Source organism: Cytobacillus oceanisediminis (genome assembly GCF_003182355.1).
GTDB classification, from domain to species: Bacteria; Bacillota; Bacilli; order Bacillales; family Cytobacillaceae; genus Cytobacillus; species Cytobacillus oceanisediminis_A.
On record NZ_QGTW01000002.1, the window covers coordinates 419,995 to 477,665 of the forward strand.

Here is a 57,671-nt window from a genome sequence, read left to right on the forward strand (position 1 = left end):
GCGTTGGCTGCAATGATTTGGTCCATCGCTGCTTTTACAGCCACTGGATCGATTGGTTCCTTTGGGTTGTCAATCGTTAGTTTAGACGGCTTTCCCATATCAGATAGGAAAGTCATTTCCAATGTTTTCGCCATGTTTTTCACCTCCTTGTGAGTTTAGTGTTTTAATAGAAGATTAGCCTACGATGTCGAAGCTGTCGTTGCGATTAAGTGCAACTAAAGGATAGTTGGATAACGCTGCGACGGCTTGTCCTACTGCAAAAAGCTGGTCAGCAGTAGCGGATTGCTTCACGCTGCTGTAGGTTTTTGACTTGTGAATCGGTTTGCCTTGCAGGTCCAAACCGGTTTCAAAAACCAGGCGAAGCTTTGTATCGATGATGTTTGCTTGTGCCATGCTGTCTCACCTCCTTTCACCTTTATAATAGAAATGAGGGGCGGAATAAGACATGGCAGGTAAAAATAATTTTTAAATCATTGGAGCGGTTCTTGTTGGAGGACGGATTTCAGTCTGGTTAAAGCGCCTTTTTTCCATGCTTTAACGGCCGAGACTGTGACCTGGTGCTGCTCTGCAATTTCGTTGGTTGATAAATCGTATAGGAAGGTAGAGGTTACCCAAATCGTTTGGTTATTTGTCAGTTCCTCACAATAGGATAGAATCAACTTCTCATCCAGGGGCTGCTTAGTAGTGGGACATTCGATTAGCGTCCAGAACTCTTCATCCGGAACAAGACTTCGGTCTTCCTGAAGCTTGCTTTTTTTTAGCTCGTCCATCATTTTCATTCTTATGTTTGTATAAGCAAAGGTTAGGAAATTTCCCTTTTGGGGATCATATTTCTCCCAAATCTCCCAAAGTCTGATCAAACCCAGCTGAAAAAATTCTTCCTGATTTTTATAGATGTTCAACGTTCTGATAATTTGGTAAACCATTGGTTCATATTGTGCTGCCACTTGCTCAAAGCTCTCCATTAGACTATCCCTTCAGGACAGCGCGCTCTCAATGTATTCCCGGGTAGCTTTAAGATAGCGGGAATACAATTTTTTTGCGAATCGAAAAAAAGTCGAGTTTGGGTGAGTTTACCCCCTTAACTCCCGAGTTTAGGTACCAAACTTCCGGAATTAAGGGGTAAACTCGCTGATTTTCGGGAAAAATTCACTTTTTTTAATTTTTTGCTGTGAAAATGCTATTTGTTGATTTAGCGCTGTGTTGATTGAAGTGGAAGGCGAGATCCTCGAAAATGCATTCGCATTTGGTTCGTGCGGTGTTTCTTCAAGGATGCTCATTCAAAGTCCTGCGGGAAAAGCGCACCCATGGGAGACCCCGCAGCTTTGCTTGAGGAGGCTCCCGGACCGCCCGCGGAAAGCGAGTGCCTGTAGCGGAAATCAACAACCACGTTTAACAGAGCCTATTTTCTATAAAAAAATCCCATATACGATTGCCTGTTATCCGTTGAAAAGCCCATTTCCAATAGATCTTTGAAGTAAAGTTCCTCGAGTTTTTTATTCAGAATCTCGTAGAAATAAGCAATTGGCTTTGACACAAAACTGGATTTCATTTTACGAATCAGCTGCTTAAAAGAATGGATGGCTGTGTCCAGAACCTGGGTCTTATCTTGCTCGCGATTGTTTCGATAAGCAGCTATGGTTGTCATTCTCCAAAACTCCTCAATGCTCTTAGCTTCCGGGAAAAAGTACTTCACAGCATCCACGAATGCATTTGGAACACGATCACTTGTAAAAGTGTGGTCAAGCCCGGTTTCGTTACGTTTATTATTTTTTTGATTTTTATTCGTTTTAGAAAGGTTGATAGCTTTATTAGGGTGGTCCATTTTTTCCTCCTTGGGTGGTTCACTGGAAGGAAAATGATTGAAAACATAAAGATTGCTGGACTGGGAGCCGTTCTTTCTCTCTGTTTCATGTACCGTGAAAATTCCTAATTCTGAAGCCTTCGCGATCATTCTTTTAAAAGTGGAGCGGGATATCCCGTTTCCGTTGTATTCTTCATGAATAGCTTTTAATACTGTACCTATTTTAGCGTTAGATACTCCAGGTACTTTGGCTGCAAAACGGGCAAGCCTTTTTAACCCAACAAGCTCACCCTTCGAGAACTTGTCCTTATTCACCGCAAGCCACATCTCTAAATGAGCATTAAACTCCTGAAGATTCTTAAACTGGGAAAACTGTTCAAACTGGTCAACACTGCCTGATTTTAAATTCATATCATTGCACCGCCCTTTCACCTTTATAAATAGAAATGAAAGGGGGAAAAGGTCAGGGGGGAGTGAGGGGAATTGTGACAGAATGGTGAAATCATTTTTACAAGCTTAAAAGTTTATTTATATTCCTATTAATACAAAGGTAATGGTAAAATAACCCTATTGAATAATAGGCTCATTTTACTAGATTCATACGTTTACTTATGCAAGGAGGAGATGTAAAATGAATTCACTCATTTGCCCGCGCTGCAAAGCTGAGTTAATCGAAGATGCCTGGGAGGATGTAAGGGAGAAGCCTAATGGTGATTTCGTGGTTAATGCGTATCCTGCCTATGTTTGCAGGAATAAATGTGGATATTTGAAAGAGATTGAAAGTGTTCCGGAAGTGATTGGTCAGCAAGGGGATGACAGGCTGCTATTGTTATATCCTAACGAGCAGGGGCGAATATTGGAGATCCGTAATAGAGTGTTGTGGCCGCCCATGCACTATCAATCGATCCTTGGAAGAGGATATTGGGAAGAGTATACAGGCAATCATGTTGTGGAGCAATTACTTGAAACAGCCCGGGACAGCAGGGCAGTTAGCTTGGAATTGCCCAATCTTTTTCAGTATGCCACTAGTGAGCTTTCACAGGATGCTTTTTTGTGCTGGCTGATGGCATGGAGCGAAGAGCCCTATCGTTCGCTGGATCGGCCATTGCATGAAGCAGCCGTTGATTTTATGGGGATGATTTTCAACGCACATAACCTTCCCGTACCTGTGATTGAATCAATCAGCATTCAGCGTCAGTTTAAGGCGCTTGATATTCTGGTGATTGTCAATGATACATATGCCATTTTAATTGAAGATAAAACCTTTACCAAAGACCATTCAAACCAGCTTGCCCGGTATCGGGCCGCTGTGAAAGCAGCCTATCCTGACCTGGTTCAATTGCCCATTTATTATAAAATCGCCGATCAAAGTCACTACCGTTCTCTTGAAAGCCCAGGCTATATTCCGTTCAAGCGGAAGATGATGCTTGAAGTTTTACAGAGAGGAAAACAGAAAGGTGTTCAGAATCCAATCTTCCTTGATTATCTTCATTATTTGGAGAAGATCGAAGAGGGCATCTCTTCTTTTAGAGTCAAGCCTGTAAAAGAGTGGAATCATTATGCTTGGCAAGGCTTTTATCAGGAATTGCAAAAAGAAATAAACGGAAACTGGGGTTATGTTCCGAATCCATCCGGGGGATTCTGGGCTTTTTGGTGGGTATCTGCATCTAATAAAGCCTATTTTCTGCAGCTCCAACAGCAGCGTCTTTGTGTAAAAATAAGCCCGGAAGAAGGTGAGAACAAGCGGGAAATCCGAATGCAGGGAATGAAAGATATTCTGGCCGAATCTGAAAAACGGAATCTCTTACTGAAAAAACCAGCCAGACTGGGCTCAGGCAGAGTCATGACCATTGCTCAGCGGGATGATTATCTGCAAACAACTTCGGAAGGGCTTATTGATATAAAGCGTACGATCGAAGAATTGAAGAAATATTAAGCTGTAAGACTAGCTTGCTTTTTGCAAAGCTAGTTTTTCTTTTTTACAGGACTATAAATCATATATGGAAAAATTTTTCATTGAAAATAAAGTGTAAATTTACTATATAATGGTTTTATAGGGTTTAAAAGGGAGAGAATACATTGTGACTAATGAAGAGAAAGGTCAATCTACTACGGTCGTTCCTGTTGTCATTTTGATATTTGCCGTTATTTTTTATATGGCGTCAAACAGCATCGAAACTAAACTTGACCGCTATTTTGAAAAAAAGTATGGAATTGAAGTTGTGATGGTTGTGGAAGAAGAATGGAATACAGGCAATATGGGCCATCTTACCCACGAGGTTGCAGTGAAAGGAAATAAACACATTAAGTTTAATGTGTTCGTGTCAGATGGAGAAATAACAGGAGATACTTATCACAGGGGACTGGATGCTTATGAACAGTATAAAAAGCTTGAACCTCTTTTACCGGAAATTGAAGCGCTTGGCTATGGGAAACCGCCATTTGGGAATAAGTTAGAATATATTAGAGAAATTGCGGGGGAGTATAATCTTAAATTTTCCCATAATGGCAAGTTAGATTTCCATACCTTTGAGGAAGAGGGGTTTAGTGATTTCTTTCAGCTGGTTCAGCTTATAGATGAAAGTGGAATCAATGTAAGGAGCCTGTCTGTCTATTATACTGAGCCGTTAAGGGAAGGAGAGATGCCTGGTGACTTGTCCCTTTGGATAGGTGGGTTAAAGAACGCAAAGTCTGAAGAAGAGGTTCTGGAAATGCTGAGAACAGGCAATTGGGACTTGAAAAATGCTTATATTAGTAAAGCTTATAATGGGGCTTTAGAGAAAGCTGAAAATGAACGTTTCCGGTTTGCGGCTGTGTATGAAGATGATTGGCTAATATGTAGGAATATTTATCCTATCACAGGCTATTGTTCACCTTATGAGGCGCATGTCGCCTACCCGCAAAACGAGTTCCAGCCGGATAGTTCGCTTCTTGAAGAGGATTTGGAGCGTGCAAGGGAGGTTCTTACTGAAATCTTGCCGGAAAACTCGAAATTTACAATTGTCCTTGCGGGTGTCGAAGATGTATATCAACCGAAAAAGAATAATAACACCATCGATTTTAAGAGAATCACCATAGAGAGCAACGATTGGAATAAGTATGATTCCATAAAAAGTCTGCTTGAAGCCAAATTTAAGGAACAAGGTGCTTGAGTATGATGTCTTTTCTATTATCGGCTTTTTCTGTCGTTGTGCTTAATTCGATCAGTTTCTTTTGATTATTGGTTTTCTGATCTACTATCGGAAATTTTATATCCTCGGGGGCTTCTTAGTTGGAATCTTGCTGCCGGTAGCTTTGTTTCTCGCTAGTATGACTGAAGGCGCAACCAGCGGGCTGCTTTTAGTCATGATGGTTCCTCCTGAAGTGGTTGTCGGCGTGTCCCTTGGATATGTGATTCAGCGGGCAGTGGATAGAAAACGAGGTACTGTTCAAAGAGGTGCAAAGGCTATAAAGTATGGTCTTATTGCCGTATTTACTTTGATGATTGGCTTTATGGCTATTCTTTTCATTCATAAAATGTATTCAAATCATAAATATGAACAATCCATCGAAGAGAAAAAATATGAACTTCGAAAGCAGTTTGAGGAAGAATTCATGGAAACAGCTTTTGATATGGGAATGAAGAATGATACGTATGTTCTTGGGTTTGAGAGCGGCATTACGATAGCGGGCTATGAAGATCATGATGGGCTGTTCGCTGAAGGTACGCTCTTTTTCAAAACAAGAGGGAACAAAACTCATACGGAAGATGCTTTTCAGTCATTTAAGGATGAAATTATCCAGGAGTTTAATCGTATGAAAGATCGTCAAACATACCAGAATTTAAAGTTGAATGATTGGGCAGAAAACAATATTCGGATTGTGGTTGTTCCGAAGTAAAAGTCCCGAGCCATTGCCTATTGCAATGGCTCTTTTTATGTGTTCGCTAATGAATAAAAAACAAAAACGTAAATCTAAAAACCTATTAAAAACCCATTGTTTTTACTAAAGTGGTAAATTAATGTAATGTTTCCAAGGGTATTTCTTCACAATCTTTCCTTTGATATAATCCAATTGGCAGACAAGGATAAATATAGAAATAAAATCTATCAAATTGCACGAAAATTCCTTGTTTACTGATATAATTAACCATTTTTCATTAGTAAAAAGAGACTAGATACTTGAAAGCTTAGGAGGAAATATTCATTATGGCTTACCAATCCAAAAATTATAACAAGTTTATGGCATCTGCAATGACAGCTGCAATGGTGGCAACTGCAGTTGCTCCATCAGCAGGTTTTGCAGCATCTGATTTTAAAGATGTTTCATCAGACAATTTCTACTATGACTATGTCACTGCACTTGCAGAAGCAAACATCATCGATGGCCGTCCTGATGGAACATTTGATTTAGGCGGGCAAATCAATCGTGCTGAAGCTTCCAAAATGGTTGCAAACATTCTTAAGTTAGACACAGACAGCGCTCCTGCTGCTGATTTTTCAGACGTAGATCAATCTGCATGGTTTGCAGAATACATTAACGCACTATATGCTGAAGACCTGATCAATGGTAAAGGCGCAGGCAAATTTGATCCAAAAGGAACATTGACTCGCGGTGAATTCGCGAAAATGGTTGTTGATGCTTACGGTTTAACATTAAAAGCTGACGGTCCTAAAGCAAACTTCACAGATGTACAAGATAGCAAGTGGTACGCAGATTACATTGAGATTCTTTTCTCTCATGGCCTAATCACTGGTACAACCAGCACAACTTTCTCTCCAGATGCACAAATCAAGCGTGCAGACTTTGCAAAGCTTCTGACTGTAACAGACTGGGAAAAAGGCTCAACGCTTGAGAAGCCTGAAGCAGCTGCAGCTGAAGTGGAAAGTGTTACTGGCGTAAATGCTAAAACAATTGAAGTGAAATTCACAAAAGCAATCGATGCAGATACATTAAAAACAGCTGCTGGCGCTGATGTGATCACTCTAGTAGCAGGCAAAGACGCTGCAAGCGGCGGCACTGTTTCCCAAAAGTTAAGTGCTGACGGAAAAACACTTACTTTTAAAGCTTCTAACATTTTTAAAGGGGACTACACTGTAAAGGTTCCATTTGAAGCGGTTAAGGATGTAGATGGCGGTTTTGTTAAACCTGTTAATGCATCTGTAAACGTTAATGATACAGCTGCTCCACTATTGTCATCTGCCAGTTCAACAATTAAAGATACAAAAGATGGCATTAAGAAAATTACTTTAACATTCAATGAAGAGGTTTCTGCAATTGAAACAGTTAAAATTGGCGGTTCAAACTACACTCCAGTATTAGATGGAAACAAAGCAACTGTAACGGTTGATCTGGATGCAGCTGAATCCCATAACGTAACTGTCGTAAAAGCGAAAGATGCTGCTGGAAACGTGAAGGATGTACAAGCTGCTCCATTAGCTGTTTCCGTTGACAATGTGGCTCCTTCCATCACAAGTGTTAAAGCTGTTGGCGAAAGCCAGGTGAAGGTTACTGTTGATGAAGAGCTTAATGCTGATACTTTAAAGGTTTCTGCTAAAGTCGGCACATATACTGCTGATATCGTAGAAAAAGTGGAAGTAAATGCGGAGAGCAAAAAAGAATATATCGTCACTTTAGATGGCGACTATTTATTCAAAGCAGGCAACTCTGATACAGTTACGTTAACAGTTGCAAAAGGTGATCTGGCTGACGAAATCGGCAACACGAATGCAGCTGACATTACAAAGACGGTTGTTGTCAGCAAGGATGCAGCTGCTCCAGCTCCTGTAAAAGTGGCTACATCTAAAACAGACGGAAAGGTTACCTCTTTCTCTGTTACTTATAATGAAGAAGTGGCTTCTCCTGTTGCAAGCAAAATTTCCGTTGTGAACGCTAAAGGGGAAATCTTCTCTCAAGATAAAGTTGTGAAGAGTGTGTCCGTAGCATCTGATTCAAAAACAGTTGTCTTCACACTTGCTGATGATGTAAAAGCTGATACTTACAGCTTAGAATTGGCAGAAGGCTTTGTAGTTGACAAAGCGCTTGCGCCAAACAAGAGTGCGAAATATTCGTTCTCAGTAGAAGTAACAGAAGATGGCCAGCCAGTTGAAACGACATTTGGAGTGGTTGGAGCAGCTTCTGCTAATAACGTAATCACAGTTGATTTTGGTGCAAAAGTTAAAGCAACTGGTACAGGTTCTGCTTTAAACCCGGCTGCATACAAAGTAAACGGTGTTACACTACCGACTGAAACTAAAATTGGATTTGCAAGCAGCAACGGTGTTCTTGACCAGACTACGGTTGAAATTACTCTTCCTGCTGGCTTTGTAAAAGCTGATGATACAAAGGCAATCTTCACTGTTGATGGTGTACAAACACTTGATAACAAAGACAGCCTTCCATTCACAACAACTCTAGCAATCACTGACAACACAGCTCCAGAAGTGAAATCAGTCGTTGCGACAGGATTGAAGGAAGTAACGGTTACTTATTCAGAAGCTATTAGTGTAGCTGCTTTACAAGATGGAACACCTGCCACAATCTCAGACGAAATTGGACTTCTTGACAGCAAAGGTGCAGCTCTTCAATTCTCTGATTACAAAGTGACTGGAGAAGGTAAGCTAGTCCTTACAGTTGTTGACTCTTCACTTGTTAGCACACTCGTAACAAAGAAAGTTGACGCTTTGGCTGCTGATATCAAGGACGCAGCAGGAAACGCGCAAAAAGCTGGCTTGACTGTGACAAAGTAATAGATTTAAAGATAAGCTCTGCAGAATTCTGCAGGGCTTTTTTTAATTAGTGGCACTTTTTTACTAATTCATAGGACAAAATCCATATTTTCCTTTAAAAGTAAAAAAACTACGAATATTGTGTTTAAACCTTTTTTTGAGTGGTAGATTATTGCAGTAGAGCCAATGTTATTTATTTACATAATACTTGGGAACATTGGTTTTATTCTGGATTCCGCCTCTTTTTGGGCCTTTTTGGAGCGTTTTTAGTAGTCCGTAGGTTTGCTAGTTTCATTGGTTAGTTTAACTACAAGGAGGAATTTTCAATTATGGCTTATCAATCCAAAAATTATCGCAAGTTCATCGCATCCAGCATGACAGCAGCAATGGTGGCTGCTGCGGTTGCTCCATCAGCAGGTTTTGCAGCTACTGATTTTAAGGATGTTTCACCAGATAACTTCTATTATGACTATGTTATGGCACTTGCTGATGCTGACATTATTGATGGCCGTCCTGACGGATCGTTTGATTTAGGCGGAAAGATTACTCGTGCGGAAGCTTCCAAAATGGTTGCAAATATCCTAAAGCTGGATACTGACAGTGCACCGGCTGCTGATTTTAAAGATGTGGATCAATCCCTATGGTATGCAGAGTATATTAACGCCCTCTATGATGAAGGTCTGATCGACGGAAAGGGTGCAGGCATATTTGATCCAAAGGGAACACTGACTCGCGGCGAATTCGCCAAAATGGTGGTTGACGCATACGATCTTAGCTTAAATCCTGATGGCCCTAAAGCCAATTTTACAGATGTGAACGAAAGCAAATGGTATGCAGATTATATCGAAATTCTATATTCCCACGGCTTGGTCACAGGTACAACCAGCACAACCTTCTCTCCTGATGCACAGATCAAGCGTGCAGACTTCGCTAAACTGCTAACGGAAACAGATTGGGCAGTAGGTTCTACACTTGAAAAGCCTAATCAAGGCGCCACTGAAGTAGCAAGTGTAACTGGGGTAAACGCAAAAACGATTGAAGTGAAATTCACAGAACCAATCGATGCAGATTCCCTAAAAACAGCTGAAGGCAATGATGTGATTACACTTGTTCCGGGGAAGGATGCCGCTAGTGGAGGCACTGTGTCCCAGGAACTGAGTGAGGATGGAAAAACATTAATCTTTAAAGCGACTGATATTTTTAGCGGTGACTATTTGGTAAAAGTTCCGTTTGAAGCGGTTAAGGATGTAGATGGCGAATATGTGAAGCCTATTAATGCACCAGTCAATGTGAACGACAAAACAGCTCCGGTATTAACGTCTGCTACGGCATTGATCAAAGATACAAGTCAAGGCATTCAGAAGATCACCTTAACGTTCGATGAAGAAGTGACATCGATTGAAACCGTTAAAATAGGCAATGCAAATTACAACGCGAATATTGATGGAAATAAAGCCACCGTTGATGTAAACCTGAATGCATCTCAATCCCAAAACGTTACAGTCGTTAATGCAAAAGATGCTGCCGGCAATGTAAAGGATGTACAAGCCACATCATTAGCCGTTACTGTTGACGATGTTGCTCCTTCGGTTACAAATGTTACAGCTGTTGATGAGAACCAGGTGAAGGTAACCGTTGATGAAGAGCTGAATGGCGATACGTTAGAAGTTACAGGGAAAGTTGGCTCTTTCACAGCTGATATCGTGGAGGCGGTTGAAGTAAATCCAGCAAACCATAAAGAATATTTCCTTACATTAAATAGCGATTACTTATATAAATCCGGCAACAGTGATACTGTTACTTTAACCTTTGCCAAGGGTGCTCTCGTTGACGAAATGGGCAACACAAATACATCCGATATCATAAAAACAGTGACTGTTTCCAAAGATGTCACAGCTCCTGCACCGGTTAAAGTGTCCACATCGAAAACAGATGGAAAAGTCACTTCCTTTTCGGTTACTTATAATGAAGAAGTTGGTTCTCCTGAACTTAGCAAAGTTTCAGTTGTGAACTCGAAAGGGGAAATCCTTTCTGCTCCACAGGTTGTGGATAGTCTCTCAATGGCTAATGGCTCGAAAACAGTTGTATTCGCCTTGGATCAGGATTTAGCGGCGGATACGTACAATTTTAAATTAGATGAGGGATTTGTTGTTGATGATGCCCTAACACCAAATATGAGTGCACAATATAACTTCTCCATTGAAGTAACAGAAGATGGCCAGCCTCCTGCAACTACTTTTGAAATAGTGGGTGCATCCGCAGCTAACAATGTGATCACTGTCGACTTTGGAACAAAAGTAAAAGGATCTGGAACAGGCTCTGCTTTGAATCCAGCTGCCTATGAAGTGAATGGTGTGTCACTGCCATCCGGAACAAAAACTTCTTTTGTAAACAATAACGGAACGGTCGATCAGACCAAGGTACAAATCACCCTTCCAGATGGTTTTGTAAAGGAAAGTGACGAGAAGGCTATTTTCACAGTTGAAGGTGTACAAACACTGGATAATAGAGAAAGCCTGCCGTTCACAAAAACCATTGCCATTACCGATAATACGGCTCCGGCAGTGACATCATTCGTTGCGACAGAATTGAACAAATTGACTGTTTCTTATTCTGAGCCGATTGAGGTAGATGGACTATTGGATGGTGTAACTGCCACGATTGGAGATGAAATTACTCTGCTTAATCGTAATGGTACAAAAATGGAATTCACTTCCTATGATGTAACAGATGACGGCAAGTTAGTTTTAACAGTTGCTGACTCTGCAACAGTTAGCAAACTAGTAACGAATCAAGTTGATGATGCCAATGCTGATATCCAGGACGAAGCAGGAAATGCACAAAAGGCTGGATTGACTGTGACGAAGTAATAGATTAAGAGGCTCTGCGGATGCAGGGCCTTTTTTTAATCGAACGTTTGATTGAATTGAGGTGAGGCGTTGGGAAATGCGGGGTGGGCGTTGAAAGCTGAATTGTAAACTCAACAAATAATAGGGGGGATTTCTGCAAAAAGGAGGGTGAAATTTGCAAATAGATGGGCTGAACTTACAAATAGAACCTAATCAGACTAGCAAAAGGGGCATTTTACTATAAAAAAAACCACCCTAATTTAAGGGTGGCCTTCTAAATTCATTTACTCTTTTCCATAAAGCTCTTCAAAAGGAACTGCAGTGTCAATTACATGCTGTGGAATTGTAATTTTTTCAAGCTTGTTAATGTTAGAATAAGTGTTTTTAGCTTTTTGTTTAATGCTCATTTTCTCGCCTTCAGCGACGATGGTCATGTCAGAGTCCATCGTGTCTGAGATTGGGTAAAGAGTCTTCTTATCAATAACAGAGACGATATTCATTTTATTAATGATGATCTCCATGCCGTTAAAAATGTCTTCCTCTACGCCTAAACCAGAAAGGTTTAACATTTCATCAATAAGCTCCTGGAACCCTTTTCCTGATAGAGAGGCGTGAAGCTCGTACGTACCGGCGTTTTCGATAATCTTAACATTTTTATAATAACGCTGAATCATCTCAAAACGATCAGTTGGTGACATTTGATAGTCTGATAGACTAAGCATTTCTTTCGCCATTTCATCATCGTATTTCACCCATTTATTGAACTCAGGATCAAACACATAGTAGCCATCCTTTGTCAGATAGGATTCTGTTGTTATATTTTCTTCGCCAAACTCTTTCATGGTCATGGACATAAATTGGTATAAACCGATCGGGTCAAGGACCATATCCATTTTCATATCCATATCCATGCTCATTTTTTCGCCAAGATACTCCATAGTCTGCTGGACCTTCATGTCAGCAGTAAAGCTATTCATTTCAACCTCGGAAAGCTTGCTCAAGAAAGCCTTTGCTGCAGGTGATAATCCAGATGTTACATATACCGTTTTTTGAGCCTGGTTCCAGTTAACCTGTGCACCGGAATTTTCGATTACAAAGCGGATTGGGATGAATAAACGATTGTTTTTCATCACTACGGCAGAATCTACTTTTACCGTTTTTCCATTTACCAGAACATCTTTTTTGCCAAGCTTCATGCTAATTGTTGTATCTTCGTTCTTAATTGTCGCTGTCTTTAATGATGCATTCCAGTTCACGTTAAGGCCGATGTTCTCAAATACACCGCGAACGGGAACAAGAACACGGTTGTCCTTCAGAAAAGGGTCAACATCAAGCTTTAACACTTCATCATTCACCACAATTTTCACCTTAGGGCTTGCAGCGGCTGCCTGAAAAGGTGACACAATCATCAAAATACAAGCAATTACGATTGACCAGATTGTTGAGCGTTTCAAAAAATCTCCTCCAATTCGATAAAATTCTCTTCTACTATAATACAAATTTCCTGAATTTACTAGTTTAATATGGTAGCACAGGAATATTATGTAATTTTATGTGTTTGAACCTCATAAAAAAAGACACCTTGGACGGGTGCCTAATAAAATCTTTTAAAACCATCAAAGTGTTTTTTATAGTAGGGGTCATCAAGACTAGAAACCTCAACTCCATTGGAGCTTGCATGAATAAACTGGTTATCCCCCACATAAAAGCCCATATGCGAAATGCCAGGTCTATAGGTATTCTCGAAAAATACGAGATCGCCAGGCTGAGGCTGATTGATATAGTAGGAACGGCTGTAATACCCGTCCGTTGAGTATCTGCCCAGCTGAGAACCGGATTTATTTAGAACATAGTAAATAAAACCGCTGCAATCAAAGCCTTCCGGGGTAGAGCCTGCCCATTTGTATGGGACTCCGATATGTTTTTGAGCTTCTGCCAGCAGAGAGTTTGCTGTACTGTTCTCTACCTTCGCTGGCTTTTCAATTACGGGTTGCTTAGAAGGATTTTGTTCAGTGCCTCCTAATACCAGTTTTTGGCCAATGTAAATTAAATCCGAGTTAAGTTTATTCCATTCCTTTATTTGCTGTACAGACGTTTTGTTTTTCACTGCAATTGTGCTTAGTGTGTCACCTTTTACCACTATGTAAGCTGTTGAATTGACGACGGGTGCAGGACCGGTGGGTGCTGGAGGAGCTGCTGATGTCTCAGTATTCTTAGCAGGTGTACTTTGGGCAGATTTTTTTACCTTTAATACCTGCCCAGGTCGGATTATATGGTGACTGAGATTATTCCAGCCCATTAAATCTACTAAACTGATTTTATGATTTAAGGCAATTTTGGATAAAGTATCGCCAGGTTTGACTGTATATGTATAGTTTGTATTTGAGTTTGCAGGTGGCGTTACAACGGCTGGCTTACTGTTTTTTTGTTCTTTTGAAGTCCCAGGGAGTTGGAGTGTTTGGTTAATAAAAAGAAAATCTGAGCTTAAGTTATTTCTCTTTTTAAGTTCCGGCACAGTCGTTTTATATTTTGTGGCTAATTGAGATAGAGTGTCGCCTTTTTTAACCACATATGTATCAGCCGATGCCTGGGCGGCGAATGCTGAAGAAAGCATTGCAGCCGCGGCTATTGAGACCATCTGTTTTTTCACTTTTTCCATCTCACTCCTATGATAGGTTTTTAAATGATTTTACCACATATATCCTCAAAAAGAATGATATTTTAACAGTATTAAACAAAATTTTTCTTCTTTTTTACATTTATTTATTACTGTCGACCTATGTCGAATCGAATGCCGTCTATGGCTGGAGACTTATGTCGAATCTTTAAAGAAATTTTAGTAAATCCTAGCAGAATTGAAGGTTAAAAGACTTAAAATTCTGTAGAATTATGTTTTATGTTAGTTAACTAAAGGGAAAATGTGATATAATTGAATTAGTAACAGGTCATAACAGTAAGTTATAAAATGTTTATTTGAGATATTACAAATCCGAATTTCAGAATATTATACTAATTTTTCGGCGATGGAGGGCTTTAACTTGTTAACAAATCATCTGGATTTTAGACTGGAGCCAAAGGTAAGGGAATTGTATGAGGAGCATAAAAGGCGGGCTGAAAAAATAGATTGGGGTTATCATGAATTCCTACCTTGGGATAAGGCGCAGGATTTCCGGCGTGTTCCCTGGGATGAAAGCCAGGTTACGCTTCCTGGATCGGTCATTACGGCTGTTGAGACAGCTCTTTTAACAGAAGTGAATCTTCCATGGTTCACCTCATATCTGGATCAGACTTTTAAAGGTTCATTGAGTGTCATTAAGGAGTTTGTACATACGTGGACAGCCGAAGAGGACCAGCACTCCAATCTGCTTGAAACGTATCTTTTGATCACACGAAATGTAAATCCGGCGAGACTTCACCAGCTGCATAAACAAACAGTTGAAAATGGCTGGAACCCTGACTTCCATACACCTTTTGAAACGATGGTTTACACGTCAATGCAGGAGCTTGCAACCATGGTCTTTTATTATAATGTGGCGAAGGTAGCAGGGCCGCATGATAAAGATTTGGCCAGTATGCTAAGGCGTTTGGCGAAGGATGAGACTCTGCATTATGCCTTTTACCGGGATGTGATTAAGTATCACCTGCAGCTGGAACCTAATTATTGCTATTACTTGGGAAATGTTATTATGAACTTCAAGATGCCGGGTGCAGTGATGCCGGACTTTGAAGATCGGATGTCTATCATTGCAAAGGAAGCCAATTATGGCCCATTGGAGTATTTTGATCAAGTCCTGGATGTGATTATTGAATATTGGGAAATTGAAAAATTGAGGCCGATTGCACCGGAAGCGGAAAAGGCAAGGCTGGATATTTTGAAATATCATGCTCGCTTGAAGAAGGTGCGGGATCGGTTTTACAGCAAGAAGTAAATAGAAGAGCCAGCGGGGGATATTCCTTCGCTGGTTCTTTTTTCTGGTTTCACTAAAACAAATCGAGGGAATCTATCTTATTAAAAACCGATGATCTGGAGGTAATTCATATGCTTCAATTTATAGAATCCCAAGACCCGTCCACCATCGCCCTCGCTTTTAATGGCATTGCCACGAAGGAGGACGCTGAAAAGCTGGATCAGTATGTCAGAGAAAATTTTAATGAAGATGAGAAATTTAATATCCTTGCTATCATGACCGATGTAGACGGAACAACCTTTCAAGGCGCAGCAGAAGGTGTTAAATTCGATATAAAAAGATGGAAGCAATTTAACAAATTCGCCGTTGTCAGCGACAAAGACTGGATCGGCACCATCTCCAAGCTTACGAATTATCTGCCTGGCATAGAAGTAGAGTACTTTGAAGGGCACCAGCTGGAGGAAGCTTGGATGTGGATAAAAGGGTAGAAACGAATCCAAAAGGCCGGTTCAAACATGAACCGGCCTATTTTGTCCATCCCAGGCGGATAAATGGGAGGTTTGTCCACGAACGGTACCTGGTACTCTAGCAATGGCACTCTAACGGTCGTGCACTTCCAGTTTAAGTTTTTTGGCTTTTTTCACGACGGTGGATTGGTCAATTTTTAATGCTTTGGCGACTCTTCTGGTGGTTTTATATTTTTGGAATGCGGATAATAGCAATTTTCTTTCTAATTGCTCGACTGCTTCTTTTAGAGGGATGATTTCCTGATGATTGCTGTTTGACTGGAAAGGTTCAGTGATTTCATAGATTTTTTCGGCTTCAATGGTGTCGCCCATTGTATTGATGACGAGTCTCTCAATCATGTTTTCCAGTTCTCTGATATTCCCGGGGTATTGGTAGTCATATAGAGCTTTAATGGCTTCTTCTGAAAATATTTTTTTCATTTTGTATTTCGTATTTAGTTTTTCCAGAAACATGTTTGCCAGAGGAAGCAGGTCCTCTTTGCGTTCCCTTAGGGCCGGAATGGTGATGGGCACAACATTTAGCCGGTAAAAAAGATCTTCCCGGAATTCTCCTGATTTCACGAGCTCTTTTAAATCCTTGTTCGTTGCAGCAATGATCCTGCAATTCACTTTAAAAGATGAGGACCCGCCGATTCTTCTTACCTTTCGTTCATCGAGAACATGCAAAAGCTTTACCTGAAGGCTTACAGGCATGTCGCCAACTTCATCAAGGAAAACGGTGCCGTTGCCTGCCGTTTCGAAAAGGCCTTTTTTCCCTTCCTTGGAAGCCCCGGTAAAGGCTCCTTTCTCATATCCGAATAACTCCGATTCAAGCAGGCTTTCGGGAATAGCCCCGCAATTAATGGAGATGAAAGGCATATCTTTACAGTCGCTGATCGAATGGATCATATTGGCCATAAATCCTTTTCCGACACCGGTTTCACCCAGTAATAAGACAATGGCATCCATATTGGCAATATGATGGACCAGATCAATGATCCTCTTCATTTCCGGACTTTCAGAGGCTACCTTGCCCCGTTCCAGCCGGGTCCGTTTCATTAATTCCTGTTTCAGCCACTCATGTTCGGTTTGCAGTCTTTTAAGATCGGCTGCCAGCTTTTTCGTTTCCGTAATGTCCTTTGAAATATTGATGATTTTCTCGATCTTTTTCTTTTTATTAAAAATAGGGGTGCCTGTCACTAACACGGTTTTATTAGCAGCTGTTTTTTGTATAATGGTTACCCTTTGGTTCCGTCTGATCACTTCACAGGTGACTGACGTACTGAAAAGGCCCTGTTTCTCCAGCAAAAAGGCGCTTTTGCCAATAATCTCTGATTCCGGCACGCCAAACATCCTCTCACAAGATTTACTAATTCTTGTAAATACTCCTTTGCCATCTGTAATCGTAATGGCCCCAAAGCTTGTATCCAATATGGAATTCAGGTCTTCAAAGGCCTCTTTATACAATTCCAGCTGATTACTTTCCATTAAAACCACCTACTTATTTTTATGATGACTATTTTCATCGGTATTTGATGATTTTTTTCATCAAAAACAAAAAGAAAGACCTATAAATACAGTTAAAACCATGTAATCGTTTTGGCACGCTTCTTGCAAAATACAATTAAATAACCATTTTAAATTTTCTAAAAATTATACCATTGAAAGTTTGCTTATTCCAGGGAGTATAGTCATTTAAATAGGAAAGGGGATAAGAAGTTGGAAATTAACATCAGCAGAATGATGAATGACTTGGAAAACATCATTGGCTTCACAAGCACGCCGGGCGATGGCTGTACAAGATTTTCGTACAGTAAGGAGGACCGAAAAGCGAGAGAATACTTATTTGCCAGAATGGAAGAAATCGGGCTGGACGTAAAGCTAGATGCAATAGGCAATATCAGGGCTACATACGGAAAAGAACTAAATAAACCGTCGATTATGATCGGTTCCCATCATGATACCGTAAAGAACGGCGGTAAATTTGACGGATTAACAGGTGTTCTGGCTGCACTGGAAATTATACGAGTTTTAAAGGAAGAAGAAGTTGAATTAAGCCAGCCGATTGAATTAGTCAGCTTTGCAGAGGAGGAGGGCTCCAATTTTGGCATTACCATGCTTGGCAGCAAGGTTTGTGCAGGAAAGTATGATCTGGAAGAATTAAAGAGTATCAAGAACCCTGAGGGGATATCTGTTTACCAGAAAGCAAAGGATTTTGGGCTGGCCATTGAAAATGCTGAAAGAGATATTCTCCAAAAAGGGAAAGTCGACGCGATGATCGAGCTGCATATTGAACAGGGGCAAGTGCTTGAAAGCCAGCAAAAATCCATTGGAATCGTCCAGGCTATCGCAGGAATGAGAACCTACAAGATTACGATTGATGGAGATTCGAATCATGCAGGGACCACTCCAATGCATTTAAGGTCGGACCCGATGGCGGGGGCAGCTGAAATCATCTCCCACATTCAAAAAACAGCCAAGAAGAATGCTCTGCCTACGACAGTCGCTACAGTAGGGAAAATAGAGTGCAAGCCAAATATACCAAATGTCATTCCTCAAAAAGTTGAATTCTATGTGGATATCAGAGATGTTGAAGCCGAGGGAGTCGAAATCGTTTCCAATGCACTGGCTGAAAGAGTGAAAGAGGTGTCAAAGGAGCATTCTTTAGAGAGCAAAGTGGAGCTAGTGGGCGAATCCGATACAGTCAAGCTATCTTCGCGCATTATTGACCAGATTGAAGAAACAGCTAAAGAGCATCAATTTAATTACCTTAAATTAAACAGCGGGGCCGTGCATGATACAGCCATGCTCAGCGGGCTGACTGATATAGGAATGCTGTTCATTCCAAGCAAGGGCGGGAAAAGCCATTGTCCCGAAGAATATACAAGTGAAAAAGATATTAAGGCAGGCTGTGACTTGCTACTGAATGTTGTCCACAAGTTAGCTTGTAAAAAAACAGAAAAGCAGGGGATTTAGGGTAGCTGCTTTTCTATCTTTTTAGCATTTTTTAATTTACTTACTATTTGTAATATTTAGTTATATAGAAAATGATTAAAAGGAGAGACAGAGTATGACAGAAAAGCTTTTTGAAAGATTACAGGAAATTTATCCGGAGATGGTGAGCTTTAGAAGGGATCTTCATATGTATCCTGAGCTTTCCCATCATGAAGTAAACACACCTGAAAAAGTGGCCAATTTCCTTGAGGAGCTGGGGTTAGAGGTAAGAAGAAAAGTTGGCGGCCGGGGGGTAACGGGAATGCTGAAGGGTGGCAAGCCTGGAAAAACCGTTGCTTTGCGTGCCGATTTTGATGCCCTGCCTATTCAGGAGGAAAATGAAGCAGAGTATAAATCACGTATTCCAGGGGTTATGCATGCTTGCGGACATGATATCCATACCGCCGCTCTCCTTGGAGTAGCGAAAACATTATCCGAGGTCAGAGATGAAATAGAAGGAAATGTCCTTTTTATTCACCAATTTGCCGAAGAAGTAATCCCGGGAGGGGCAAAGTCCATGATTGAGGATGGATGTCTTGGTGGTGCAGATGTCATTTATGGCGCCCATGTCTGGTCGACGAATCCTGCGGGCACAGTCGGTGTTCGGGAAGGCGATGCCATGGCAGCAGGCGATACATTTGAGATTAATATTTTTGGAAAAGGCGGACATGCGGCCACGCCTCATTTGACAGTAGACCCGATTGCGGCGGGGAGCCAGCTGATTTCGAATCTGCAGCAGGTGGTGGCAAGAAAAGTGGATCCTGTCAAAACAGCGGTTGTGTCTGTAGCCGCTTTTAATAGCGGTACAGGATTTAACGTAATCCCTGACAAGGCCAGAATCACTGGAACGGTCCGCACCTTTGATGAAGATGTCCGCAGCATGATAGAAAATCTGATCGGGGAAATTGCCCACTCTACCTGTAAAGCGGTTGGGGCAACTGCGAAATATGAATATGTCAGAGGCTATCCCGCGGTGAAAAATCATCCGGGAGAAACGAAGCGAATTGAAAAGCTGGCCATAGAACTTTTCGGTGAAGAAAATGTCATTCAAATGCCGGCCCAAATGGGGATGGAGGATTTTGCTTATTATCTTCAAAAGGTTCCGGGCACGTTTTTCTTTGTAGGGGGAAATTCGGAAAAAATAGAAGTGTTTCCGCATCATCACCCTCGTTTTGATGTGGATGAACGTTCCATGCTTGATATCGGCAAGGTATTTATTTCAGCTGTTTTTGATTATCTCTCTGGTGAAACGGCTGGAGAAAAAAAGGATGCTGAAGTTCAATCTAATTAAAACAAAAGGAGGTTATACGTATGGATGAGGTTTTAAGGTTTGCCAATAGTGCACCGGTATGGATTTTCGCCAGCATTGTTGTGGCCATTGTCATCTTTCAAGCGGTTGTTTTTATCAGAATCGCTACCCAAACGGCACCGAATATCGGAATGACGAAGGATGAAACCAAGAGAGCTTTGAGAACAGGATTCATCAGCAGTTTAGGGCCCTCATTCGGCATTGCGATCGTTATTATTTCTCTTATTGCCGTTCTCGGAGGTCCATTTACCTTGATGAGGATCGGAATCATCGGCTCTGCCGCAACCGAATTGACTGCAGCAGGGATCGGCGCCAATGCCTACGGGGTTGACTTAAATTCTCCTGATTTTGGCTTAAAGGCATTTACGACGGTCGTCTGGACCATGTGTCTTGGCGGGACAGGCTGGCTGATTTTCACTGCTCTGGCTACAAAGTCGCTTGGGAAAGTGGAAAAGAAAATCGTCAGGAAAAATGCGAGAATGATGACGATTGTTTCGACAGCCGCGATGCTGGGTGCGTTCGCTTACCTTGCCAGCCAGCAAATGGTGAAGGGATATAGCGAATCCGTTGCCGCTGTTGCTGCGGGAATATCGATGATGGTTATCCTATCATTCGCTAAAAAACGGGAAATCCGGTGGCTTCAGGAATGGGCACTTGGAATCTCGCTCGTGATTGCTCTGACCGTTAGCTATTTGACAACACTCATATAAGAAGGGGGATGTATCATGACTGTACCGACTAAAGCTGGAGTGACGGAAGTAAATATCGAGGTGAAACAATCAGCTACGGGCATGCAGGGATTCCATAGCAAAGCCGATTTTTGGGGGCAATCAACCCTATGGATGCTGATCGTTATGTCATTTGTGCCGCCCATCTATTTTTCATTTATATTAGGCTATCATCCAGGCTGGGGAGCCATTATTGGCGGACTCATCGGGTATGCGGCTTTTATCGGGATCATGTGGTTCCTTGAGCCAATTACCTATTACCCGGTCCTGGGGAAGTCCGGAACCTATATCGCGTTTCTTACCGGGAACATCGCCAATATGTGCCTTCCATGTTCCGCAGCAGCCCAGGAGTCAATCGGAGCTGAGCCAGGTACGAAAAAAGCAGAGATTGCAGGTACGCTTGGAATCGCGGTAGCCTCTTTAACAAACATCGTCATTATCATCGCTGTAGTCCTTGGCGGTTCGTATATCCTTACCATCATTCCGCAATCCGTTCAAAATGCGCTTCAATTCATTCTTCCTGCCATCTATGGAGGCGTTCTGGGTCAGTTTGCCCTAAAAAAGCCCTTGTATGGTTTAGTTGCCTTTGTGATTGGTATGGCTGTATTGTTCGCGCCTATTTTTAGCTTAATAAAGATTGTATTGTGTGTAGCGATTACCATTGCCGTTGTTCTTTTTATTGAAAAATCGAAAGGCAGTGTATCTGAATAAAAGAGCTACTGGAAAAATACTCGCAAACTACATTCCCCTTCAGCTTAGAGAAAAATTGGAGGGGGGATTTTTTTGAGAAAAAAATATGTTGGGGAGCTGTTGTTAAATGGAAAAAGACATTTGTTTTTCTTCTGCCCGAAATCTTGCCAGGGCTATTAAAGGACGAAAGTTATCCGTTCGTGAGGTGATGGAAGCGCACCTGACTCAAATCAAACGAGTCAATCAGAAGGTTAATGCGATTGTTTCCCTTAATGAGGAGCTTGCATTAAAGGAAGCTGTAAAAGCGGATGAGATGCTAGAAGCAGGTAAGCAGGCCGGACCTTTTTTCGGGCTTCCAATTGCCATAAAAGATACTCATCATGCTGTTGGTTTTCCAGCAACAAGCGGATCACTGGCGCTTCGCGACCATTATCCGAGTGAGGATGACCTGATCGTAGAAAGGCTCCGTGAGGCTGGAGCGATTGTCATTGGAAAAACAAACGTTCCGGAGTTTGCCGCAGGGGCCCATACCTTTAATGAGGTTTTTGGCGCTACCCGAAACCCGTACGATCTAAGCAAAACGGCGGGCGGAAGCAGCGGGGGAGCGGCTGCAGCCGTGACATGCGGAATGATCCCTTTTGCAGATGGAAGTGATATGGGCGGGTCTTTGCGTTATCCAGCCTGCTTTAATAACGTGGTTGGGCTGAGAACGTCTCCCGGCCGCATCCCGCTTCCGAAAGCCGCCCTCTATTCTCCTCTTGGGGTTCAGGGACCAATTGCACGGAGTGTGGATGATGCCTTTTTCATGATGTCCGTGATTTCCGGCCCTGACAATCGGTCACCGCTTTCGATTGAGGAGCCGGGTCAAAAGTTTCTTGAGCCAGTTCAGCCCGATATAAAGGGGCTCCGGATCGCATATTCCGCTGACTTTGGAGGCATCCTTCCGGTTGAGCCGGAGGTAAGAAGCAACCTTGTGGAACAGGTGAAAGTTTTTGAGGAGCTTGGATGCCACATTGAAGAAGCGTGCCCGGATTTACATGAAGCGGAGGAAGTGTTCCAGGTGCTCCGTGCATGGGAGTTCGAACTCTCCTATTCCGAAATCTTTAATCGATTCCGTGAGTTAATAAAGCCGAGTGTCATCTGGAATATCGAAAAGGGCAGAAACCTGAGCGGTCCGGATATCGGCCGTGCTGAAAGGCTCCGCACGCTTCTTTATAATCGCATGCGTTCGTTCTTTACCCAATATGATGCACTCATTCTCCCGGTTACCCAGGTTACGGCCTTTGATGTAAACCTTGAATATCCAACACAAATTAACGGGGTGAAAATGGAGAATTACATTGATTGGATGCGTTCCTGTTACTATATTTCTGCTGCAGGAAACCCATCCCTCTCGATTCCAAGCGGCTTTACTTCAGGCGGAACCCCGCTTGGCCTCCAAATCGTTGGCCCGCACAGAGCCGACTTCGAAGTCCTAAAAATCGGACGCGCCTTCGAACAAGCAACAGGATATGGGAAAATCCGTCCCGAAATCGCATTGGGGGAGAAAATAAATTAAGGTACCAGGTACCACCCGAATTTTCTTGTTTCACAATGATGTTTCACATCTTGTAGATGTTCCAATAGGTGATTTAGCTTCAGGGCTATCGGCTTCATGCGGATGGCTCTTTTTTTAGGAATGACTGAAAATCCTGTAGAATAAAATCTTTTCCTGGGAAATAGGAGAAGACTCTGTCGAATATACCCTCCAGCAGCAAAACCTTTAGCTTCGGCCTCAAGGCTTCTAAAAACTCCTCCTAAATAACTGTTATTCTTAGATTCTTTGATACTTATTACTTATTTTTCCTTTTTGTAAAGGTTGTACGTTAAAAAAAGTAGAACAACCATAATTGTATCCAATATTCAATTTATTATAAAAAGTCAGATTAACAGGAGGGGAATGAAAAAAAGATCATTGCTTGCAGGGAGGGGCTGTATGGGTTGACTAACTAAAAATGCAGATATTTGGGAGTGTTTGTAGACTGCAATTACATCCTGGCTTCCGAAATCTCAGTCAGGGTTAAAGGTTGTCCAGAAAAATAGTGGCGGGCCTACGGAGTAAAGTTATCTGTAAGCGGCTTCGATAGCTTATTACTAATAAAGGCTTTATTGATAAAATCGAAGTTTTTGAATCGTATATTCACCGTGCGAATGCTGAAAAATTGATGGGACGCGAAGTGACCGATATATTGGAAAACTGACCGATAAAATCGAAATCTGACCGATATATTGAAAAAGTGACCGAAAAAATTAAAATCTGACCGATAAACCTGAGATTGTGACCGATATATTCAAACTAATCAAAAGGAAACACCTGTTTAAGCTGGAAATTCCTATGGAATAGAGAATTTTATCCTGAATTGAATAAGAGCAGGATAGCTTTTTAAAAAAATATCAATTATTTACTAGAATTGCAGTAAAATACGTGGAAAAAACAAATGAAAGATCTTATTAGGAGGCCTATTCATGTTTAAAAGAAAAACAATGTTTATCTTTGTTTTATTGTTAGCCATGTTGATCCCTAGTCTTTCTCTCGCGGATAATATCACACCGCCAAAGTCGAGCAACAGCCAAATCATTCACCAAAGCTTTAGTTCAGAAACGCTGGGCCGCGACTATAATTACAACATCTATTTGCCGACTGATTATAAAACTTCCGGCGAGGAATATCCTGTTCTTTACCTTTTGCATGGTTCTGGCGGGAATGAACATAATTGGGTTGATAGCGGCAATGTAAAAGAAACTGCTGATAAGATGATCGCACAGGGGGTTATTCCTCCATCCATTATTGTTATGCCAGCCAGCAAAAGCTGGTGGGTTAATGGTTATAATGAAGCAGCCGAAACAGCATTCATGAATGACTTGATCCCTCATATTGATGAAACCTGGAGAACGATTGAGGAAAAAGAAGGACGCTTAGTAGCAGGCTTGTCTGCTGGAGGTTATGGAACCGTTAACTTTATTTTAAAATATCCAGAAATGTTTGCTGCCGGTGCAGCTTTAAGCCCTGCTGTTTATGTCCCGCAGCCGCCGAGTCATTCTTCAGGCAGAAGGCATGCTACTTATCAAAAGGATGGCCAGTATGATCCTGAAAAGTGGACTGAATTGAACTACACTCAGTATATTGATGACTATAAGCAAAAAGGCATTAAGGTTCCTTTATACATTAACTCAGGGGATCATGATACTTTCGACATCGCCTACCATGCTGCGGTGCTTTACCAGAACCTAAGAGAACACCAGCCGGATCTGGTTGAATTCAGAGTGGTGGATGGCGACCATGAATGGAAAGTATGGAGAGAATCCTTGCCAGAAGCGATGGAGTATATGTATCAATTTGTAGAAAAGTAAGACATGGGGTGCTGACAGGGTCGGCACCTTTATTTCTGATCTCGGTCCAATCATTTACAATTGACACTCTCCTCTATTTCTGAAATAATGGTAAACAATTAAATACTGGTACCTTTAATTCAGTCCCGTGAGGCTGACAAGGACAGCGGAATTTATGATAACCAATGGGCTAGGTGTATCCTGCCCAGGGGTTTTTCATGAGGAAAAAGGCTTCTTGTCGGAAAACGGCGAGAAGCCTTTTTCTTTTTCCATCGCCTTAACTATCGGAGGATCCTTCGGTACCAGTTTCAAAAATTGATTGGAGGAATTGGTATGAAAAAAGTAGATTTGGATTTTTCGTTAGAGGCGGTACCACAGGGGCATCGCAGCGGTTTTTGGAAAATGCTTGTGGTGATGCTTGGGCTGACCTTCTTCTCAGCAAGCATGTGGTCAGGCGGAACGCTTGGAACAGGGTTAACTTTCATGCAATTTATCGGAATCGTATTAGCAGGCAACTTAATCCTGGGTACTTATACAGGAGCACTTGCTTATATTGCTGCAAAGACAGGTTTATCCACGCACTTGCTTACCCGCTATGCTTTTGGAGAAAAAGGATCTTACCTTTCATCCTTCTTGCTGGCTGCTACACAGGTTGGCTGGTTTGGAGTAGGGGTAGCGATGTTTGCTCTTCCGGTTCAAAAAGTAACAGGGCTTGATGCGAATATGCTGATTTTAGTCGCAGGACTGTTAATGACAGCAACAGCCTTCTTCGGAATGAAGGCACTGGCAATCCTAAGCTTTATCGCAGTACCGTTAATCACGATCCTGGGAAGCTTCTCAGTCTTTAAAGCAACAGAAACAGCAGGCGGGTTGGAAGGATTAATGCAATATCAGCCAGCTGAAGCGATTGGGCTGGCAGCAGCTTTAACGATCTGTGTCGGTTCCTTTATCAGTGCCGGAACACTGACTCCGGACTTCGCGCGCTTTGCAAACACGAAACGCTCAGCAGTGGTTTCAACGGTCATTGCCTTCTTTATCGGAAACTCCGTGATGTTCATCTTCGGAGCAATCGGGGCGATTGCAACAGGCCAGTCTGATATTTCAGAGGTTATGTTCATCCAAAAGTTGATCCTTCCAGCAATTCTGGTTCTTGGCTTAAATATCTGGACGACAAATGATAACGCACTATATGCTTCAGGACTTGGTTTTGCCAGCATTTTAAAAATCTCAAAAAGCAAGGTTGTCATCTTCAACGGAATTGTCGGTACGATCGCAGCCATGTGGCTTTATAACAACTTCGTCGGTTTCCTTACGATCTTAGGCTCCACATTGCCATCAATCGGGGCAATCATTTTAGCCGATTATTTCATCGTCAATCGCGGAGAATATAAGAAGTTTGCAGATATGAAGTTTAAAGCTGTCAATTGGGTAGCCATCCTTGCATGGATCGCGGGCGTAGCCATCGCGAATTTAGTCCCAGGGATTCCGCCGGTTAACGCGCTATTAGGATCAGCAATTACATTTGTAGTGGTTTCAAAAGTGGTTGCTCAATTACAAGCTAAAAGTACAGTCAGAGAAGGTGAGTTAAGAAGTGATTATTAAAAATGCAAAGCTTAGAGGAAAAAAAGGCTTATGGAATATAGCGATACAAGATGGGAAAATAAATGACATTTCACAAGGTGAAGTGGAGGAGGCGGGACAGGAGATCCTTGATGCAGAAGGATCACTTGTCTCTGCCCCTTTTATCGAGCCTCATATTCATCTGGATACAACCCTCACAGCTGGGGAGCCAGAGTGGAATCAGAGCGGAACTTTATTCGAAGGCATCCAAAGATGGGCACAAAGAAAAGAAACCCTGACGCATGAAGATGTGAAAGCAAGAGCGAAAACAGCCTTGAAATGGCAAATTGCACAGGGAATTCAGCATGTCCGCACACATGTGGATGTAACAGATCCGAGTTTAACGGCATTAAAAGCCCTTTTGGAAGTAAAAGAAGAGATGTCTTCCTATGTAGACTTGCAGCTTGTGGCGTTTCCGCAGGAGGGAATCAATTCCTACCCAAGCGGAGCTGAGCTGCTTGAGGAAGCATTGAAAATGGGTGCTGATGTTGTAGGTGGCATCCCGCACTTTGAATTCACAAGAGAGTACGGCGTTTCCTCGATGAAAACAGCCTTTGACCTTGCTGAAAAATATGACCGCCTTGTCGACATCCATTGTGATGAAATTGATGATGAACAATCGCGGTTTGTAGAGGTAGTGGCAGCGGAAGCCTATGAGCGCGGTTTAGGCAACCGGGTAACCGCCAGCCATACAACGGCAATGGGCTCTTATAATGATGCCTACACATATAAGCTATTCAGACTGTTAAAGCTATCAAACATTAACTTTGTCGCAAATCCGCTTGTGAACATCCACCTGCAGGGCCGGTTTGATACGTATCCGAAACGAAGAGGAATTACCAGGGTGAAAGAGTTGCTTGAAGCAGGCTTAAACGTAAGCTTTGGCCATGATGACATCTTTGACCCGTGGTATCCGCTTGGAACAGGCAACATGCTCCAGGTCTTGCATATGGGCATCCACGTCACACAGCTCATGGGATACGAACAAATCGTAAACTCATTTGACTTGATTACTAACAACAGTGCCAAGACTTTGAATATCGAAGAAAATTACGGAATTGAAGTAGGAAAAACAGCCAACTTAATCGTACTGGATGCTGAAAACGAATATGAAGCGATTCGGAAGCAGGCGGCTGTCCGTTATTCTATTCGGAATGGCAAGGTGATTGCGGAAACGAAGCCACGGGAGACAACCGTTAGATTTGGTGAGCTTGATGAGAAGGTTGATTTTAGGAAATAGGGAATTCCTTATGATAAGTGAATGCAGAAGACTACTCGGTTAGCTGAGCTAGTCTTTTTTTTTAGAAAAAGTGTTCAATCAAACGTTTGATCAAGTAAAATATGCTGCTTTGTTTAGTTATTGGTTGGGAGTACCAATTGTGAACGATGCAAATAGAATAACGGAACTGCAAGAGGTCTGAACCATTGCAGCGGCCAAGGGTAATTGAATTTTTAGTAATTTACCCCCCCAAAAAAATAGCCCTATTCCTTTATCGGAATAGGGCTATTCTTACATATTTATAGGTTTTCCGGTATTGGACTTATTTTGCCATTTGGAAATAACCACAACTGCTAAAACCATGATCAAGATCGCCACAGCAAGCGATAGGGTATTGGCAACTAAACCAGCTACAATATAAGCAGCAAGTGCTGCAGAACCATTTAGAATCGCATATGGAAGCTGTGTTTTTACGTGATCCATGTGGTCACTTCCAGCTCCTGTAGAGGATAAGATCGTTGTATCCGAAATTGGTGAGCAATGGTCTCCGAATAGTCCTCCAGATAAAACTGCCCCGATACAGACATAAATGGACGCATCCAGATGAAATGCCATTGGGATTGCCAGAGGCATCATGATCGCGAACGTGCCCCATGAGCTTCCGGTTGCAAAGGACATACAGGCACCGGCAAGGAATAAGATGGCAGGGACGATGAATGCAGGGATATTTCCATCCATGATTTCTACGATATAATTGGCGGTTCCCAAATTCTTCATGACTGTGCCAAGAGACCAGGCCAACACTAGTGTAGCAGCGACGTACATCATTTTTTGCATTCCAGATACATATATATCAAAAGCCTCTCCAAACTTTTTAACCTTGTAATATACCATCATTAAAATTAGTAGAATGCCAGCAAATAAATAGGCTGTTGTAAGTGCTACGCGGAAGGCGCTGCCTTCAATCTTCTGGAATGGAAAACCTAGCGGGATCAGGATTCCGAACAGTGTCACAAGCAGAACAAGAAGAGGAAGCCAGATTAAAATGGGTTTGCTCTTTGTCTCCTTTAGCTCATTAAAATTGTCCGGCTTTCTCATTGGTTTTGAATCAGGCCAATATAATGCACCAGTTTCCTTCACACGCTTCTCAGCTTTGGCCATTGCACCAAACTCCAGTTTTGTGAATGCAACAAGCGGCACCATAAGAACGGTTAGTATTGGATAAAATTGATAAGGGATGGCCTGAATGAAAGCATCCCAATCAGATTCAGCAATGCTCAGCCCTTCAAATTCTTTTTGAATGAGCCCCATAATGTATACACCCCAGCCGATGAATGGAATGAGAACGGCAACAGGGGAAGCAGTTGAATCGATGATCCAGGCTAATTTTTCCCTGGATATCTTTGCTTTATCAAATACCTTTTCAAAAATAGGTCCAATCAAAAGCGGGGTGCCGAGATCCGAGAAAAAGATGACTATGCCCCCGAACCAGGCAGCCAATTGTGTTTTGGCTTTTGAGTTTAAATACTTAATTACTTTTTCTGCAAATGCAGCAGCTCCGCCTGATTTCTCCATTAAAGCTACAAACCCGCCGATAAACACAAGCAATACCAGCACACCGGCGTTATAGCTGTCTGTCAGCTGAACAAACAAATAATCGCCAATCATCGTCTTGGTCGCAGTAAGCGGCAATCCTTTGACCAGGATCAAAACACCTGAAAATGAACCTAAAAATAATGAAATAATAACGTTTTTGGTTACGATTGCCGCAATGATCGCTAACAATGGCGGAATCAAAGATAACCAGCCTAAGTGCTCCATGAACATGTCCTCCTGATATTTTATGGAAAAATATAAGAGTAATTATGCAACAATACTTTTATTTATGCAACATAATTTTAAAAGTTCGTTTGCTGGTTTTAAGAAAAGCTTGAAAGAAGTTAGCGACCTACTAGCGAGTTGGAGATCTAATCAAACGTTTGATTGAATTTGTACTATGGGTCTGGTGAAAAGTATAGAATAATGATTTTAATTTTTAAAAACACTAGTGATTTCCATTAGCTATTCTCTGAGGGGCAATAAATGGGTCTGAAGGCCCGATCTTCTTATGCGGTACGAAGAAGAATTCTCCCGGATGAAGGGTCAAACCGCTTAAAAGAAGCGGAGAAAATATCAGAACCACAAACTACCTCCGCCAATGGACTCCCGATGGCCAAATCTATCTGCTTGGTATAGGTACCTGGTACCATTCTTTTTTAACCATTTAATAGAAAAATAAGGGGATTATTCCCTTTTAGGGACTCGTTTCCTATGGTTTTTACGAAATTATCTAACTTTTTCGCCAGATACTATTGAAAATATTCGGATTATTAAATATGATTTAAATTATACAAAAAATGAAATTGCATTTCACAAAATGAAACCGTTAGGAGTGTCATAATGGTTCAAAGAGTTTTAGAGGTTGATAAGTTAAGGGTGGGCATTAAGGATGATGGCGAGAAAATAGCCATTGTAAACGGAATTAGTTTCCATCTTCATAAAGGGGAGACTCTCGGAATTGTAGGGGAATCGGGCTGCGGGAAAAGTATGACTTCTCTTTCCTTAATGGGCCTTTTGCCTCCTGGAGTGGAGAGGCATGACGGTAATGTTCGGCTTGGCGATCTACACTTTAAGGATTTTTCCAAAAAGGATTGGCGAAAAATCCGCGGTAAAAAAATATCGATGATTTTCCAGGAACCGATGAGTTCTTTAAACCCTGTTTATACCATTGGGGATCAGATTATGGAGATGGTTTTAAGCCATGAGAAGGTCTCCAAGAAAGCTGCCAGGGCCCGCGCATTGGAAATGCTGAAGCTAGTTGGGATTCCAAGGCCTGAACATGTCCTTGATGAATATCCCTACCAGCTTTCAGGCGGTATGCGCCAAAGGGTTATGATTGCTATCGCTCTCTCGTGCAATCCTGAAGTGCTGATTGCAGATGAGCCAACGACTGCGCTGGATGTAACGATTCAAGCACAGATTCTGGAGCTGATGAAAGATATTCAAAATCAGCTGGATATGTCGATCGTCCTGATTACGCATGATTTGGGAGTTGTGGCAGAAATGTGTGACCGCGTCATCGTGATGTACGCAGGCGAAATTGTGGAAGAATCATTAGTGGTAGAGCTGTTTGATAATCCAAAGCATCCTTATACAAAAGGGCTAATCGCTTCTTTGCCAGATGTGGATGAACAAAAGGAATATTTATCTTCCATACCAGGAGTCGTTCCGGCACCGGGCAATATGCCTGCCGGATGCCGATTTGCACCGCGTTGTACTTTAGCGCACGAACGATGTAACGAAACCCCGCCGCTTTTTGAAACAGAGTCAGGTTCACAGGTTAAATGCTGGCTTTTTGAGGAGAAAGAGTCGGAGGTGGCTGCAACATGACAGAAGAACAAAACGTTCTATTAAAAGTAGAAAACTTGAAAAAGCACTTTCCGGTTAAAGGCGGTATTTTTGGAAACAAAACGCTTCAGCATGTAAAAGCAGTTGACGGAGTTTCCTTCGAAGTTATGGAAGGTGAAACCTTCGGGATTGTTGGAGAGTCAGGATGCGGAAAGAGTACAACAGGCAGAACAATCTTACGCCTGCTTGAGCCGACTGAAGGAAATATCTATTTTCAAGGCCGAAACCTTGCCGAACTTAACAACAGTGAAATGAGATCATTGCGAAAGGATATCCAAATTGTTTTCCAGGATCCATTTGCTTCACTAAATCCGAGAATGAGGGTTCGCGATATCATTGAAGAGCCGCTTATTAATTTCGGGGTGACCGACCGTAAGGAAAGAGAAAGAAGGCTGTTGGAAGTAGCGGACCAGGTTGGATTAACACCCGCACAGCTTACACGTTTTCCACACGAGTTTTCCGGAGGGCAGCGCCAGCGTATTGGAATCGCAAGAGCCTTAATTTCTAAGCCTAAATTGATCATTGCGGATGAACCGGTATCAGCGCTGGATGTATCGATTCAGTCACAAGTTCTAAATTTAATGAGGGATTTACAAAAAGAGCTGGGACTTACATATATCTTTATTTCCCACGATTTGAGCGTTGTTAAACATTTCTGTGATCGCATTGGTGTTATGTATCTTGGCAAGATGGTCGAAATTGCAGAAAAAAATCGGTTATATGATAAGCCTATGCATCCATATGCTGAAGCTTTGCTTTCAGCTCTGCCAAGCCCTCATCCGCTTAAAAAGAAAGAGAGGATTATTTTAAAAGGGGACGTACCAAGCCCTTCTAATCCTCCAAGCGGATGTACATTTCATCCGCGATGCGCTTCTTGTATGGATATCTGTACAACGGACCAGCCAACCCTTCAGGCGGTGGAAAACCAGCATGCAGTGTCATGCCACTTATATACTGAAGCAGGGAAAAAATCTGTTGCAGCAGGAGAACTAGTATGAGTAAAACGATTGAAAAAGGTCTCCATCTCCTGGAAATTTTCACAGATGAAAAACCTTACTGGAGACTGGATGAAATCTCAAAGACCTTAGGTATTCCTAAGGCAACCGCATATCGTCTTTTAAGAACCTTTGCCGAGTTTGGGTATTTGCAGCGAGTGACCTTTCATCAGGATGGCATGGTTGTGGATGGCGAGAGGTATGGGTTAGGCATTAAGTTCTTAGAGATGGGCGAGCGCGTTGCGGGTAGGTTTGAGATTCGCAGAATTGCGCTTCCTCATATGAAGAATTTGCAGGGGATGTTTAATGAGGCAGTCCAGCTGGTCATTCGGGAACAGAATGCGGGCATTTATTTGGAGAAAATTGAAAGCACTCGCCCTGTCCGGCTTTATACAAGAGTTGGCAGGCAAGCGCCTCTATATGCCGGAGCTTGCACTCGCACACTTCTTTCCTTTTTGCCGGACGAACAAATTTCAGATGTGCTGGAAAATCCCATTATCCCATTTGCAAGCCAAACACCTAAATCAAAAGAAGAAGTTCTTAAATTGGTAAAAGAAACGAGAGAGACCGGCTATGCTTACAGTGATTCCGAACTCGAGGAAGGCACCGTCTCGATAGCTGTTCCGATTTTTGATCGGTATGGAACCGTTTCATATTCGATAAGCATTGCGGGATTTTCAACGTCATTTCCGAGAGATAAGGTCCATCATTTTTTAGGCCCTCTTTGGGAAGCGGCAGCCGGTATATCACAAGAGATTGGTTATAACCTTCCATATCCTTATGGAGGAAAAATAAAAATAAAGTAAATTACAGGGGGAAAGAGAATGAAGAAGAGATTACTATCATTTTTTGCCGTATTTATGACCTTTACACTCATTTTGTCCGCATGTTCAGGCGGAGGAGAGAAATCCAGCTCAAGCGAAAGCAAGAGCAGCGATAAAAATCCGGTTGAAGGCCGCGATAATGAGCTTGTGATTGGCGTTTCAGGGGATCCGCAAAACTGGGATCCGATTGATACATTCCTGCTGGACTGGAGTACGATCGGTACTTCTGTTTTTGAAGGACTTGTAGACCGTAACCTTGATTTGGAGATTCAGCCTGGTTTGGCTGAAAGCTGGGAATATCTTGATGATAAAACTTTGCAATTCAAGCTTCGCCAGGGGGTTACTTTCCATAACGGAGAACCATTCAATGCCGAAGCTGTTAAATTCACTTTTGACCGACTTTTGGGTGAAGAAGGACAAAAAGGACCTCAATACTCAAACTACACATCCATTGACAGTGTAGAGGTTGTTGATGAATTTACCGTTAACATGAAATTGAAATCGCAGGATCCGGTTCTTTTGACAAAGCTTGCCGGTTATGGAGCAGTCATTGTACCTCCTAAGTATATTGCTGAAAAAGGGGACGAGCATTTCAATAATAACCCTGTGGGTACTGGACCTTTCAAAATGACAGGCTATAAGCGTGACCAGGAAGTTGTATTGGAAAAGAATCCGGAATACTGGAAAGAAGGACTTCCGAAGTTAGATAAGGTTGTTTTTAAAGTTATTCCTGAAGCATCAACAAGACTTGCTGAGCTTCAAACAGGAAAAATCGATGTTATGAAACGCGTTGAGGTTGCCCAGGCAGATACAGTGAAGGAATCGGGCTTCCTTGAACTGCAGGAAGTTGGTACACCAACAGCATTCTCTTTGCGTTTTGATACGGCGAGGAAGCCGCTTGATAAGAAAGAAGTAAGACAAGCGATTAACTATGCAGTTGATAAAGAGGCAATCATTAACGAAATCCTTGGCGGCTATGGCAAGCCAATCAGCACATTTCAAAGTGAGCTTTCTTTCGGAAACAACCCTGATTTAGAACCATACCCATATGATCCTGAAAAAGCGAAGGAATTATTAAAAGAAGCAGGTGTGAGCGAAGGAACAGAGCTTGACTTATTTATTCCAGGTAACGACGGAAATTTCAAAGAGATTGCACAGATTGTTTCTTTTTATCTTGAAGAAGTTGGCTTAAAAGTAAACATCAACAGTGTTGATAACACGACTCTTATTTCTGACCTAATCCCGAACGGCAATGCCGGACATATGTATCGCCAGGGCTGGGGAGGATGGACGCTTGATTTTGATAATACAGCTTACTTAATGTATCACGAAGGCGAGCAATGGAATCCATCCTTTAAAGATGAAAAGGTAGAAGAGCTTCTTGCTGCACAACGTGCGACAGTTGATCAGAAGGAACGCGAAAAAATCTTCAAGGAGCTTACCGAAGTTCTTTATGATCTAGCTCCAGAACTGAACCTTTATTCTGCGGTTGATTTATACGCAGTGAACAAGCGTGTTCAAAACTTCCAGCCGCCTCATGAGGACCGTATGCGTTTGGAAGAGGTAACAGTTAAGTAAATGACCTTCAAAAAGAGATAGTATGGTCTTCATGCTATCTCTTTCTTTTAAGAATTTATAAGCCGGAGCGTATCTGGCTGATGCATGGCCCGCGGAATGGAAATCATCTACTTCCGGGACCAGGGTTTTTGCGTTTTTTACAAAATAAGAAAGTTTAAGATTTTGAACGTTGAAAACTGTCTAGCGCAAGCAGCCTACCCCCTCGAGGCCACAAGCTTGTTTAGTTGCGGCTCCTAGGGACTCGGGGTCATAAGCCGTTTCCTTTCAGAAGGGAAGACACCTTCTTACAGGAATCGTCTTATGCCTGAGGCCCGCAGGTTGCGGGTCATGCAGACGTTGCCACAGGACGTGGCGCCCTTAGTCTGCGTTCTTTGAACGGGCAGTCGCCTCCACATTTCGGGCAAGCCTCCCAAAAAGGCAAAGAACACCTTTCCGAGAGGCTCGTCTTGTGCTTGTCGGGGGTGGGCAAGGCGCTTGCGCTTTTCTTAGGGGGAACAAAAATGGCAGCTTATATTATTCGCAGATTGCTCCATACCATCTTAGTTGTATTTGCTATTTCTTTGATTATCTTCTTTTCCATTCGCCTGACTGGCGATCCGGTTTCAGTCATGTTTTCAGCGGGTGAGCCGACAAAAGAAGCAATTGAAGAAGTGAGGCGCAATCTCGGACTGGATAAACCAATCTATGTTCAATATGGAATTTTTCTAAAAGGTCTCGTTACGTTTGATTTGGGAGAGTCGTTTAGAAGCGGTATGCCGGTCATGGACTTGATTATGGAACGGCTTGGCGCCACATTGGCACTTGCGTTTGGCGGCATTACTGTAGCGATGCTAATCGCCTTTCCAGTTGGAATTTTATCGGCCGTTAAAAGAGGGACAGGCGTCGATTTCTTCGGACGTATTTTTTCATTAATCGGTATTTCATTCCCTAACTTTTGGCTTGGCATCATGCTGATTTTAATTTTTGCCGTTAATTTAAAATGGCTGCCTTCATCAGGCTTTGAAAGCTTCGAGCATCTTATTTTGCCATCCATTACGCTTGGCATGATTTTATCAGGTATATTGGCAAGGCTTGTTCGGTCTTCCATGCTTGAAGTGATGAACCAGCAATATGTGTCAACCGCAAAATCGAAAGGGATCAGTGACTGGGCAGTAATTATTAAGCATGCTTTCCGGAATGCTTTATTGCCCACGGTTACTTTTCTTGGCCTTCAGTTTGGATCGCTGCTTGGCGGTACCGTTATTGTGGAACAAATCTTCTCGTGGCCGGGAATTGGACGTTTAATTATAGACGCCATCAATCAGCGGGATTATCCAGTGATTCAGGGCGGCGTTATTTTCCTTGCCGTCATCATGGTCGTAGTGAACTTAATCATTGATTTAAGCTACACCCTTATTGATCCAAGAATTAAAATCGGGGGGAGCGGAAGAGCATGACAACTTTAGAACTGGAAAAAACACCGCAGCAGCAGCCAGTTACGGCCAAAAAGCCTTTTATGAAAAAGTTCTGGAACTTCATCAAAAAGAATCCAGCCGGTGTGATCGGGATCGTCCTTGTCGTTTTAAGTGTTTCAGCGGCACTATTTGCACAATGGATTGCCCCGTTTGATCCTTCCAAAGCCAATCTGACTTCACGCCTTGCGCCACCTTCCTGGGCGGATGAAACGGGAGAATCTGTTTTCTTCCTCGGGGCTGACCAGGTAGGACGGGATTTATTGAGCAGAATTATCCATGGTGCGAAAATCTCACTAATGGTAGGGTTTTTCGGCGTTATCATCTCCATGGTTATCGGAACAGTGCTTGGCCTCATTTCAGGCTACTTTGGAAAATGGCTGGATGATTTTATTATGCGTATAGCCGATATTCAATTAGCCTTTCCTTTTATGCTGTTTGCGATTGTTATTATGAGTGTACTTGGAACGGGTATTTGGAAAATCATTATTATTCTGGGTCTGACCTACTGGGTTGGATTTGCGCGTCTTATTAGAGGAGAGGTTATTTCTCTAAAAGAGCAGGAATATGTTCAGGCTGCGAAAGCAATTGGCGGCACTAATTTTACGATTATCAGAAAGCATATTTTACCAAATGTTATGTCCTCCATTCTAGTACTGGGAACGATGTATATTGCTGAATTCATTCTGTTGGAAGCGTCTCTGACCTTCCTTGGATTGGGTGTCGATCCGACGATTCCATCATGGGGAGGAATGCTCGCAGATAGCCGCAACTATGTCACTTCGGCATGGTGGACTGCCACTTTCCCTGGTGTTGCCATTATGCTGACCGTGCTAGGCTTTAACCTGCTGGGGGATTGGCTCCGTGATCGTTTTGACCCTAATATGAAATTGTAGGTGAATAAGGGTGGATAATATTCTTGCAATATGGACGAAGGAAGGCTTGCTTCGTGATAACAATGACGATGGAGTCATTGATGGAACAGCTGTATTTATAGACCTCCCGGATCATCTCGCTCCGGATGGGTTAATTGATTTCTGTGCCCGGCTGGGATATGAGACTACCTCTCTATCCCTTCGTTTTTTTGAACATAGTAACAGTGCTGTGAAAATGAGTTTTATCTATTCGGATGTGAAAACGGAGATAAGACTTGAAAATCGGGAGCTTATTGTTCGTTATAAGAGCGAAGCGGAATTATCCGATTTGCTGAAACTTTTAGCGGCAATGCATCCTGAGGAGTCCACTGGGACAAGTGACGCGATTGAACTTAAAGATGGCAAGCTGGCAGCGGGACAAGTTTTTATCAAGACGATTGAGGGCAAGGGTGAAGAGGCATATCCTGAAATTAATAGTTTGAGTGATTTGTGGAGCTTTTCTGGTATTGGTAAAAATAATGAAGCGTCCCCATCCAAACTGTTGCATCTCAATGTGAGTATTGAAGAAACGATTAAAACATCCGAGCTTTTAAAAGGATTATGTTACTTTGCTGCAAGAAGTGCGATGTATTCTACTAAAATTGTTTTTCCTGTAACAGGGGATGGTTCAAAGGCAGGAGTGCGGCTGGAAGTTAGAGAAGATTCTCGTGCCAGTTTGGAACTCACTGGATCCAATGTTCTACAGCTAAGGGGACCGAAAGAATTAGTGGCCACTGCTGCCCGCCATCTTGCAAGAGAGAAGCATTGGAGCGAGGGCGGTGCATTCGGATTCTGGGAGCAACAATACGCTTTGCAGCATAGAACAGAGGCTCCGCTTCTATTTGAAATGGAATGGGAAGATGTACCTGAAATAGAGCTAGCTCTTGGTATTTTAAAAGATTCAGAGGATCTTGCGGATGCAGATATTGAGATTTATTTATCAGAGCCGCTTGGTGTGCGGAGGAAGCTGGAAAAAGAGTGGGAGGCTGTTTTTCCAGAGGCAAGTATATTAGTGATACGTTCTGCTTTTAAACCCGGATTGCATTGGCTTATGGAAGAGGTTCTGCCCGGATTGGGGGATTCAGGTGAACCTTTTCATGGGCTGGAAATAAAAGTGCAGAAGGAAGCCGGCGAAAAAGGGCTGGAGCTTCCGATTCGCTGGATCCAGGAATTGTATCCTGCGGACCGGCTGATAGAGGAAGAATTCGGTTTGAAGGCAGAACGGGTGAATTTTCAGCTAGAGGAAAAATTGGAACATACATATGAAGTTTTCCGTGTCGATGATCAGGGTGTGAGACATTTTGTAAGTTCATTGGATGTTCCCGTTTCTGAGCTGCCATACGTGGATGGAAAGCATTATGTATATCCTGTTTCGAGTGCTGTGCGTATTAGCACGGATGGGACCGTCCGAGAACAGATTATCCAAACTGACAGGGAACGTTTTTACCGCTTTTATACAGAGGAAGTGCTGCCAAGGCTTCGCAGGGAGGTTGCCGATTATAAGGGTGGGCAAGGCCATACCCGGCCGCTGTTTGAACGGATTGAAATCGATGTGTGGATGAGCGAGGAAGAACGGAAGCTTCCGGTTGATGAAGAGCGTATATCATCGCTTGAAGCCCTACATGAGGATCTATATTTTAATACACTGGATTATTTTGCCCACATGGGTGAAGAGCTGGAAGGAAAGCCATTCAATGCACCCGGCGGCGTTCATCCTTTTATGCATGTTAGAGCAGGGGAGAAGCCTGAAGCCCGTATTCGGGTGTATAGCTGGGAAGACAAGCCGCTTGAAGATTGGGTGACAACGTCCATTCTATTTAATGAAGAGGGGGCTTTGACTGATGCTGTCATGACCAATGGCAAGGAAGAAGTTACCTTGGCAGTAGAGGCCTTTGAAAAACCAGCAGGGCATATCCATCCGGATGTACAGCGCTGGCTGTCCGAGCAGGATTCCTATCGTGTTTTATACCCGGACCATTCTTATCAGGGGCATGCAATTCCTATTATTGAATGTTTCATGGATACTGGTGAAGAGTTTTATTCTCCTTTGAAAATGTCATTGTTTAAGAAAACGATTTTCATAGAAGCGGGGCATCACTCCAATGAGGTATCGAGTACGCCTGCTGTCCTTCAGTTGTTGGAACGTGCCGATAACAAGTTTGGAAATTGGCTGAAAGATGTTAATCTCGTAATTCTGCCTTTGGCAAATCCCGATGGATATGAGCTTGTTACCAAGCTTACTGAAGAGCATCCGGAATGGAAGCATCATGCTGCCAGGTATAATGCCGTTGGGCTGGAGTACTCTTTTGTACGTTTTCAAAAAACAGTATTTGGCGAGGCGAACATTTATCCGGAAATTCTGCGCCGCTGGGCACCAGACGTAATCGTTGATGACCATGGCATCCCGGCACATGAGTGGGTGCAGCCTTTTGCAGGGTATAATAGCCCACCTCGCTTTCCGGTTTCATATTTTCTTCCAAGCGCCAAAATTTATGGGATTGGGCGATTATCAAGCGGCTCTTACCGGGAGTTGCATGTGGAAAATTTGGAGGCTGTTGTTGACCGGATTAGCCAATATATCATCGGTACCGGTATAGAGAAAGAAAATAAATACTGGCAGGAGCGGTTCCGAAAGTATGGAAACCAGTGGCTGCCAGAAGTTTTTCCAATTGAGGAAGCGCCAGGCATCCATTTTTACCGGCAGGCGGATGTCGCGCCCTCATACTCAACAATCGGCATTTCGAGATATCCTGACTGGATTGCAGCGGAAGTGATTTCGGAAGCTGCAGATGAAGTGGTATATGATGAGGTGCTCGAAAGCTGCATAGAAGCACATATTGTTTTTGATTTAGCCATTTTGGAGGTGCTTCAAAATGCAGGCATAGAAGTAAAACGAAATGGGCTATCGTATGAAAGGATACGGCCTATTAATCTTTCATGAAAGAGGTTTTAATAATGAAAACTCTATTGCTAACTGGTTTTGAACCATTTCTTGATTTTACGATCAACCCGACAAAGCGAATTGTGGACGAACTTAATGGACAAGAAGTCGGAGAATATAAGATTCATGGCGAAATTTTACCGGTCGATTTCAGAAAGTCGGGGAAACTGCTCTTAGAACATATTGAAAAGATCCAGCCGGATGCAGTCATTTCTTTGGGACTTGCGGGCGGTCGCTATAAAATCACGCCTGAGCGGATCGCGATTAACACGAATGATGGAGATTCTGACAACAGCGGCAATGTTCCGGTTGATGAGATGATCCAGGAAGACGGAGCTGACGGCTACATGTCCACTCTGCCTGTACGAGCCATGGTCAATCGCTTAATGGAAGCAGGCCTGCCTGCAGAAGTATCAAACACAGCAGGAACCTACCTATGTAACCATGTCATGTACCAGGGCCTCCATTATGCAAAAACACATAATAAAAATACGCCATCAGGATTTATCCATATCCCCGCCTCCCACGAACTCGCCATCCAGCACGGCAAAATCCCAAGCTGGTCCCACGAAGACCTCAAAAAAGGGATATTGACTTGTATTGAGGTGCTGGCGGAGAAACATTAAGGTACCAGGTACCACCCGAATTTTGTCGAAAAAGCTTGCCGAATTTTATATTTGGCAGGCTTTTATTGGGTTTGTTAACGGTGTTCTGTCATGAGGCTTTCCCCTCCAAATTCCTTATATGTATTCATCTGCCTCATGAGGCACTGCTTAGGTTTTTCGTTAAGATCAAATCCAGTCCAATAAAGATTTGTGTCTATGCTTTGCCCTCCAGGTTTCCCTTTACTGCCTTCAATTTAAACTCAGACTTATAAACAATAGATCGTTCTGGTACATGATCCGCGTTTGGGTTGTTCTCAAGGACTTTTATCAGTGCTTCGTTAAAGATTATTTTACTCACGCTCTTTTCCCCCGATATCTCTTAAATGATTATAATCGGTTTTTATCTTTTAGGTACAAAAAACCCGAATGGGGGACTTTTTTGTGTCCACTATTCGGTGTAGTCAAATGGAAAAACAGGTTTCTTTTTGGTTGTTTTAAAATAGAATAAAAAGCCATTTTGTGGATTCTGTGTTTATTTGCAAAAATCAATTAACAAAATTGTGTTTATTGGGATAAGAATAAATAATTTGACAATTTAAAAACTTTTGTGTATTCTGTGTTATGTGTAATGTATACATTATACATAGGAGTGAAACTACATTGAGTAATCTAAATATGAACCCTGTAAAATCCAAGACAACAAAAGAAATTGTTTACGACGAGATTAAAAATGCCATTTTTAATGGGAGCATTAAAGGCGATGAGGTTATTACAGAGACAATCCTTGCCCAATCATTAAATACCTCTCGAACTCCTGTAAGAGAAGCAGTGGGAGATTTATTAAAAGACGGACTTTTAGTATCTGTACCTAGAAAAGGGCTGAAGGTGCGGGAAATTACCCCAAGCGAGAAAGATCAGATTATTTTTTTGCGTATTTCCATCGAAACAGAAGGGTTAAAAAGGATTATCCCTGTTATTAAGCCAAGTCATATTCAATATTTAAATGATTTAATTGAAATGCAAAAAGAAGCAATGGAAAAAAATGATCGAATTGAATTTATTGAATTGGACCAAAAGTTTCATAGAAAGATTCTTTTCTTTGCTGAGCAGCATCTATTAGGTGATATTTTGCTGAATTTATATAATTTAACAAGATTAATAGGGCATCAAGCTTTAGCAAAAAAGGGTCGTATGGAAGAGGTTATTGTGGAGCATTCGCAGATAGTCGAAGCATTACAGTTAATGGACGAGCTTCAAGCAACAAAGCTAATGGAGCAGCACTTATTGCAGACAAAAGAGTCTATAGAAATCGTCGAAGGAAATTAAAATTTTTAAAAATAGCTGAAAGCGCTATCAAAAATAGGAGGTATGAAATGAGTACTACTCTACTGCCATTAATGATTAACAATGAACAAAGGGAAATAAAGGTCAGCCATGTGTATTGCATAGGTTATGCGGGCCGAAATATCGAAAAAACAATGGAGCATATTGTTGAGCTTGAGAAAATTGGAGTTCCAAGGCCAAAAGAAATACCAACTCTCTACCCTGTTAGAAGAAACAGCCTGAACCAAACTGGTGAAATTGAAGTGCTAGGCGGACAATCAAGTGGTGAAGCTGAAATTGTCTTGGTTTTTGGAGACAAAGAAGATGAAGTCTTCATTACTGTTGGCAGTGATCATACAGATCGTTCCCTTGAAACAATCGATATTAATCAGTCAAAACAAATTTGTGATAAACCTTTGGCACAAAAGGCATGGAAACTAAAAGATGTTATTGACCATTGGGATAATCTCATTTTATCTTCACAGGTGAAGTTAGATGGTCAATGGAAGGAATACCAAAGAGCTAAAATAAATGAAATCATTCCACTAAATGATATTAAGAGTTTCTTAAACAAAAAAACTGTACCTATGAAAAATATAGTCGTATTTTCAGGAACCGTACCTCTATTAGAAGGATTTAAATATGGTTCAGTATTTAAAATGTCATTCATCGATGAAATTCAAAATGATGAGATATATGCTGAATATTCTATAACACGTTTAGATGCGGAGGAATAAAGTGTGAAAATATCAATTTACCAAATGGAAATTATTCCTGGTGATCCACAGGGAAACTTTAAAAAAGTTAGCGCGTGGGTGGAGAAGGAAGTTCAAAATTCTAAACCAGACCTGATTGTCCTTCCCGAAATGTGGACAACTTCCTATACGCTTGAAGACATTCACATTCATGCAGATGAAAATGGCAAGGAGACGATTCCATTCCTTCAAACATTGGCTAAGACATATAGGGTTAATATTATTGGGGGTTCTTTTGCCAATAAAGTTGATGGAAAGGTTTTTAACACTGCTCCTGTCATAAACCGAGAGGGTGAAGTAGTTTATCAATATGATAAAGTTCATCTGGTGCCTATGTTAAATGAGCCAAAATATTTGGCGGGTGGCCAGAAAGTACCTGAGATATTTGAACTTGATGGTGTTAAGATGGGCGTTATCATATGTTACGATTTACGTTTTTCAGAAATTATCCGTCCGCTTGCACTTGAAGGTGCGGAAGTATTGTTTATAGTGGCAGAATGGCCACTTGCCCGGCTGAACCATTGGAAGAATATCCAAATTACACGTGCCATTGAAAACCAAATGTTTGTGGTTTCCTGCAATAATGTGGGTGCTTACGATGGAGTAACATTTGGGGGCACCTCTATGGTTGTTAATCCTTGGGGAGATACCTTAATTCAGGGGTCTGAAAAAGCCGAGGAAACACTATCAATCTTAATTAATGTTGAAGAAACTTTAGAGGTTCGCAAGAAAGTACCGGTGTTTTCGAGCCGTGTACGACATTTATATAAACAAGGACTATAAGGGGGAAAAATCATGAAAAAAAGTATAATCGCAATGATCTCAACTCTAGCATTGTCTGCATTTATCACTGGATGCTCAGGTTCTAGTTCTTCCAACGGGAAAAGTGAAGATGCTCTTACATTAAAATTAGCTCATTCAGGTTCTGATACACACCAATATCAAATTGGAGCAGCTGAATTTGCAAAAGTTGTGGAAGAAAAATCGGACGGCAAAATTAAAGTGGAGATTCATGGGAATGCCACGCTAGGAAGTGAAGCGGAGGCAATTGAACAAGTTATAGATGGAACAATTGATATGTCAGTTGTCGCTGCAGACAGTTCTCTTGCAAATACAGTTCCGGAGATGAACCTGTTTGGTCTTCCCTATGTTTTTGATGGGCGTGAACATGTTTACAGTAAACTTGATGGTGAGTCAGGAAAAGAGCTCCTTGGTTTAATTGATCAGCACAATATGAAAGGTTTGGGATTCTGGGAGGTTGGCTTTAGACACTTAACAAATAACAAGATAGAAATTACAAAACCAGAAGATGTAAAGGGATTAAAAATACGTGTCCAGCCTGCGCCTGTTTGGGAAACACATATGAAAGCATTAGGAGCGAACCCTACTCCGGTAGCATTTAATGAACTATATTCAGCATTGGATCAAGGGGTGGTAGATGGACAAGAAAATCCATTACCTACCATTCATTCTATGAAGTTTTATGAGGTTCAAAAGCATGTTGCTCTTACTGGCCATACCTACACCCCTGCAGTTGTTATTATGAGCAACAATTCTTGGGATAAGTTAAACGAAGACCAAAAGAAGGTTATTGAAGAAGCAGTGGCAGAAACAACGGAATATCAAAGAAACTTCCTGGAAGAAAAAGAGCAAGAAATTATTGCTGAATTAAAAGAAAGCGGCGTTACAATTACTGAGCCAGATCGTGAAGCTTTTAAAGAAGCAACAAAAGACGTTAAAAAGGCTTTAGAAGATCAAGTCCCAGCCGAATTGATTTCGGAAATGGAAAGTAAATAAATCACATTGATCCCATGAAAGAGGGAGGTGAACATATGCTGCTTAAAAAGATAGATTATTATATTGTAAAGTTGCTAGAGTTTATCATAACCTTTTGCTTGTCAATTACGGTAATTCTTACTTTAGCACAGGTTTTCTATCGGTTCGTTTTAAAACATTCACTTAGCTGGTCACAAGAAGTTGTAATGATTAGCTTTGTATATAGTATTTTGTTCGGAGCAGCTCTGGCGTTTGAAAAGTCTGAACATTTGACGGTAGACGTTTGGGAAAATGCAAAGGCAAGTGTACAAAAGGCTTTTAATGTGATTGCCTATATAATTGTTCTAATTATAATAGGGGTGTTCTTCTATTACGGATTAATGCTTGTTTCTGATAACTTGAAATCAGGACAAATAGTGGGGTTCCTCCCAATTAAAAAAGGTTATGTATATATGGCATTGCCTATAAGCAGCTTGTTCATGCTATACTTCCACGTTAAGAAGGTGTTCAAATGGCCTGGCTAATAGTCCTTTTATTCGTTTTGATCCTATGTAGAGTACCAATTGCCTTTGCTTTAAGCTTTGTTTCTTTTTTGGGGATCATGCTTACGGACCCAGGACTTCTAATTAATATTCCCCGTAAAATGTTTAATGGTATTGACAGTTTTACACTAGTTGCTGTCCCTTTATTCATTCTTGCTGGCGAATTGATGACACAAGGGGGTATATCCAAGAGATTAATTAAATTCTCTCAAACCTTGGTTGGACATTTGCCAGGCGGGCTTGCATTGGTAGTCGTTCTTGCAAGTATGTTCTTTTCCGCTCTTACTGGTACGGCTATTGCAGCCGCTGCTGCAATAGGGGGAATGATGATTCCAGCGATGAACAAGGAAGGATATGATATTCGTTTCTCGACCAGTTTAGTTGCAACCTCAGCAACAATTGGCCCAATCATCCCGCCGAGTATCGTCCTAATATTATATGGAGTAATCGCAAGTGTTTCCATTGGTGATTTATTCATTGCAGGAGTCATTCCGGGTTTATTAATGGGAATAGGCTTGATGATATACAGTTACTTTGTAGGGAAAAAACACAATTACCGTTCTAGAGCAGAAAGAGCTTCCTTTAAGGAAATAATCACAGGTGCAAAAGATGCGATATTAGCACTTCTCATGCCTCTGATCATTATTGGCGGTATTACCTCAGGTGTATTTACGGCAACTGAATCCGGTGTAATTGCAGTACTTTATGCTTTTATTGTCGGTAAGTTTGTCTACAAAGAACTTGAATTCAAAGCTCTTTGGAACATTTTATTAAGTACAGCAAAAACAACAGCTACAATTGTCTTTCTCATTGGGAATGCTGCTTTATTTATTTGGTTTCTCTCATTCAACAGCATTCCAAATCAAATTATTGATATGCTTGGAGGAATCTCGGAAAGCCCGTTCCTGCTGTTGCTCATCATTAATGTGATTCTGCTGATTGCTGGAACATTTATTGATACGATAAGTGCAGTATCTATCTTTACACCTTTATTTTTACCGCTAGTCCTTGCTGCCGGTATAGACCCAATCCATTTCGGGATCATAATGGCTGTCAACCTGACTATCGGGATGGCGACACCTCCGCTTGGTGTCTGCCTGTTCGTAACCGCAGCTATTGGCAAAATAAGCGTCCCTAAAATGTTTAAGTTCCTATTTCCACAGGTTATTATTCTGATTGTTATCCTATTCATTATTACATACATCCCGGATGCGATTTTATTCCCGGTTCACTTGTTTAATGGATAGATAGAATCTATACATGCGTATAGCAAATAACAATATATCTTACCCATTCATGTTGGATAAGGTATATTGTTATATTTTTTCTAAAACCTCCAAATACCTTTTCTTACATTCTCCATTATAATAAATTCATAGAACTGTACTTCCATCCTTTAACCTTGAAAGGAGCTTAGCCCATGAACATCATGCAAGATAAAATCTCCAGACTTTTTGAAGTCAATCGGAGCCTGACTCAGTCTCTTGATTTGCAGGATATATTAAAGAAGCTGGTAGAGGCAGCATTTGATTTAATAGAGAACGCAGATACTACGATTCTATATACCTTAAATGAAGATGGATTGCTGCATTTTTCCCATGGTGTAGGGGTAGAGGCCCAGTTTATGCAACAGGTAAAATTTGAGCCGGGAGAATCTCTGACTGGCCTCGTTTTTCTTACAAAAAAGGGCGTCATTGCTTCGGGTCATGAGTTTAGGGAACATATGAGCCGCATGTCTGAAACCAATTATGTTCACTTTTTTAACGGCGTCTTCCGGCGGGAGGTTAAAAGCGGAATTGTGGTGCCATTGGTTTATAAAGAAGAATGTATTGGCGTGCTAGTGGTAGATAATTTTGATAGAGATGTCCAATTTACAGAGGAAGACTATCAAATTCTGGAGATTGTGGCGGACCAGGCAGCGATTGCCATTATGAATTCCAGGCTATACGAAGACTTAAAGCAGAGGAATGAAGAGCTAAGCCATTCTCTGGATAGTCATCGGAAATTCACGAAGATTTTGCTTGAGGGCAGAGGCGTATCCTATATTCTTGAAACGATCAGCAGTATTTTGGGAACCCGGGTGACATATGCTGAAACCTCTTTTGATGAATCCTGTTCTTTTCCGATTATCAGCTCGAACGAACTCTTTGGATATTTCCAGCTAAAAGTACCCATTGATGGCTTAACGAATATCCAGAAGGCTGCTTTAGAGCACGCAGCGACTGCGCTGTCATTGGACTTTGTAAAGCAAAATACCCTTTTTGAAAAAGAAATGCACTTAAGAGAAGAAGCATTTCACGATATTGTGAACGGAACTCGTGTGAGTGAAGGGATTATGGGAAAATTCAATTTTAACGAAAAGGTCAGAATTTCTTGTATGATGCTTGATTGCAAGTCCGGTTTTTTGTGGGATGCCGCTAGCTTCCGGCAAAAGGAAAAGCTCGTAAGGTCATTGGAACAGATATTGAAAAAATATTATGAGACCAGTATCGTTTTTACAAAATCAGATCAGATTGTTGTCCTGCTGGCTAATGTGCGGAAGCAGTGCGGTCAAAATCTTGCGGAAGAAATTTGTGCGGTCCTTGAAACCAATAAACAGATAGCAATTGGGCTGGGAAGAGAGGTTCCTTTAAAAGAAATAGCTGATTCCTACCGTGAAGCAGCCGAAGCCGTTTCGTATTATAAAAGCCTAAAAAACAAAAGCTTTGTGACCTATTCAGAGCTGGGAGTGGAAAGGCTCTGGCTTAATACAGAACGCAGCTTGCTGGATAAGTTTGTAGCAGACAAGATCGGCCTATTACTGCATATGGAGCCGGAGTATCTGTCTACGATGCAAACCTTTATCTCCCATAATAAAAGCCATAAGAAGACGGCTGCTCTAATGCATATTCATCCGAATACCTTAACGTATCGGCTTAAAAAAATCGAGAAAGAGTTAAAGGTTGATTTTAATAGAAAAGAAGACTGGATCAATATGGTGCTCGCTTTTCAAATCTTCGAATACCTGAGCTCTTAATTGGTATGCGTCACAATGAATCCTAGTAATCTTTGGTTATCACCACATATACATTAAATTTTCTAAATATTATAATTAATCTCATATTACTTATGGTAAGGAGAGATTTGATGACGACTGAAATGAATAACCAAAGCACAGCTGTTGAAAAGCAAAGGGATGGGGAAGTTAAAACCTACTACAATTATATTCATGGGGATTGGGTTCCATCTGTTACAGGGGAAACATATCCAAGCCTAAACCCTGCAAACACAGAAGAGGTATTAGGGTATTTTCAGAAGTCCAATGCTGTCGATGTACAGTTAGCCATTCAAAGCGCCCAAAAGGCTTTTCCCGCGTGGAAAGGGACATCTCCGATCAGCCGTGGTGACATCCTATTTAGACTGATCTTTCTGCTTGAACAGGAAAAAGAAGAGCTGGCAGAAATCATTACGAAGGAAGTTGGCAAAACGATTGAGGCTGCCCGCAAAGAAGTGGATGCAACGGTTCAGGCTCTTAAGCATTTTAGCGGTGAGGCCAACCGGCTTTCGGGTGAAACAGTCCCTGCCATTGACCCAAATACTTTCGCCTGTACTATTCAGGAACCGCTTGGAGTGGTTGCGGTCGTCACTCCTTTTAATTTTCCTCTGGGAATTGCGATTTATAAAATAGCCCCATCGATGCTTGCGGGAAATACCATTATTTATAAAGCAGCAAGTGATACATCTCTTGTAGCTGTAAAGGTTGCCGAACTGTTTGAAAAAGCAGGAATGCCTAAGGGCGTACTTAATATGATTACGGGACCGGGTTCAGTAGTTGGTGAAGAGCTTGGGACCAATCCAGAGATCAAAGCCGTATCCTTTACTGGCTCTTCTGATGTGGGCATTCATCTTGGGAAGCTCGTTACAGCACATGGCGGAAAAATGCAGGCTGAAATGGGCGGGAAAAATGCGACCATTATTCTGGAGGATGCCAATCTGGAGGAAGCCGTACAGAGCGTGGTCATCAGCGGTTTTTACAACAACGGGCAAAGCTGTACTGGAACGAGCCGTGTGATTGTGCCTCGCTCTATTTCCAGGAAGGTAATCGAATTATTAGTTGAAAAAGCGAAGCAAATTAAAGTCGGCAATGGAATCCGGGAAGGATACGACAATGGGGCTGTGGCAAATAAGCATCAATTAAATACTTATCTTCATTATGTGAATAGCGCCATATCAGAAGGAGCCGTTCTTGAATATGGCGGAGAGCAGCTGACTGATGGCGAAAAAGCGAATGGCTATTTTGTTGCTCCAACTGTCTTTAGCAAAGTAACGAAGGACTTTACCATTGCGAAAGAAGAAATTTTTGGACCTGTGGTTGCGGTGATGGAAGTGGATTCTTATGAAGAAGCTATAGAGCTTGCGAATGATACGGATTTTGGTTTATCATCTGCCATTTTTACCAATGACCTTCAAAAGGCCTTTGATTTCGTCCGTAAAATTGAAACAGGTGTCACTCATATCAATATCCCATCCAATCATTATGAAAACCAGCTCCCATTTGGCGGAAAAAAGACATCAAGCATCGGCCCGCGTGAACAGGGAAGCTCGGCATTGGATTTCTGGCTGGATACGAAAACGGTCTATATTAAACCATAACATCAGGTGAAGGGAGGGACGTCGTGTGAAAAATATAGGTGTGATTGGCTGCGGGGCAATGGGTAAAGGGATTGTTAAAAATTTAATCAAGAACGGTTATAAGGTTTTTGCTTATGATCCTAGTGCAGATGCATTGGCAATATGCGAGGAGCTTGGGGCGATTCCCCAGCCCTCTCCATTTGAAGCAGGGAGGCAGGCTGAACTAGTAATTTCTTCATTGCCTGGACCAGGTATTGTCAAGGATGTTATGATGGGAGAAAGCGGAGTCTTTGCTGCTTTAAAGCCTCGCAGTTTTGTCCTGGATATGAGCACCATTGATCCCGCAACAGCCCAGGATTTATACCAGGCTGCAAAGGAGAAGGGCATCCATTTTTATGACTGTCCGTTAAGCGGGGGGCCTAAGGGTGCTGATGCCGGTACGTTGACCATAATGGTTGGGGGAGACGATAGATATATAGCAGACATTCGCCCGGTCTTGGAGAGTGTAGGAAAGGATATTTTTCTGCTTGGCTCTTCAGGTTCAGGACAGGTGGCGAAGCTGTGCCATAACATGCTTGTTGCAGTGATTACTGCAGGGCTTGGGGAGGCCTTTGCAGTAGGGGAAAAAGCAGGTATCAGCCGGTCTCAGCTTGCGGAAGTCATTCAAAGCGGCTCAGCTCATAATCGAGTGCTGTCCGTGTTTGGTGAGAATATCCTTAAACATACATACGAGAATGTGCTTTTCAGCCTAGAGCATATGAACAAGGATATCCACTTATACACGGACACAGCCGAGCATTACAGTGAAGATTCTCCAATGGGACAACTGGTTTGCAGCATCTATGAGAAAGCGATGGAGCAAGGGAAAGCGAAGCTCGATTCATCGGCAATCTGCGAGGGGATCTAGTAATCTTTTATCTAGGGGGGAAATTATGAAAAACGAAAAGACAGAAATTTTGAAAGATTGGCGCTTGCATGCGATTGTACTAGTTCTTGTGGCAGCCACAGAAGCAATTGGGCAGATCAGCTTTAAGGTAGGCGCCGGTGTTATTCTCCTGCTGCCTATGCTGTATGCCTTTTTCCTGGGCCTAGGGCTTTACTTCACACCTCTTGTGAAAGAAAAACAGGCAAAAAATGCCGAGCCTCTTATCATTCTGGGCGTTACCCTGTTAATTGCTAAAATTGGTGTGACGATTGGACCGCAGATTGATGCGATTATTGCGGCTGGCCCATCCCTTTTGCTTCAGGAGCTTGGAAATTTAGGGACCATTTTATTTGCTCTTCCAATTGCCATTCTTCTTGGATTTAAAAGAGAGGCCATCGGTATGACCCACTCGGTTGGCCGGGAGCCGAATGTTGGGCTGATTATGAATAAATACGGATTCGATTCACCAGAGGGCAGAGGTGTAATGGCTATTTATATTTTTGGTACTGTGTTTGGTGCTGCCTTCCTTGGATTGATTTCCGGATTCCTGGCTACCATTACTCCCCTCCATCCTCTATCGTTTGCGATGGCATCGGGTGTGGGAAGCGGAAGTATGATGGCTGCTGCCAGCGGATCGCTTGTTGCTGCATTCCCTGAAATGGAGGCCCAGATTATCGCCTTTGCTGGTGCCAGTAACTTGCTTTCCCTTTCAACAGGTCTATATGCAAGTATTTTCATAGGGCTGCCTCTTACGGAGAAGCTATATTCCATCATGATGAGACGAAAAGAGAAAAAGGCTTCAGATGCGGATAAAGGGGGAGACATTCATGCTTAAAAACATAACAGAGTGGTTTCTCATTTTGGCGGTATTCGGTTTTTCAGCCATTGTTGGGAACTGGATCGGATATGATATCCTGCCAACAGCTGCAATTCCTGGGATGCTTGTTTTAATTGTTATAAGTGTTCTAGGCCTTATTCTTGAAAAAGTGGTGCCAGGCAACATTCCTAGCGTCGGTTATATCGGCATTATTGGAATCATTGTTTCCATTCCATGGTTTCCCGGCTCGGAATATATAGTGAAATGGACGACCCAAGTGAATATACTTGCTCTTGCAACTCCAATTCTTGCCTATGCAGGTATTTCAATCGGAAAGAACTGGGCTGACTTTTCCAAGCTGGGCTGGAGAAGCATTATTGTCGCAATCTTTGTGTTCTTCGGAACCTTCATTGGATCTGCGGTTATCGCCGAGATTATTTTACGTATGCAAGGGATTATTTAATGGTTTTGCGGCCCGGCAGGAGTTTATCTGCCGGGCTTTTCATGATTAGGCGGGGAGTAGCGCATTTTAGCTATCCATCCGTAAAATTAAAGGTAAAATCCTATTTAATCACCTGATTGATTGGTTTTTCTTGCGTGTTTTTTTAGCTGCTTCAGATATATCGGTCACTTTGTCATGTTTATCGGTCAGATTTGCTTTTTATCGGTCACTTTTTCAATATATCGGTCAGATTTCGATTTTATCGGTCAGTTTTCCGATATATCGGTCACTTTGCGTCATATCAACATTCTAACTATTGCATAGTCGTAATAGGATTTAAACCTATGAATTTATCAAATAAGAAAAGAGAGGGATCTGTAATGAAAAGAAACCTGTATGAACAACTTATAAAAGATTATAATGGTGAGCTTACTCATTCTGGTGTCAGCGGTGATAGATTGGCTTTAAGACTTGATGAGCTTTCCAAAATAGGCCTTATGGAAAGCGGCGGGGTCACACGCCCTGGCTATTCAGCAGAGGAAAAAAGAGCAAAAGAATTAGTGATCAGCTGGATGGAGAGTGCTGGTTTAAGTGTGACTACAGATGGTGCCGGCAATGTATTTGGAAGGCTGGAAGGGAAAAAAGATACTCCTGCCATTGTTTCAGGTTCGCATGTCGATAGCGTTCCAAACGGAGGGCACTTTGATGGCCCCCTCGGCGTTCTGTCTGCTTTGGAAGTAGTGGAAGCATGGAAAGAAACAGGATACATACCGGAAAAGCCTTATGAGGTTGCTATTTTTTCAGATGAAGAGGGTTCCCGATTTAAGAGCAGCTTAACAGGCAGCCGGGCTTTTATGGGCCAACTAAAGCCGGAGGAAATGGATAGCCTGCGTGATGAAAATGGGAAGTCATTCAGAGAAGTTTTAGCCGAATATGGCAGCAGTGCTGAAGAGTGCTTAAGGGCCGGAAACAACAGGCGGGAAATGGACACCTTTGTCGAAGTGCATATTGAACAGGGAAAGGTGCTGGAAAGAGAAGGCCAGCCTGTTGGAGTCGTAAGAGGCATTGCAGGCCCGGCCTCGCTGGAGGTAACTTTTACGGGGGAAGCCGGACATGCAGGAAATACGCCGATGGCTGGGCGCAAAGATCCGCTGGTGGCTGCCTCGTTATTTGTGGGAGCCATTGAGAAGTTTCCAAAACAAGTCAGCGATACAGCCGTTGCCACTGTCGGAAAGCTGAACGTACATCCAAACGGCTTTAATGTCATCGCCCAAGAAGTTAAATTGATTGTGGATATTCGGGATATCTTTGAAGAAACCCGTGACCAGCTGCTGGAGCTCATTACAGCCGTGGCCCGAAAAATAGCCGAGGAAAGAAATATTGAAGTACAAATGAACCTGAATGCAAAAATAAAGCCACTGCCGATTAAAGACACACTTCAGGCTAAAATAGCAGGATCCCTCTCCAAATTTGATATAAAACCAGTCTATATTCCGAGCGGTGCCGGACATGACACGATGATTGTAGGAACTGAAATACCAGCTGCCATGCTGTTTGTTCGAAGCAAGGATGGCATCAGCCACAATCCGCGCGAATGGACTTCCTTAAATGACTGTGTTTATGGTGTCCATGTTTTGAAGGATTTTGTTGAGGGGCTTATGGAAGATTAAATCTGAATCATACCATTCTGAAAAGAGCAGCCAAATATATCCGGCTGCTCTTTTTGTGCGTACGGCTTGGATGCAGTCTGCAGGGGGCATTTCCAGAGCCTTAAATTTAAGGTTTTTGATCAATTTAAATGTAATGGAAAATAAAAATAGCCACCTGAAAGATGGCTAAATGGGTTGAGGATCTCATGTTATTCAGGCTGGACAGCAGAGATTTTAGTAAACACCCGGTAACAAAGGAGATAATTCACATAGGCATATACACTGAATATAAAGAAAAAAGTGACCGACCATGTCAAGACAAACAAAACGCATAAGGCCAGCAGGAAAATGGATGCAATAGTAGTTGGAAAGTATCTAACTGAAAAGAATAAAGAGTTCTTTATTGCGCTCATAAAATGAACATTATAATTTGCAATGGTAGAGAAAATAAAGCTGGAAATAGACAGAAAGAGAGTTCCGAATATAGTAAGGATAGGTAAAAGAATAGATTGAAATTCACCGAGATTTTCCATTAGGAAATAGTCGATACTAAATATCCCGGCAAAGGCTAGCCAAACAAGGCCTAGCAAAAAGCTTAATTTAAAATTCTTTTTGAAGAAATGAATAAAAGGTCTAAACACGCTATAGTCTTTATGCAAAATCCATTGCCGGATGACACAGTACATGGCTACAGTTGCCGGAAAAATTGTCATCACAGGCAGACAAAACAATAGCCAAAGAATATTAAGCAGAAAAAAAGAAGTTAGAAATTCAAGTATCCTCATTATTTTTTCATTCACTTGACTCACCAAACTTATCAAAGTTTACTTGCACGTACAATTAAAATAGCATATTTTCATGTAAAAAAGAAGACTTCTTAAGAACATATGAAGGAATAGATAGATATAATAAGAGTTTTTAGTAAACACCGCCCTATCTTGTCCATACAAGTTAGGGCGGTGTGGTTTACCAAAGGTACAAAAAAGTGAAAGGAAGGATAATAAAAAACAAAGGCGGACGCATTCTTTATTCATAAGAATGCGTCCGCTAATTTGTTTAGGCCTCTTTGACCTTTAGTCGCGGAGCTGTGGAATTCCTGATAATAAGCTCAGGCTCATAAACTTTCGAATAAGAATCATTGCTCCGATTTTCAACAGCAGAAACAATCCATTTAGCGGCTTCTACTCCCATATCCATTTTTGGATGGGTTACCGATGTTAGCTTAATATCAGACGCTTCAGCTAAAAAAGAATCATCGTATCCAATGATTGACACATCTTCGGGAACACTTAACCCAAGCCGTCTTAACATATTTAGAACCTGTAAAGCCAGTTCATCATTATAACAAACGATTGCAGAAGGCTTAGATTCAGATGAGAAGTATTTTTCTAGTCGATCAATCAAAGAACCGTCTTTTTCTTCGGTAGTGTAGGTAATGACCATATCTGGGAAAAAGGGAAGCCCGTGCTCCCGGAATGCCCGAATAAATCCTTGCATACGGTTGACCCCTTGACGGTCATCTGTCTTAAAGAGTCCAATGATTTTTTCATGTCCCAGTTCTATTAAGTGTTCTGTCGCAATAAAACCTCCATGTTCATCATCCATAATAATATGAGGAGGCATTAGTTGTGAATAATACTGGTTTATCATCAAATAAGGAACGTTGTTTTGTTCCAGCTGTAAATAGTAGTGAAGATTAGGATTGAAATTGCTGCTCTTTGTAGGTTCGACAATAAGGCCATCAATATTCCTATCCAGCATTGTCTGTAAACATTGTTTTTCTTTTTCAATATTATTGTCCGTACAAGCAAAAGTAAGAGAATATCCTTGATCTGTTAAATATGATTCAATGCCTTTAATAATTGACGGGAAAATATAATCGGAGATATAGGTTGTAATAACGCCAATATTTTTCCCATTTGAAGCAGGGGGCTGGACGGGCTGTTCGTTTTGCCCGGCAGTTTGTTTGTGTATTGCTGTTGCTGTTGAAGAACAGAACGTTCCTGCTCCTTGTTCACGGTATAATAGGCCATCGTGGACGAGTTCGCCAACAGCTTGCCGAACGGTATGTCTGCTTACGCCAAACATTTTAACAAGTTCATTTTCAGAATAAATTTTCTCGCCGGGTTTTACCTTCCCGCTCATGATCCATTCTGTTATTTGATCCTTTACCATATTATATTTAGTTTGTTGTGTCACCGGTCTCACCACTTTCAACTTGTATGCTTAATGAAACTTATACGTACAATAGCTTAGTATGATATTATCATATCAGAAAAGTATTAAAGCTACTATAAAAATGAACAAAAAAAGAACACGTACGTATAAGATGTGAATATTCAAAAAAAAAGATTGACGTGTACGCACAGGTATATTAGTATTTGAAATATAAAGAATACGCTTTCAAAGCCTTTAAATGACCAAAAAAATGATCTATTTTTCTCTTTCCGAAAAATCGAAGGAGAAGGATATTTAGGAGGGCTCTTATGTAATAGCTTAACATGTACGTATATCTTTGTAATGTTCAAGTGTATTGAGAAATGGGTATTTTTTCTTTCTATCTTAATTGAAAATGTTTACGCTTACAATATTTGTTTGTTCACTTAATATAATTTTTGGGGGGATCAGCTTGTTTAAAGTGTCTAAAAAAATAGGTGCCGGAATGTTACTAGCTACTATGCTCGTTAGTACTGCTCTGACTGGATGTTCAGGTTCAAGTGAAAGTTCTTCTGGAAAATCTGATGGGAAAATCGAGTTATCCTTTATGTTCAGAGGCCAGCCTCAAGAACAGGAAGCATTTAAAGAAGTTATTAAGAAGTATGAAGAGGCAAATCCCGATGTGGATGTAACAATGGTCATTACGGCTCCTGACCAGTATGATACTAAATTAAAAGCTGCTATTGCCGGCAGAAAGATTCCTGACGTTTTCTTCTATAATCCTGCTCAAGTGAAAGCTTATGTAAACTCTGGTGTATTGCTTGACATTACAGAACAGGTTGAAGGCTCTGAAGATATTAAGCTGGAAGATATTTGGGAAACTGGAGTAGACAAGTACCGATATGATGGGAAAACATTAGGTGAAGGTGCTATTTACGGATTGCCAAAAGATTTGGGTCCTTTTGCTTTAGGATACAACAAGACGATGTTTGAAGAAGCAGGAATTCCTCTTCCTGATAAAGATAAGCCTTATACATGGGATGAATTTATCTCAGTATCGCAAGAGTTGACAAAGGATACGAATGGCGACGGCAAAATGGATCAATATGGTACAGGCTTTAACGTAAACTGGGCACTGCAGCCATTTGTTTGGAGCAATGGGGCTGACTGGCTTGATGAAACAAAGACGAAAGTAACAATTGATGACCCAAAATTTACTGAAGCGCTTCAGTGGTTTGCTGACCACCAAAACAAATATAAAATTACTCCATCTATCGGTGAAGCACAAACACTTGATACATACCAGAGATGGTTGAAAGGTCAATTAGCGTTCTTCCCTGTTGGTCCATGGGATATGGGTGCATTCAAAGAGCAGTTGAAGTTTGAATATGATTTAATTCCTTGGCCGGCTGGCTCTACCGGTAAATCTGCAGCTTGGATCGGATCTCTTGGAATCGGTGTGGGATCTACAACGAAACATCCAGAAGAAGCAGCTGAGCTGGCAATGTACCTCTCCGCTGATCAAGAGGGACAGCAAGCGTTAGTTGATGCACAAGTACAGCTGCCTAATAGTATGGAAGTAGCAAAATCCTGGTCTGAAGATACAAGCATTAAGCCGGAAAATAAACAAGAATTCTTAGACATTATCAATGATTATGGACGCGGTTTCCCAGCTGAACACACTTATACCGGGGAATGGTATGAAGAATTTTTCAAGAATATTCAGCCAGTTTTAGATGGGAAGCAAACAGCAGAAGAATACGTGAAAGAAGCACAGCCTAAAATGCAAAAGCTGCTGGATGCTGCCATTGAACAAGAAAAGCAGGCTGCAAAGTAATCAGATTGAACATGGGATAAGGAAAACTATAAATGGTGCTGGTGTGAGTAAGGTGTTACTGGCACCATTTATTCCTTTTTTCTGAAAGGGTGGGGAAAATGATAGCGAAATCCAAACTGCATCGCACTGAACAAAGATATGCTTACTTTTTTATTGCTGCCCCTATTATAGGATTCCTCCTTTTTGCCATGACCCCCTTAGCGTACTCCATTTATGGTGCTTTTACCGACTGGAACGGTCTCGGTCGAATGGAATTTGTAGGGCTGGAAAACTTCAAAAATGTATTTCAGGATGAATATTTCTATAAATCGATGTATAACACAATTTTTATGATGCTTGGCATACCAATAGGGATTGTGATTGCCTTGCTTTTGGCCCT

General features: G+C 41.9%; 48 protein-coding genes (2 of these 48 only partly in view). 37 read left to right on the forward strand and 11 right to left on the reverse strand.

Annotation, left to right across the window (positions count from 1 at the left end; genetic code table 11):
* The 4 genes from DFO73_RS06290 to DFO73_RS06305 form a co-directional block, all read right to left on the reverse strand.
* On the reverse strand, positions 1–134 hold the 5' portion of the coding sequence (locus DFO73_RS06290) for a DUF2922 domain-containing protein (protein WP_110063920.1). 85 nt of this gene lie to the left of the window's left edge; the window shows 134 of its 219 coding nt (coding positions 1–134); the start codon lies at positions 132–134; the stop codon falls past the left edge of the window.
* A 40-nt stretch (positions 135–174) separates the two neighbouring features.
* Positions 175–393: a DUF1659 domain-containing protein gene (locus tag DFO73_RS06295; protein ID WP_110063921.1), complete on the reverse strand. Its 219-nt coding sequence runs from the start codon at positions 391–393 to the stop codon at positions 175–177.
* Positions 394–470: 77 nt separating this feature from the next.
* Positions 471–965, reverse strand: a complete 495-nt coding sequence (locus DFO73_RS06300) for a sigma-70 family RNA polymerase sigma factor (RefSeq protein ID WP_110063922.1) — start codon at positions 963–965, stop codon at positions 471–473.
* A 437-nt stretch (positions 966–1,402) separates the two neighbouring features.
* Positions 1,403–2,215 carry a hypothetical protein gene (locus DFO73_RS06305; protein ID WP_110063923.1) on the reverse strand — a complete coding sequence of 271 codons (813 nt, stop codon included), beginning with the start codon at positions 2,213–2,215 and terminating at the stop codon, positions 1,403–1,405.
* A gap of 220 nt (positions 2,216–2,435) precedes the next feature.
* Here DFO73_RS06305 and DFO73_RS06310 point away from each other — a divergent pair, with 220 nt between their 5' ends.
* From DFO73_RS06310 to DFO73_RS06330, 5 genes are all read left to right on the forward strand, one after another.
* Positions 2,436–3,740, forward strand: coding sequence for a PD-(D/E)XK nuclease family protein (locus tag DFO73_RS06310; RefSeq protein WP_110063924.1), 1,305 nt, complete (start codon positions 2,436–2,438; stop codon positions 3,738–3,740).
* A 145-nt stretch (positions 3,741–3,885) separates the two neighbouring features.
* Positions 3,886–4,956 (forward strand): hypothetical protein, encoded by a 1,071-nt coding sequence (locus tag DFO73_RS06315; protein ID WP_110063925.1) that lies wholly within the window; start codon positions 3,886–3,888, stop codon positions 4,954–4,956.
* A 61-nt stretch (positions 4,957–5,017) separates the two neighbouring features.
* Entirely contained in the window at positions 5,018–5,683 is a 666-nt protein-coding gene (locus DFO73_RS06320) for a hypothetical protein (RefSeq protein ID WP_142669510.1), read from the forward strand.
* 308 nt (positions 5,684–5,991) lie between these two features.
* Positions 5,992–8,532 carry an S-layer homology domain-containing protein gene (locus DFO73_RS06325; protein WP_110063927.1) on the forward strand — a complete coding sequence of 847 codons (2,541 nt, stop codon included), beginning with the start codon at positions 5,992–5,994 and terminating at the stop codon, positions 8,530–8,532.
* A gap of 308 nt (positions 8,533–8,840) precedes the next feature.
* Positions 8,841–11,381, forward strand: a complete 2,541-nt coding sequence (locus tag DFO73_RS06330; RefSeq protein WP_110063928.1) for an S-layer homology domain-containing protein — start codon at positions 8,841–8,843, stop codon at positions 11,379–11,381.
* Between the two features lie 263 nt (positions 11,382–11,644).
* Here the strand turns inward: DFO73_RS06330 and DFO73_RS06335 are convergent, their stop codons facing one another.
* Positions 11,645–12,814: a copper amine oxidase N-terminal domain-containing protein gene (locus tag DFO73_RS06335; RefSeq protein ID WP_110063929.1), complete on the reverse strand. Its 1,170-nt coding sequence runs from the start codon at positions 12,812–12,814 to the stop codon at positions 11,645–11,647.
* Positions 12,815–12,954: 140 nt separating this feature from the next.
* Entirely contained in the window at positions 12,955–14,010 is a 1,056-nt protein-coding gene (locus DFO73_RS06340; protein WP_110064014.1) for a LysM peptidoglycan-binding domain-containing protein, read from the reverse strand.
* A 388-nt stretch (positions 14,011–14,398) separates the two neighbouring features.
* Here DFO73_RS06340 and DFO73_RS06345 point away from each other — a divergent pair, with 388 nt between their 5' ends.
* Positions 14,399–15,289, forward strand: a complete 891-nt coding sequence (locus DFO73_RS06345; RefSeq protein ID WP_110063930.1) for an acyl-ACP desaturase — start codon at positions 14,399–14,401, stop codon at positions 15,287–15,289.
* A 110-nt stretch (positions 15,290–15,399) separates the two neighbouring features.
* The gene (locus tag DFO73_RS06350) at positions 15,400–15,756 is read left to right on the forward strand and encodes an STAS/SEC14 domain-containing protein (protein ID WP_110063931.1); all 357 of its coding nucleotides are present in this window, start codon (positions 15,400–15,402) and stop codon (positions 15,754–15,756) included.
* Positions 15,757–15,867: 111 nt separating this feature from the next.
* Here the strand turns inward: DFO73_RS06350 and DFO73_RS06355 are convergent, their stop codons facing one another.
* The gene (locus DFO73_RS06355) at positions 15,868–17,262 is read right to left on the reverse strand and encodes a sigma-54 interaction domain-containing protein (RefSeq protein WP_110063932.1); all 1,395 of its coding nucleotides are present in this window, start codon (positions 17,260–17,262) and stop codon (positions 15,868–15,870) included.
* A 231-nt stretch (positions 17,263–17,493) separates the two neighbouring features.
* Here DFO73_RS06355 and DFO73_RS06360 point away from each other — a divergent pair, with 231 nt between their 5' ends.
* The 8 genes from DFO73_RS06360 (at position 17,494) to DFO73_RS06395 (ending at position 27,724) form a co-directional block, all read left to right on the forward strand.
* Positions 17,494–18,750: a Zn-dependent hydrolase gene (locus DFO73_RS06360; RefSeq protein ID WP_110063933.1), complete on the forward strand. Its 1,257-nt coding sequence runs from the start codon at positions 17,494–17,496 to the stop codon at positions 18,748–18,750.
* A gap of 94 nt (positions 18,751–18,844) precedes the next feature.
* Positions 18,845–20,059: a M20 family metallopeptidase gene (locus DFO73_RS06365; protein ID WP_110063934.1), complete on the forward strand. Its 1,215-nt coding sequence runs from the start codon at positions 18,845–18,847 to the stop codon at positions 20,057–20,059.
* A gap of 20 nt (positions 20,060–20,079) precedes the next feature.
* Entirely contained in the window at positions 20,080–20,787 is a 708-nt protein-coding gene (locus DFO73_RS06370) for a DUF5058 family protein (RefSeq protein WP_110063935.1), read from the forward strand.
* Positions 20,788–20,802: 15 nt separating this feature from the next.
* A complete protein-coding gene (locus DFO73_RS06375) occupies positions 20,803–21,516 on the forward strand; it encodes a small-conductance mechanosensitive channel (protein ID WP_110063936.1) in 714 nt (237 codons plus the stop codon).
* A 106-nt stretch (positions 21,517–21,622) separates the two neighbouring features.
* Positions 21,623–23,053 carry an amidase gene (locus tag DFO73_RS06380; protein WP_110063937.1) on the forward strand — a complete coding sequence of 477 codons (1,431 nt, stop codon included), beginning with the start codon at positions 21,623–21,625 and terminating at the stop codon, positions 23,051–23,053.
* 947 nt (positions 23,054–24,000) lie between these two features.
* Positions 24,001–24,885 carry an alpha/beta hydrolase gene (locus tag DFO73_RS06385; protein ID WP_110063938.1) on the forward strand — a complete coding sequence of 295 codons (885 nt, stop codon included), beginning with the start codon at positions 24,001–24,003 and terminating at the stop codon, positions 24,883–24,885.
* A gap of 312 nt (positions 24,886–25,197) precedes the next feature.
* Positions 25,198–26,466: a cytosine permease gene (gene codB / locus DFO73_RS06390; protein ID WP_110063939.1), complete on the forward strand. Its 1,269-nt coding sequence runs from the start codon at positions 25,198–25,200 to the stop codon at positions 26,464–26,466.
* Positions 26,456–27,724 carry a cytosine deaminase gene (locus DFO73_RS06395; protein ID WP_110063940.1) on the forward strand — a complete coding sequence of 423 codons (1,269 nt, stop codon included), beginning with the start codon at positions 26,456–26,458 and terminating at the stop codon, positions 27,722–27,724. Before codB ends, DFO73_RS06395 begins: the two co-directional genes overlap by 11 nt.
* Before the next feature lie 270 nt (positions 27,725–27,994).
* Here DFO73_RS06395 and DFO73_RS06400 read toward each other — a convergent pair whose 3' ends face one another.
* Complete coding sequence (locus tag DFO73_RS06400) at positions 27,995–29,524, reverse strand: Na+/H+ antiporter NhaC family protein (RefSeq protein WP_110063941.1); 1,530 nt, start codon at positions 29,522–29,524, stop codon at positions 27,995–27,997.
* 618 nt (positions 29,525–30,142) lie between these two features.
* On the opposite strand from DFO73_RS06400, the gene DFO73_RS06405 reads away from it, so the two are divergent.
* The 8 genes from DFO73_RS06405 (at position 30,143) to DFO73_RS06440 (ending at position 40,479) form a co-directional block, all read left to right on the forward strand.
* Positions 30,143–31,132: an ABC transporter ATP-binding protein gene (locus DFO73_RS06405; protein WP_110063942.1), complete on the forward strand. Its 990-nt coding sequence runs from the start codon at positions 30,143–30,145 to the stop codon at positions 31,130–31,132.
* Complete coding sequence (locus tag DFO73_RS06410) at positions 31,129–32,148, forward strand: ABC transporter ATP-binding protein (RefSeq protein ID WP_110063943.1); 1,020 nt, start codon at positions 31,129–31,131, stop codon at positions 32,146–32,148. Before DFO73_RS06405 ends, DFO73_RS06410 begins: the two co-directional genes overlap by 4 nt.
* Entirely contained in the window at positions 32,145–32,951 is an 807-nt protein-coding gene (locus tag DFO73_RS06415; protein WP_110063944.1) for an IclR family transcriptional regulator, read from the forward strand. Before DFO73_RS06410 ends, DFO73_RS06415 begins: the two co-directional genes overlap by 4 nt.
* 18 nt (positions 32,952–32,969) lie before the next feature.
* Positions 32,970–34,547, forward strand: coding sequence for an ABC transporter substrate-binding protein (locus tag DFO73_RS06420; protein ID WP_110063945.1), 1,578 nt, complete (start codon positions 32,970–32,972; stop codon positions 34,545–34,547).
* A gap of 500 nt (positions 34,548–35,047) precedes the next feature.
* Positions 35,048–35,983, forward strand: a complete 936-nt coding sequence (gene nikB, locus DFO73_RS06425) for a nickel ABC transporter permease (RefSeq protein ID WP_110063946.1) — start codon at positions 35,048–35,050, stop codon at positions 35,981–35,983.
* Complete coding sequence (locus DFO73_RS06430; protein WP_110063947.1) at positions 35,980–36,894, forward strand: ABC transporter permease; 915 nt, start codon at positions 35,980–35,982, stop codon at positions 36,892–36,894. The genes nikB and DFO73_RS06430 overlap by 4 nt, the downstream gene beginning before the upstream one ends.
* A 10-nt stretch (positions 36,895–36,904) precedes the next feature.
* A complete protein-coding gene (locus DFO73_RS06435; RefSeq protein WP_110063948.1) occupies positions 36,905–39,853 on the forward strand; it encodes a M14 family metallopeptidase in 2,949 nt (982 codons plus the stop codon).
* Between the two features lie 14 nt (positions 39,854–39,867).
* Complete coding sequence (locus DFO73_RS06440) at positions 39,868–40,479, forward strand: pyroglutamyl-peptidase I (protein WP_110063949.1); 612 nt, start codon at positions 39,868–39,870, stop codon at positions 40,477–40,479.
* Between the two features lie 193 nt (positions 40,480–40,672).
* Here DFO73_RS06440 and DFO73_RS28495 read toward each other — a convergent pair whose 3' ends face one another.
* Positions 40,673–40,816 (reverse strand): hypothetical protein, encoded by a 144-nt coding sequence (locus DFO73_RS28495; protein WP_181395936.1) that lies wholly within the window; start codon positions 40,814–40,816, stop codon positions 40,673–40,675.
* Positions 40,817–41,118: 302 nt separating this feature from the next.
* On the opposite strand from DFO73_RS28495, the gene DFO73_RS06445 reads away from it, so the two are divergent.
* The 12 genes from DFO73_RS06445 to DFO73_RS06500 all read left to right on the forward strand — a co-directional run bounded on the left by DFO73_RS06445 (position 41,119) and on the right by DFO73_RS06500 (position 53,319).
* Positions 41,119–41,784, forward strand: a complete 666-nt coding sequence (locus DFO73_RS06445) for a GntR family transcriptional regulator (protein ID WP_110063950.1) — start codon at positions 41,119–41,121, stop codon at positions 41,782–41,784.
* Positions 41,785–41,831: 47 nt separating this feature from the next.
* Positions 41,832–42,518, forward strand: a complete 687-nt coding sequence (locus DFO73_RS06450; protein WP_110063951.1) for a DUF2848 family protein — start codon at positions 41,832–41,834, stop codon at positions 42,516–42,518.
* A gap of 3 nt (positions 42,519–42,521) precedes the next feature.
* Complete coding sequence (locus DFO73_RS06455) at positions 42,522–43,319, forward strand: carbon-nitrogen family hydrolase (RefSeq protein ID WP_110063952.1); 798 nt, start codon at positions 42,522–42,524, stop codon at positions 43,317–43,319.
* Between the two features lie 12 nt (positions 43,320–43,331).
* Positions 43,332–44,333, forward strand: coding sequence for a TRAP transporter substrate-binding protein (locus DFO73_RS06460; protein ID WP_110063953.1), 1,002 nt, complete (start codon positions 43,332–43,334; stop codon positions 44,331–44,333).
* 35 nt (positions 44,334–44,368) lie between these two features.
* Positions 44,369–44,836 (forward strand): TRAP transporter small permease, encoded by a 468-nt coding sequence (locus DFO73_RS06465; RefSeq protein WP_181395937.1) that lies wholly within the window; start codon positions 44,369–44,371, stop codon positions 44,834–44,836.
* Positions 44,824–46,101 carry a TRAP transporter large permease gene (locus DFO73_RS06470; RefSeq protein ID WP_110063955.1) on the forward strand — a complete coding sequence of 426 codons (1,278 nt, stop codon included), beginning with the start codon at positions 44,824–44,826 and terminating at the stop codon, positions 46,099–46,101. Before DFO73_RS06465 ends, DFO73_RS06470 begins: the two co-directional genes overlap by 13 nt.
* A 173-nt stretch (positions 46,102–46,274) precedes the next feature.
* Positions 46,275–47,870, forward strand: a complete 1,596-nt coding sequence (locus DFO73_RS06475; RefSeq protein WP_110063956.1) for a helix-turn-helix domain-containing protein — start codon at positions 46,275–46,277, stop codon at positions 47,868–47,870.
* Between the two features lie 110 nt (positions 47,871–47,980).
* Positions 47,981–49,486: an aldehyde dehydrogenase family protein gene (locus DFO73_RS06480; RefSeq protein WP_110063957.1), complete on the forward strand. Its 1,506-nt coding sequence runs from the start codon at positions 47,981–47,983 to the stop codon at positions 49,484–49,486.
* Between the two features lie 25 nt (positions 49,487–49,511).
* A complete protein-coding gene (locus DFO73_RS06485) occupies positions 49,512–50,372 on the forward strand; it encodes an NAD(P)-dependent oxidoreductase (RefSeq protein ID WP_110063958.1) in 861 nt (286 codons plus the stop codon).
* A gap of 25 nt (positions 50,373–50,397) precedes the next feature.
* The gene (locus tag DFO73_RS06490) at positions 50,398–51,225 is read left to right on the forward strand and encodes a DUF3100 domain-containing protein (RefSeq protein ID WP_110063959.1); all 828 of its coding nucleotides are present in this window, start codon (positions 50,398–50,400) and stop codon (positions 51,223–51,225) included.
* Positions 51,218–51,670: a hypothetical protein gene (locus tag DFO73_RS06495; RefSeq protein ID WP_110063960.1), complete on the forward strand. Its 453-nt coding sequence runs from the start codon at positions 51,218–51,220 to the stop codon at positions 51,668–51,670. Before DFO73_RS06490 ends, DFO73_RS06495 begins: the two co-directional genes overlap by 8 nt.
* Before the next feature lie 359 nt (positions 51,671–52,029).
* The gene (locus DFO73_RS06500; protein WP_110064015.1) at positions 52,030–53,319 is read left to right on the forward strand and encodes a M20 family metallo-hydrolase; all 1,290 of its coding nucleotides are present in this window, start codon (positions 52,030–52,032) and stop codon (positions 53,317–53,319) included.
* Positions 53,320–53,507: 188 nt separating this feature from the next.
* On the opposite strand, the gene DFO73_RS29785 is transcribed toward DFO73_RS06500, so the two are convergent.
* Together DFO73_RS29785 and DFO73_RS06515 are read right to left on the reverse strand one after the other, a co-directional pair.
* On the reverse strand, positions 53,508–54,083 hold the full coding sequence (locus DFO73_RS29785) for a YesL family protein (RefSeq protein WP_375137306.1): 576 nt from the start codon (positions 54,081–54,083) through the stop codon (positions 53,508–53,510).
* Between the two features lie 271 nt (positions 54,084–54,354).
* A complete protein-coding gene (locus tag DFO73_RS06515) occupies positions 54,355–55,497 on the reverse strand; it encodes a GntR family transcriptional regulator (protein WP_110063963.1) in 1,143 nt (380 codons plus the stop codon).
* A 439-nt stretch (positions 55,498–55,936) separates the two neighbouring features.
* Between DFO73_RS06515 and DFO73_RS06520 the strand changes: the two genes are divergently transcribed.
* Positions 55,937–57,292, forward strand: a complete 1,356-nt coding sequence (locus tag DFO73_RS06520; RefSeq protein WP_110064016.1) for an ABC transporter substrate-binding protein — start codon at positions 55,937–55,939, stop codon at positions 57,290–57,292.
* 98 nt (positions 57,293–57,390) lie between these two features.
* Positions 57,391–57,671, forward strand: the 5' end (the start) of a protein-coding gene (locus DFO73_RS06525) for a carbohydrate ABC transporter permease (protein WP_110063964.1). The gene runs 610 nt beyond the window's last position; 281 of the gene's 891 nt are visible here — the first part of the coding sequence; its start codon is at positions 57,391–57,393; its stop codon lies off the right edge, out of view.

Coding starts and splice junctions, on each gene's coding strand:
- DFO73_RS06295 (WP_110063921.1), bottom strand. CDS start 393: ATGGCACAAGCAAACATCATCGATACAAAGCTTCGCCTGGTTTTTGAA.
- DFO73_RS06355 (WP_110063932.1), bottom strand. CDS start 17,262: ATGGAAAGTAATCAGCTGGAATTGTATAAAGAGGCCTTTGAAGACCTG.
- DFO73_RS06400 (WP_110063941.1), bottom strand. CDS start 29,524: ATGGAGCACTTAGGCTGGTTATCTTTGATTCCGCCATTGTTAGCGATC.
- DFO73_RS06385 (WP_110063938.1), top strand. CDS start 24,001: ATGTTTAAAAGAAAAACAATGTTTATCTTTGTTTTATTGTTAGCCATG.
- DFO73_RS06460 (WP_110063953.1), top strand. CDS start 43,332: ATGAAAAAAAGTATAATCGCAATGATCTCAACTCTAGCATTGTCTGCA.
- DFO73_RS06420 (WP_110063945.1), top strand. CDS start 32,970: ATGAAGAAGAGATTACTATCATTTTTTGCCGTATTTATGACCTTTACA.
- DFO73_RS06450 (WP_110063951.1), top strand. CDS start 41,832: ATGAGTACTACTCTACTGCCATTAATGATTAACAATGAACAAAGGGAA.
- DFO73_RS06365 (WP_110063934.1), top strand. CDS start 18,845: ATGACAGAAAAGCTTTTTGAAAGATTACAGGAAATTTATCCGGAGATG.
- DFO73_RS06350 (WP_110063931.1), top strand. CDS start 15,400: ATGCTTCAATTTATAGAATCCCAAGACCCGTCCACCATCGCCCTCGCT.
- DFO73_RS06500 (WP_110064015.1), top strand. CDS start 52,030: ATGAAAAGAAACCTGTATGAACAACTTATAAAAGATTATAATGGTGAG.
- DFO73_RS06470 (WP_110063955.1), top strand. CDS start 44,824: ATGGCCTGGCTAATAGTCCTTTTATTCGTTTTGATCCTATGTAGAGTA.
- DFO73_RS06305 (WP_110063923.1), bottom strand. CDS start 2,215: ATGAATTTAAAATCAGGCAGTGTTGACCAGTTTGAACAGTTTTCCCAG.
- DFO73_RS06375 (WP_110063936.1), top strand. CDS start 20,803: ATGACTGTACCGACTAAAGCTGGAGTGACGGAAGTAAATATCGAGGTG.
- DFO73_RS06410 (WP_110063943.1), top strand. CDS start 31,129: ATGACAGAAGAACAAAACGTTCTATTAAAAGTAGAAAACTTGAAAAAG.
- nikB (WP_110063946.1), top strand. CDS start 35,048: ATGGCAGCTTATATTATTCGCAGATTGCTCCATACCATCTTAGTTGTA.
- DFO73_RS06380 (WP_110063937.1), top strand. CDS start 21,623: ATGGAAAAAGACATTTGTTTTTCTTCTGCCCGAAATCTTGCCAGGGCT.
- DFO73_RS06325 (WP_110063927.1), top strand. CDS start 5,992: ATGGCTTACCAATCCAAAAATTATAACAAGTTTATGGCATCTGCAATG.
- DFO73_RS06310 (WP_110063924.1), top strand. CDS start 2,436: ATGAATTCACTCATTTGCCCGCGCTGCAAAGCTGAGTTAATCGAAGAT.
- DFO73_RS06480 (WP_110063957.1), top strand. CDS start 47,981: ATGACGACTGAAATGAATAACCAAAGCACAGCTGTTGAAAAGCAAAGG.
- DFO73_RS06490 (WP_110063959.1), top strand. CDS start 50,398: ATGAAAAACGAAAAGACAGAAATTTTGAAAGATTGGCGCTTGCATGCG.
- DFO73_RS06405 (WP_110063942.1), top strand. CDS start 30,143: ATGGTTCAAAGAGTTTTAGAGGTTGATAAGTTAAGGGTGGGCATTAAG.
- DFO73_RS06465 (WP_181395937.1), top strand. CDS start 44,369: ATGCTGCTTAAAAAGATAGATTATTATATTGTAAAGTTGCTAGAGTTT.
- DFO73_RS06330 (WP_110063928.1), top strand. CDS start 8,841: ATGGCTTATCAATCCAAAAATTATCGCAAGTTCATCGCATCCAGCATG.
- DFO73_RS06430 (WP_110063947.1), top strand. CDS start 35,980: ATGACAACTTTAGAACTGGAAAAAACACCGCAGCAGCAGCCAGTTACG.
- DFO73_RS06370 (WP_110063935.1), top strand. CDS start 20,080: ATGGATGAGGTTTTAAGGTTTGCCAATAGTGCACCGGTATGGATTTTC.
- codB (WP_110063939.1), top strand. CDS start 25,198: ATGAAAAAAGTAGATTTGGATTTTTCGTTAGAGGCGGTACCACAGGGG.
- DFO73_RS29785 (WP_375137306.1), bottom strand. CDS start 54,083: ATGAGGATACTTGAATTTCTAACTTCTTTTTTTCTGCTTAATATTCTT.
- DFO73_RS06415 (WP_110063944.1), top strand. CDS start 32,145: ATGAGTAAAACGATTGAAAAAGGTCTCCATCTCCTGGAAATTTTCACA.
- DFO73_RS06495 (WP_110063960.1), top strand. CDS start 51,218: ATGCTTAAAAACATAACAGAGTGGTTTCTCATTTTGGCGGTATTCGGT.
- DFO73_RS06440 (WP_110063949.1), top strand. CDS start 39,868: ATGAAAACTCTATTGCTAACTGGTTTTGAACCATTTCTTGATTTTACG.
- DFO73_RS06475 (WP_110063956.1), top strand. CDS start 46,275: ATGAACATCATGCAAGATAAAATCTCCAGACTTTTTGAAGTCAATCGG.
- DFO73_RS06300 (WP_110063922.1), bottom strand. CDS start 965: ATGGAGAGCTTTGAGCAAGTGGCAGCACAATATGAACCAATGGTTTAC.